Origin of the sequence: Promicromonospora vindobonensis (assembly GCF_042685865.1) — a bacterium.
GTDB classification, from domain to species: domain Bacteria; phylum Actinomycetota; class Actinomycetes; order Actinomycetales; family Cellulomonadaceae; genus Promicromonospora; species Promicromonospora vindobonensis.
Genome location: NZ_JBHUOG010000002.1, coordinates 2,846,565 through 2,904,235 on the forward strand (window position 1 = coordinate 2,846,565; position 57,671 = coordinate 2,904,235).

At 71.5% G+C, this 57,671-nt stretch carries 42 protein-coding genes (2 of these 42 cut by a window edge); 16 read left to right on the forward strand and 26 right to left on the reverse strand.

Annotation, left to right across the window (positions count from 1 at the left end; genetic code table 11):
• Positions 1-999: the beginning of an MSCRAMM family protein gene (locus ACFS27_RS26030; RefSeq protein WP_377189675.1), read on the reverse strand. It extends 1,128 nt beyond the left edge of the window; only the first 999 of its 2,127 coding nucleotides appear in the window; the start codon lies at positions 997-999; its stop codon lies beyond the left edge, outside the window.
• A gap of 135 nt (positions 1,000-1,134) precedes the next feature.
• On the opposite strand from ACFS27_RS26030, the gene ACFS27_RS26035 reads away from it, so the two are divergent.
• Genes ACFS27_RS26035 through ACFS27_RS26050 form a run of 4 tightly spaced genes read left to right on the forward strand, consistent with a single transcriptional unit; the run spans position 1,135 to position 4,944 of the window.
• A complete protein-coding gene (locus tag ACFS27_RS26035; protein WP_377189678.1) occupies positions 1,135-2,139 on the forward strand; it encodes a LacI family DNA-binding transcriptional regulator in 1,005 nt (334 codons plus the stop codon).
• Positions 2,136-3,125: a ribokinase gene (locus ACFS27_RS26040; protein ID WP_377189681.1), complete on the forward strand. Its 990-nt coding sequence runs from the start codon at positions 2,136-2,138 to the stop codon at positions 3,123-3,125. Before ACFS27_RS26035 ends, ACFS27_RS26040 begins: the two co-directional genes overlap by 4 nt.
• Positions 3,122-3,580: an RpiB/LacA/LacB family sugar-phosphate isomerase gene (locus ACFS27_RS26045; protein WP_377189684.1), complete on the forward strand. Its 459-nt coding sequence runs from the start codon at positions 3,122-3,124 to the stop codon at positions 3,578-3,580. The genes ACFS27_RS26040 and ACFS27_RS26045 overlap by 4 nt, the downstream gene beginning before the upstream one ends.
• 35 nt (positions 3,581-3,615) lie before the next feature.
• Positions 3,616-4,944 carry an MFS transporter gene (locus ACFS27_RS26050; RefSeq protein WP_377189686.1) on the forward strand — a complete coding sequence of 443 codons (1,329 nt, stop codon included), beginning with the start codon at positions 3,616-3,618 and terminating at the stop codon, positions 4,942-4,944.
• A gap of 82 nt (positions 4,945-5,026) precedes the next feature.
• On the opposite strand, the gene ACFS27_RS26055 is transcribed toward ACFS27_RS26050, so the two are convergent.
• Positions 5,027-6,715: an FAD-dependent oxidoreductase gene (locus ACFS27_RS26055; protein ID WP_377189689.1), complete on the reverse strand. Its 1,689-nt coding sequence runs from the start codon at positions 6,713-6,715 to the stop codon at positions 5,027-5,029.
• Positions 6,716-6,965: 250 nt separating this feature from the next.
• Here ACFS27_RS26055 and ACFS27_RS26060 point away from each other — a divergent pair, with 250 nt between their 5' ends.
• Positions 6,966-8,330, forward strand: a complete 1,365-nt coding sequence (locus ACFS27_RS26060; protein WP_377189692.1) for an MFS transporter — start codon at positions 6,966-6,968, stop codon at positions 8,328-8,330.
• Complete coding sequence (locus tag ACFS27_RS26065) at positions 8,327-9,532, forward strand: FAD-dependent monooxygenase (protein ID WP_377189695.1); 1,206 nt, start codon at positions 8,327-8,329, stop codon at positions 9,530-9,532. Before ACFS27_RS26060 ends, ACFS27_RS26065 begins: the two co-directional genes overlap by 4 nt.
• Positions 9,533-9,606: 74 nt before the next feature.
• Here ACFS27_RS26065 and ACFS27_RS26070 read toward each other — a convergent pair whose 3' ends face one another.
• From ACFS27_RS26070 to ACFS27_RS26100, 7 genes are all read right to left on the reverse strand, one after another.
• Positions 9,607-10,974 (reverse strand): sensor histidine kinase, encoded by a 1,368-nt coding sequence (locus ACFS27_RS26070; RefSeq protein WP_377189698.1) that lies wholly within the window; start codon positions 10,972-10,974, stop codon positions 9,607-9,609.
• 177 nt (positions 10,975-11,151) lie between these two features.
• Positions 11,152-13,404 (reverse strand): FtsX-like permease family protein, encoded by a 2,253-nt coding sequence (locus tag ACFS27_RS26075; RefSeq protein WP_377189701.1) that lies wholly within the window; start codon positions 13,402-13,404, stop codon positions 11,152-11,154.
• Positions 13,404-14,201 (reverse strand): ABC transporter ATP-binding protein, encoded by a 798-nt coding sequence (locus ACFS27_RS26080; RefSeq protein WP_377189704.1) that lies wholly within the window; start codon positions 14,199-14,201, stop codon positions 13,404-13,406. Before ACFS27_RS26080 ends, ACFS27_RS26075 begins: the two co-directional genes overlap by 1 nt.
• A gap of 116 nt (positions 14,202-14,317) precedes the next feature.
• Positions 14,318-15,517 carry an NAD(P)/FAD-dependent oxidoreductase gene (locus ACFS27_RS26085; protein ID WP_377189707.1) on the reverse strand — a complete coding sequence of 400 codons (1,200 nt, stop codon included), beginning with the start codon at positions 15,515-15,517 and terminating at the stop codon, positions 14,318-14,320.
• Between the two features lie 101 nt (positions 15,518-15,618).
• Complete coding sequence (sigJ, locus tag ACFS27_RS26090) at positions 15,619-16,569, reverse strand: RNA polymerase sigma factor SigJ (protein WP_377189710.1); 951 nt, start codon at positions 16,567-16,569, stop codon at positions 15,619-15,621.
• Positions 16,570-16,578: 9 nt separating this feature from the next.
• Entirely contained in the window at positions 16,579-17,757 is a 1,179-nt protein-coding gene (locus ACFS27_RS26095) for a sensor histidine kinase (protein ID WP_377189713.1), read from the reverse strand.
• Positions 17,758-18,417, reverse strand: coding sequence for a response regulator transcription factor (locus ACFS27_RS26100; RefSeq protein WP_377189716.1), 660 nt, complete (start codon positions 18,415-18,417; stop codon positions 17,758-17,760). It lies immediately after the preceding gene.
• A gap of 176 nt (positions 18,418-18,593) precedes the next feature.
• Between ACFS27_RS26100 and ACFS27_RS26105 the strand changes: the two genes are divergently transcribed.
• From ACFS27_RS26105 to ACFS27_RS26120, 4 genes are read left to right on the forward strand one after another with little or no spacing between them, the layout of a single operon-like run.
• Positions 18,594-19,106, forward strand: a complete 513-nt coding sequence (locus ACFS27_RS26105; protein WP_377189719.1) for a hypothetical protein — start codon at positions 18,594-18,596, stop codon at positions 19,104-19,106.
• Positions 19,106-20,206, forward strand: a complete 1,101-nt coding sequence (locus ACFS27_RS26110) for an efflux RND transporter periplasmic adaptor subunit (protein ID WP_377189722.1) — start codon at positions 19,106-19,108, stop codon at positions 20,204-20,206. Before ACFS27_RS26105 ends, ACFS27_RS26110 begins: the two co-directional genes overlap by 1 nt.
• Entirely contained in the window at positions 20,203-20,931 is a 729-nt protein-coding gene (locus ACFS27_RS26115; protein ID WP_377189725.1) for an ABC transporter ATP-binding protein, read from the forward strand. Before ACFS27_RS26110 ends, ACFS27_RS26115 begins: the two co-directional genes overlap by 4 nt.
• Positions 20,928-22,118 (forward strand): ABC transporter permease, encoded by a 1,191-nt coding sequence (locus ACFS27_RS26120; RefSeq protein ID WP_377189728.1) that lies wholly within the window; start codon positions 20,928-20,930, stop codon positions 22,116-22,118. The genes ACFS27_RS26115 and ACFS27_RS26120 overlap by 4 nt, the downstream gene beginning before the upstream one ends.
• Before the next feature lie 25 nt (positions 22,119-22,143).
• Here the strand turns inward: ACFS27_RS26120 and ACFS27_RS26125 are convergent, their stop codons facing one another.
• The 14 genes from ACFS27_RS26125 to pstC all read right to left on the reverse strand — a co-directional run bounded on the left by ACFS27_RS26125 (position 22,144) and on the right by pstC (position 42,189).
• Positions 22,144-22,992: a phosphatidylinositol-specific phospholipase C/glycerophosphodiester phosphodiesterase family protein gene (locus tag ACFS27_RS26125; protein WP_377189731.1), complete on the reverse strand. Its 849-nt coding sequence runs from the start codon at positions 22,990-22,992 to the stop codon at positions 22,144-22,146.
• A gap of 421 nt (positions 22,993-23,413) precedes the next feature.
• Positions 23,414-25,345 carry a serine/threonine protein kinase gene (locus tag ACFS27_RS26130; protein WP_377189734.1) on the reverse strand — a complete coding sequence of 644 codons (1,932 nt, stop codon included), beginning with the start codon at positions 25,343-25,345 and terminating at the stop codon, positions 23,414-23,416.
• Between the two features lie 28 nt (positions 25,346-25,373).
• Positions 25,374-26,264, reverse strand: a complete 891-nt coding sequence (locus tag ACFS27_RS26135) for a hypothetical protein (RefSeq protein WP_377189737.1) — start codon at positions 26,262-26,264, stop codon at positions 25,374-25,376.
• Positions 26,265-26,266: 2 nt separating this feature from the next.
• Complete coding sequence (gene pstB / locus ACFS27_RS26140) at positions 26,267-27,157, reverse strand: phosphate ABC transporter ATP-binding protein PstB (protein ID WP_377189740.1); 891 nt, start codon at positions 27,155-27,157, stop codon at positions 26,267-26,269.
• Positions 27,158-27,168: 11 nt separating this feature from the next.
• Positions 27,169-28,194 (reverse strand): sortase, encoded by a 1,026-nt coding sequence (locus ACFS27_RS26145; protein ID WP_377189742.1) that lies wholly within the window; start codon positions 28,192-28,194, stop codon positions 27,169-27,171.
• Complete coding sequence (locus tag ACFS27_RS26150; protein WP_377189745.1) at positions 28,194-29,096, reverse strand: hypothetical protein; 903 nt, start codon at positions 29,094-29,096, stop codon at positions 28,194-28,196. Before ACFS27_RS26150 ends, ACFS27_RS26145 begins: the two co-directional genes overlap by 1 nt.
• A complete protein-coding gene (locus ACFS27_RS26155) occupies positions 29,093-30,280 on the reverse strand; it encodes a hypothetical protein (protein WP_377189748.1) in 1,188 nt (395 codons plus the stop codon). Before ACFS27_RS26155 ends, ACFS27_RS26150 begins: the two co-directional genes overlap by 4 nt.
• Positions 30,281-30,762: 482 nt before the next feature.
• A complete protein-coding gene (locus tag ACFS27_RS26160; RefSeq protein ID WP_377189751.1) occupies positions 30,763-31,626 on the reverse strand; it encodes an Ig-like domain-containing protein in 864 nt (287 codons plus the stop codon).
• A 190-nt stretch (positions 31,627-31,816) separates the two neighbouring features.
• On the reverse strand, positions 31,817-33,190 hold the full coding sequence (locus ACFS27_RS26165) for an Ig-like domain repeat protein (protein ID WP_377189754.1): 1,374 nt from the start codon (positions 33,188-33,190) through the stop codon (positions 31,817-31,819).
• Between the two features lie 154 nt (positions 33,191-33,344).
• Complete coding sequence (locus ACFS27_RS26170) at positions 33,345-34,529, reverse strand: hypothetical protein (RefSeq protein WP_377189757.1); 1,185 nt, start codon at positions 34,527-34,529, stop codon at positions 33,345-33,347.
• A 192-nt stretch (positions 34,530-34,721) separates the two neighbouring features.
• Positions 34,722-37,436, reverse strand: coding sequence for a hypothetical protein (locus ACFS27_RS26175; protein ID WP_377189760.1), 2,715 nt, complete (start codon positions 37,434-37,436; stop codon positions 34,722-34,724).
• Between the two features lie 436 nt (positions 37,437-37,872).
• The gene (locus ACFS27_RS26180) at positions 37,873-39,705 is read right to left on the reverse strand and encodes a phosphate ABC transporter substrate-binding protein PstS (protein ID WP_377189762.1); all 1,833 of its coding nucleotides are present in this window, start codon (positions 39,703-39,705) and stop codon (positions 37,873-37,875) included.
• The gene (gene pstA, locus ACFS27_RS26185; protein WP_377189765.1) at positions 39,702-41,060 is read right to left on the reverse strand and encodes a phosphate ABC transporter permease PstA; all 1,359 of its coding nucleotides are present in this window, start codon (positions 41,058-41,060) and stop codon (positions 39,702-39,704) included. The genes ACFS27_RS26180 and pstA overlap by 4 nt, the downstream gene beginning before the upstream one ends.
• A 7-nt stretch (positions 41,061-41,067) precedes the next feature.
• The gene (pstC, locus tag ACFS27_RS26190) at positions 41,068-42,189 is read right to left on the reverse strand and encodes a phosphate ABC transporter permease subunit PstC (RefSeq protein ID WP_377189768.1); all 1,122 of its coding nucleotides are present in this window, start codon (positions 42,187-42,189) and stop codon (positions 41,068-41,070) included.
• 175 nt (positions 42,190-42,364) lie between these two features.
• Between pstC and ACFS27_RS26195 the strand changes: the two genes are divergently transcribed.
• Together ACFS27_RS26195 and ACFS27_RS26200 are read left to right on the forward strand one after the other, a co-directional pair.
• Positions 42,365-43,882 carry a sensor histidine kinase gene (locus ACFS27_RS26195; protein ID WP_377189771.1) on the forward strand — a complete coding sequence of 506 codons (1,518 nt, stop codon included), beginning with the start codon at positions 42,365-42,367 and terminating at the stop codon, positions 43,880-43,882.
• Positions 43,879-44,535 (forward strand): response regulator, encoded by a 657-nt coding sequence (locus tag ACFS27_RS26200; RefSeq protein ID WP_377189774.1) that lies wholly within the window; start codon positions 43,879-43,881, stop codon positions 44,533-44,535. Before ACFS27_RS26195 ends, ACFS27_RS26200 begins: the two co-directional genes overlap by 4 nt.
• Before the next feature lie 60 nt (positions 44,536-44,595).
• Here the strand turns inward: ACFS27_RS26200 and ACFS27_RS26205 are convergent, their stop codons facing one another.
• Both ACFS27_RS26205 and ACFS27_RS26210 read right to left on the reverse strand, forming a co-directional pair.
• Complete coding sequence (locus ACFS27_RS26205) at positions 44,596-45,699, reverse strand: non-reducing end alpha-L-arabinofuranosidase family hydrolase (RefSeq protein ID WP_377189777.1); 1,104 nt, start codon at positions 45,697-45,699, stop codon at positions 44,596-44,598.
• A 218-nt stretch (positions 45,700-45,917) separates the two neighbouring features.
• Positions 45,918-46,955: a LacI family DNA-binding transcriptional regulator gene (locus ACFS27_RS26210; protein ID WP_377189780.1), complete on the reverse strand. Its 1,038-nt coding sequence runs from the start codon at positions 46,953-46,955 to the stop codon at positions 45,918-45,920.
• 78 nt (positions 46,956-47,033) lie between these two features.
• Between ACFS27_RS26210 and ACFS27_RS26215 the strand changes: the two genes are divergently transcribed.
• The 4 genes from ACFS27_RS26215 to arfA all read left to right on the forward strand — a co-directional run bounded on the left by ACFS27_RS26215 (position 47,034) and on the right by arfA (position 51,770).
• A complete protein-coding gene (locus ACFS27_RS26215; RefSeq protein ID WP_377189783.1) occupies positions 47,034-47,930 on the forward strand; it encodes a carbohydrate ABC transporter permease in 897 nt (298 codons plus the stop codon).
• Entirely contained in the window at positions 47,930-48,790 is an 861-nt protein-coding gene (locus ACFS27_RS26220) for a carbohydrate ABC transporter permease (protein WP_377189786.1), read from the forward strand. Before ACFS27_RS26215 ends, ACFS27_RS26220 begins: the two co-directional genes overlap by 1 nt.
• Positions 48,791-48,818: 28 nt before the next feature.
• On the forward strand, positions 48,819-50,150 hold the full coding sequence (locus ACFS27_RS26225; protein WP_377189789.1) for an ABC transporter substrate-binding protein: 1,332 nt from the start codon (positions 48,819-48,821) through the stop codon (positions 50,148-50,150).
• Between the two features lie 108 nt (positions 50,151-50,258).
• The gene (arfA, locus tag ACFS27_RS26230) at positions 50,259-51,770 is read left to right on the forward strand and encodes an arabinosylfuranosidase ArfA (RefSeq protein ID WP_377189792.1); all 1,512 of its coding nucleotides are present in this window, start codon (positions 50,259-50,261) and stop codon (positions 51,768-51,770) included.
• Between the two features lie 99 nt (positions 51,771-51,869).
• Here arfA and ACFS27_RS26235 read toward each other — a convergent pair whose 3' ends face one another.
• On the reverse strand, positions 51,870-57,671 hold the 3' portion of the coding sequence (locus tag ACFS27_RS26235) for a S8 family serine peptidase (RefSeq protein WP_377189795.1). 399 nt of this gene lie beyond the right edge of the window; the window shows 5,802 of its 6,201 coding nt (coding positions 400-6,201); its start codon lies beyond the right edge, outside the window; the stop codon is at positions 51,870-51,872.

A 57,671-nucleotide genomic window follows, 5' to 3' on the forward strand; every position in this document is an offset into this window, starting at 1 on the left:
GGTGGCGTCCGCCGTGCTGAGGTCCACGTCGGCGACCGCCCGGTCGCCGAAGGGGACCAGCCCGAACGGGTACGCGTCGTCGGCGCCGGGCAGGGTCGTCAGCTCCACCCGGTAGCCGGGCGCCGCGGTGTACCCCGGAAAGATGTACTGGCCGCTCTCGTCCGACGTCGCCGTGCCGAGCTCCGTGCCGTCGGGGCCGAGGAGCGTGAGGACCGCGCCCGGCAGCACGCCCTGCGCCGCGCCGGTCGCGTCGACCAGCTCGACGGTCCCCGCGATGTCCCGCGCCAGGGACGCGAACCACGTCTGGTAGACCGGGAAGCCGCTGCGCTGGTAGAACTCGACGGTCAGGCTCGCGACCGGCGCGGTGGGCCGGAACCAGCCGGCCGCACCCGACGTGTCGGCGGCGCCCAGGTTGCCGATCAGCTCGCCGGTGGCCGGGTCCCAGGTCGGTACGTCCTCCGGCGCGCCGGAGCAGGACGGCGACCCCGGCCCCGTGCAGTAGTTGAAGCCGCCCTGCCACCCGAGCTCCGGGCCGGTGAGCAGCAGCCCGTCCGGGCCGCGGGCCGTCACCACAGCGCGGTCGGCGTCGATGTCGCCGAGCACGAACGCCCAGCCGCCCGCCGGCGCAGGGCGCCCGAACGAGTAGGTGGTGACCGACGGAGAACCCGGCCGGTCGGCCTGCGGGCGCAGGTTGAGGTACTGCTGCCCCCGGCTCGACCCGTAGAGCTCGCCGGGCGGGGTCGCCGCACCGAGCCACGAGGACGCCCCGGAGACGACCCCGACACCGCCGCGGGCATCGGACGTCACTGTCGCGGCAGGGAAGCCGGCGGCCGGAAGCCGCATGGTCGTCGACCAGTCGCCCGCCGAGCCGGCCAACGGCCCCCAGTCCGCCCACCCGGAGGTGGTCCGCGCCGACACCGGCATCGCCGGGGCGACCGCCCCCAGCGCGACCAGCACGGCAACCACGAGTACGCCCAGCCCCGCTCGGGAGTGCTTCACAGTCGAAACGGTAAGAGAGAACCCGCACCGCCGCGCGGGGGCGGGCCACGGAGGCACCGTGGTTGCGGGGAGGCGGGTGGATGTGGGAGATTTGCACCAGGCAGTCATGGAAACGTTTCCACGGAGGATGGCAGAGTGGCCACGATCAAAGACGTCGCAGCGCTGGCAGGCGTGTCTCTCGGCACGGCATCGCGAGTGCTGAGCGGCAGCAGCCAGACGTCCCCCGACTCGCGGGCCCGCGTCACGGCCGCTGCGGAACAGCTCAACTACATCGCAAACGGCCCGGCCCGGTCCCTGCGCCGCTCCCGCACCGACGTGCTCGGCCTCCTCGTGTCCGACATCCGCAACCCGTTCTTCTCCGAGCTCGCCCACGCCGCCGAGCGGGAGGCGCAGCGGCGCGGTTACACGGTGCTGCTCGCCAACGCCGACGAGGACGCGGCCCAGGAGGCCGCCTACCTGCGCACCTTCGCCTCGCAGCGCATCGACGGCCTGCTCATCGCGCCACAGGGCTCTGACCTCACGCAGCTGCGGAGCATGCGCGACTCGGGTCTGCCGCTCGTCTTCGTCGACCGGTCCGTCGACGGCATCGACGTACCGACGATCAGCACCGACAACGACGAGGGCGTGCGCAGCGCCCTGACCTGGCTCCACGGCAGGGGCCACCGGGAGGTCGCGTTCGTCGGCGGCCCGCCGGCGGTCTCGACCGGCAGCGAGCGCCGCACGGCGTTCCTGCGGATCCGGGACGAGCTCGGGCTCTCGGCCGACCCTCGCCTGATCGCGCACGGTGACTTCCGGACCGAGAGCGGCGTGGAGGCGATGCGCGCGGTCCTCGCCTCCGGCGCGCGGCCGACGGCGGTGCTCAGTGCCGACGGCCTGATGACCCTCGGGGTGGGCCGCGCGCTGCGCGAGGAGTCCGCCCGGCAGCTGGGCGTGGTCGAGATCGTGTCGTTCGACGACCTCGACTGGTTCTCGCTCGTGTCACCGCCGATCTCCGCCGTGCGCAACGACGCGACGGCGATCGGACGGCTGGGCGTCGCCGCGCTGGTCGACGTGATCGAGGGGCGCCCTGCTGCGTCGCACCGCGTGGCGACGTCGTTCGTCGACCGCTCGGCGGAGGCCGCGGCGGGGGCAGGGGCATGAGGGCGCGGGTCACCGTCGTCGGCAGCATCAATGCCGACACGTCGCTGCGGCTCGTCTCCCTCCCCCTACCTGGCGAGACGGTTCTCGCCAGGGATGCGGCACGTTCGCTCGGCGGCAAGGGCGCCAACCAGGCGGTCGCCGCGGCGCGCGCGGGCGCCGACGTGCGGATGATCGGCGCGGTAGGCGTGCACGACGGCGAGCACCTGGCCGGCGCTCTGGCGGCCGAGGGTGTCGACACCGCCCTGCTCACGCGTGCCGAGCTGCCGAGCGGCCAGGCGCTGGTGCTGCTCGACGACGCCGGCGAGAACTCGATCATCGTGGTTGCCGGAGCCAACGCCGCGATCGAGGACGCCGTCGTCCGCCGCGCGTGCGCCGAGCTCGCACGCGGCGACGTCCTGGTGCTCCAGCACGAGGTGCCCGTCGCGACGTCCCGGCTGGCCGCCGCGACGGCGTCGGCGGCAGGGGCGACGGTCGTCTGGAACGCGGCGCCCGCGCCGACCTCTGCCGCCGACCTGATCGAGCACGTCGACCTGCTGGTGGTCAACGAGCACGAGCTCGACGCGGTGACCCGTCTCCTCGGCGTCGAGCCGTCGGGTCCCGAGCAGGACGTCGCCGCCGTCTCCGCGCGGCTCGGCACCGACGTCGTCTGCACGCTCGGGCCGGCCGGAGCGCTGGTGTACCGCTCCGGCACGCTCGCGCGGGTGCCCGCACCGTCCGTCACCGCCGTCGACACGACGGCGGCCGGCGACACGTTCGTCGGCTACCTCGCCGCGTCGTGGCACCTGCCCCTGCCGGACGCGGTGCGCCGTGCCACGGAGGCCGGCGCCCTCGCCGTCACCCGGCACGGGGCTGCGCCGTCGATCCCGACGCTCGCGGAGGTCGAGCGGCGGCTCGCCGCCGCTCGGGCCGGCTCCTCGGCCAGCAGCCAGACCAGCAGCACGACCCTCAGTCAGACCATCAGCCAGACCGGAAGGAACATCCCATGAGAGTCGCCCTCGGAGCCGATCACGCCGGCTTCCCCCTCAAGGACCACGTCCGAGAAGCGATAGAGAGCCTCGGGCACACCGTCGTCGACTGCGGCACCGACAGCACCGACCCGGTCGACTTTCCCGACATCACGCAGGCCACCTGCGCGCCGGTGCTGTCGGGCGAGGCGGACCGCGCGATCCTCGTGTGCGGCACGGGCGCCGGCGCCATCATGGCGGCCAACAAGATCCCGGGCATCCGGTGCGGGCTGGCCAACGAGCCGTACTCCGCCCACCAGGCCGTCGAGCACGACGACGCGAACGCGATAGCGCTCGGCGCGTGGCTCGCGCCCCGCGCCTTCGTCGCCGACATCGTCCGGGAGTTCCTCGACGCCACGTTCGACGACGACGTCGACACCCGCCGCCGCGTCGCCAAGCTCAACGCGCTCGACGACCTGATGCCCACCAGCGGCTGATTACCGCCCCAGCTCCCCCGATCAAAGGAGATCCCATGTCCACCACCACACCTGCGCAGCGGCGCTCACCGCTCGGGTCGAAGGACCGCGTCAAGACGGCGGTCGCGGCGGCCGTCGGCACCAGTGTCGAGAACTACGACTTCGTCGCGTTCGGCACCGCGTCCGCGCTCTACTTCGGCGCCGTCTTCTTCCCCGAGAGCGACCCGTTGGTCGGCACTCTGCTCGCCTTCGCCACGCTCGCCGTCGGCTTCGTGATGCGCCCCCTCGGCGGAGCCGTCGGCGGTTACCTCGCGGACCGGTTCGGCCGCAAGCCCGTCCTGGTCGGGGCCATGATCGTCATGGGCGGGGCCACCGTCCTGATCGGCGTGCTGCCGACGTACGCCCAGATCGGCGCGACCGCGCCGATCCTGCTGGTCATCATCCGGATGATCCAGGGGCTCGCGTTCGGCGCGGAGTGGGGCGGCGCCATCACGATGGCGTACGAGCACGCCCCGTGGCACCGCCGCGGCATGTTCGCGGCCATCCCGCAGTCGGGCAACCCGCTCGGGATCGCGCTCGCCAGCGGCATGTTCGCGCTCAGTGCCAACCTCGAGGGCGACTGGAAGTGGCGGACGCCGTTCCTGCTCAGCGCCGTGCTCGTCGTCGTAGCGCTCTTCGTGCGGTCGCGCCTGTCCGAGTCGCCCGAGTTCCAGGAGGCCGTCGCGACGGGCAAGACCGAGAAGAACCCGTTCCTGGCGACCCTCCGGAACGACTGGCGGGGCATCCTGCGGGTCATCGCCCTGCGCGTCGTCGAGTCGTTCGCCTACTACTCGACCGCCACCTACCTGCTGAACTACATCTCGGAGCGCGACCCGGAGCTGCGGTCCACGGCGCTCGGCGCCATCACCGCCGCGAGCATCACGGCCATCGTGGTCACCTTCGTCGCCGGTTCGCTCACCGACCGGGTAGGCCGTCGCCCGATCTACATCGGCGGGTGTATCGCGGCGATCCTGTTCGCGTTCCCGATGTACCTCATGGCCAACACGGGTAGTCCGGTGCTGGTGGTCCTGGTCTTCGTCATCGGCATCGGCGTGATCCACGCGGCCCTCACCGGCACGCAGGGATCGCTCCTGACTGAGCAGTTCCGCACCGCCACCCGGACTTCCGGTGCGTCGTTGGGCTACCAGCTCGCCGCTGCCCTCGGCGGGTTCGCGCCGCTGATCGCCGCCGCGCTGGTCGGCTCGTTCGGCTGGCCGGGGGCGTCCGTCCTGTACCTGGGCGCCGCGCTCATCGGCCTGGTCGGGATCCTGGTCACCAAGGAGACCTGGCCCCGCGCGGAGCGGGAGCGGGTCAACGCGCTCGTCGAGGCGGAGCGCCGCCGCTGATCTGCCCGGTCCTGACGCAAGGTCCGCTCCGGACCTTGCGTCAGGACGGCGAGCGTGGCCGGCCCCGGTCGGTGGGCCGGGGTCAGGCGCCGAACTCGCGGGCGCGCATCCGCGCCAGGTGGGCGTGCACCAACGGAAGGACCGACGCTCCCTCGCCGCTGGCCGACGCGACCCGCTTCATGGATCCGGCACGCACGTCACCGACCGCGAAGATGCCCGGCACCGTCGTCTCGAGGCTGGCCGGCGGCTGGCCGTCGACCCACGCCTCGCGGGGCACGTCCCGGCCCGTCAGCACGAAGCCGCGCTCGTCGAGCGCCACACCGTCAGGCAGCCACGAGCAGTCCGGGTCGGCGCCGAGCAGGCAGAACAGGCCGTCGGCCAGCGTCTTGGTGGACTCGCCGTCGTCGAGGTTCTCGAGCCGCAGCCACTGCAGCCACCCGTCGCCCCCGCCGTCGGCGACCACCGTCCGGGTGCGCACCTGGATGTTCGGCGTCGCCTCGATCTCGCGCACCAGGTAGTCCGACATCGTCTCGGCGAGGCTAGGCCGCCGGACCAGGATCGTCACCGCCCCCGCGAACTTCGCGAGATGGACAGCGGCCTGACCGGCCGAGTTCCCGCCCCCGACGACGTAGACGTCGCGGTCCTGCAGCTCCCGCGCCATCGACGTCGCCGCACCGTAGTACACCCCGGCGCCCACCAGGTCGTCGACGCCGGGCACGTCGAGGCGCCGGTAGTTCACCCCTGCCGCGATGACGACCGTCCGGGCGCACAGCTGCGCGCCGGCGACGTGCACGTGCTGGTGCTCGACCTCGTGCGGCGGGCCGGGCGCGACCTCGATCGCCGGGCGGCCCGTGAAGAAGCGCGCGCCGAACCGGCCGGCCTGGATGCGGGACCGCTGCGCGAGCCGCATGCCCGAGATGCCCCGCGGGAAACCGAGGTAGTTGCGGATCATGGAGCTGGACCCGGCCTGGCCGCCGATCGCGTCGCGCTCGAGCACCACGGTCGCCAGCCCTTCGGACGCCGCATAGACGGCCGCAGCGAGGCCGGCCGGTCCGGCGCCGACGATGGCGACGTCCGCGATCACGCCCTCGGGGATCGTGTCGAAACCTCCGTACATCGCCTCGGTCACAGCCGCCGCCGTCGCGGCGGACAGCACCCGGCCGGTGAAGGTGCGGACGATCGGCAGCTCCGCGCCCGACCCGGCGGCCTCGACGATCTCGCGCGCCTCCGGGTCGGCGGGGGTCAGCACGCGGTGCGGAAACCCGAGCCGCTCCAGGAGGTCCCCGATCGCCGCCGCGCTCCGGTCCCGGTGCTCCGCGACGACGTCCGTCACCGTCACGAGCGGCCGCGCCACCGACCAGCCCCACTCGGACAGCAGCTCTGCCATCGCGGTGTGGAACTCCTCGTCGCGCGGGCCGCGCGGGAGCAGGATGAAGGTGTCCATGTCGCGGCGCAGGGCCGCGGCGCGCAGGTCGTCGATGGCGTCGGCGAAGTCCTCGAAGGGGACGAGCGCCACACGCCGGGCGGTCGCGACCACCGAGGGCACGCTGCGGAGAAGCTCGATCGCGGTGCCGTCGGCCAGGAGCTGTTCCGCCGCGATCATCGCGATGGGGGCGCCGTCGGCCACGAGGGCGCGTGCACGGTCGAGGCCTGCGTCAGCGCCGGCGGCCGTCTCGATGCGGTAGTCGCGGTCGTACCGGGCACGGAACTCCTGCTCGACGACGTCGGCGTGCGCGCCGACGACCAGGAGGATGACTGGCCTGTCGTCCATGGCGCCAAGCGTAAGGGCTCCGCTGGTCAGGCGGTCGGCCCCGAGGCGCCTGATCGGTGCATCCGCCCTGATCAGGGGCCTTTCGCCGTACGGGGGACAGCCCCAGTCGCCTGCGGCGGCGAGCACCATTCCGGGCCGTCGTGGCCGGAATCTAGGTTCGAGGTCATGGAGATCTCCAACCCTGAGAGGGACGTTCATGTCCGTAGCTCTTGATTCCCCGGCCCCCGTCGGGAGACCGTCGCCGGCGCGCATGGGAGGGCCGGCGATCGGCGCCCTCGGCGTCCTGGCGCTCGCTCTGGGCACCCTGCAGACGGTGGTCGACCCCGCCCGGCCCATGCTGGAGCGCGAGCTGGGCATCGACTCCGCCGGGGCGGCGCTGATCGTCAGCACGCTGCTGATCACCGGCGCGATCGTCGCGCCCATCGCGGGCAAGCTCGGCGACCGCTACGGCGGAAAACGAGTCCTGCTGGTGCTGATGGCGCTCGTCTCGGCCGGCGGCGCGGTGTCGAGCCTTGCGCCGAACCTGCCGGTCCTGCTGGTGGGCCAGACCCTGCAGGGCGCGATGGTGGGTGCGCTGCCCCTGTCGTTCATCCTGGTGCGCAAGCACCTCCCGCCGGCACAGACCCAGGTAGCCATCGGCGTGGTCAGCGCGCTGTTCACCGCCGGGGGCGCGATCGGCACGCTGGTCGCCGGGCCGCTGGCGGAAGGCCTGTCCTGGAACTGGATCTTCGCGGCGCCGACGATCGTGATCGTCGCTGCGACGGCGGTCGTGTCCTGGCTCATGCCGAACGACCCGCCGAGCGAGCAGGACACCGCGATCGACTGGCTCGGCGTGGCTCTGCTGAGCGCCACGCTGCTCGCGCTCATGCTCGGCCTGCTGATGGTGACCGACGGCGGCCTGCCGCCCGTGGCGGTCGGTGGCGTCGTGCTGGTCGTCGCCGGGCTCGCCGCGGCGTGGGTGGCCGTCGAACGCCGGGCGGTCTCGCCGATGGTCGAGCTGCGCATGCTGGCAGCGCCGGCCATGTGGAGCGCGAGCGTGCTCACCGTCGCCATCGCCGCCATCTCCGCGATGCTGCAGACCCTCATCCCCAAGATGTTCGGGGTTGCCGGTGACGGTTACGGCTTCGGGCTCAGCACGACCGACATCGGGCTGCTCATGATGCCCGCCACCATCGCTGGGGTGGTGGCCGGCTCGGTCGGCGGGCTGGCCGTGCAGCGCTACGGCGCGCGCGTCGTGGTGACTGCGGGCGCCGTCGTCACGGCGGGCGCCCTGCTCGCCCTGGCTCTGCTGCACGACGCGTCCTGGCAGCTCGTGGTCGTCCGGGCGCTGGCCGCCTTCGCCGGGAGCCTGGCCACCACGGCGCTGCTCGCCAGCACCGCTGTCGCCGTCGCGGCAAAGGACACCGGCATCGCCACCAGCCTGCTCGTCGTGATCCGCCTGGTCGGCGCCGTCGTGGGCGGCCAGATCGCCGGCTCGATCCTCGCTGCGGGGATCGACCCGGCGTCGGGAGAGCCCGCCGAGTCGGCCTTCGTCACCGGCTTCGTCGTCGCCGGACTCGTCGCCGTGCTGTCGCTGCTCGTCGTTCGTCACATGAAGAAGGGAACTGAGGCATGACATCTCCGTTGAGCACACCGCAGCGCACCGTCCTGATCTCCGGGGCCAGCATCACCGGACCCGCGCTGGCGTACTGGCTGCACCGGGCCGGGTTCGGGGTCACGGTCGTGGAGAGGGCGAGCACCCCGCGCGGGGGTGGCTACCCGATCGACATCCGCGGCACCGCGATCGAGGTGGTCCGGCGTATGGGGATCCTGCCGCAGCTGCAGGAGGCGCACGTCGACACCGGACGGTTCACCTTCCTGGACGCCGACGGCGGCCTGATCGCCGCGCTCGGCGCGGACACCGTCGCGGGGAGCGTGCAGGGCCAGGACCTCGAGGTACGGCGAGGAGACCTGACCGCGATCCTGTACGCGGCGGTCCGCGAGGACGTGGAGTTCCTGTTCGACGACTCCGTCGACACCCTCGACCAGTCCGGGGACGGGGTCGACGTCACCTTCCGCAGCGGCACGCGGCGCACGTTCGACCTGGTGCTCGGTGCCGACGGCATCCACTCACGCACCAGGGAGCTGGTGCTCGGCCCCGAGGAGCAGTTCGACCGCTATCTCGGCTACGCCGTCGCGGTGTGCACGGTTCCCAACACGTTCGGGCTCTCCCGTGAGGTGGCGCTGTGGAGCACCCCTGGCCGGTCGGCGGCGCTCTACGCCACAGGGGACGGCAACGAGCTGAACGCCTTCCTCACCTTCCACCAGCCCGAACGGCCGCTGGCCGCCCTGCGTGACCCGCAAGCCCGGTGGGACCTGGTCGCGAGGACCTTCGCAGGGGCCGGCTGGGAGGTCCCCGGCATCGTCAGCGCCATGCGGCACGCGGACGACCTGTTCTTCGACGTCGTCAGCCAGATCCGCATGCCGACCTGGTCGAACGGCCGGGTGGCGCTGGCGGGTGACGCTGCCTACGCGCCCTCGTTCCTGACCGGGCAGGGCTCCAGCCTCGCACTGGTCGGGGCCTACATGCTCGCCGACTCCCTGACGAGGCACAGGGGTCACGCGGCGGCCTTCGCCGCCTACGAACGCGACACCCGCGCCTTCGTGACGATGAACCAGGCGCTGGTCGACAACGGTGGGGCACGGCTCTTCCCCACCACCGCCGAGGCCCTGGACCGACGCAACGCCATGCTCCGTGGCCTTGCCGCCATGCCCGCGACGACGCCCCGCCCTGCCCACTCCGCCCTCGTGCTGCCGGAGCTCGCCCCGACCCACTGACGTCGATCCAGCGCACGTGCAGCGCCCGGCCGTGAACCACGGCCGGGCGCTGCTCACGTCTCGGGCCTGCGCCGCTATCCGCGGCGCGGCGCCGCCTGGGCCGGCAGGGTCACGGCCACCAGCGTGGGCCCGCCGACCGGGCTGGACACCTCGAACGTGCCGTCGACGGACCGCACCCGCTCGGCCAGTCCGGCCAGACCGGACCGGAGGCCGGAGCCGTCGGGCGGCACCACGCTCGCGCCACCGCGGCCGTCGTCGTGCACCTGGATGCTGACGGTGCCCGCCGCACCGGCCCCGAACCGCTCGACCAGCACGTGCACGCCCGACGCGCGGGCGTGCTTGGCGGTGTTGGTGACCAGCTCCGCGATCGTGAAGTAGGCGATGGACTCGATGGCCGGAGCCAGACGCCCGTTCGCCTCGACCTTCGGGTCCACCTCGACGGTGACCGGCAGCGGGGCCCGCGCGGCCAGTGTCGCGAGCGCTACCGCGAGGCCGTCGTCGAGCGCGGGCGGGTGGATGCCACGGGCGAGCTCGCGGAGCTCGACGAGCGCTTCCTTCGTGGAGGTGTGCGCGGTGTCGAGCAGCTCGGCGGCCTGGCGAGGGTCGCCCTGCCGGGCGAGCTGTTCCTTCGCCTCGCCGAGCTGCATGGCGACGGCGACCAGGCGGGCCTGCGTGCCGTCGTGCAGGTCGCGCTCGATGCGGCGCAGGCGTGCGTCGGCGTCGTCCACCGTCCCGGCGCGCGAGGCCTCGAGCTCCGCGACGCGCAGGCTCGCCCGGGTCGGGCTGAGCAGGGCGACGGCCAGGATCCGGATCAGGGCGACGAACAGCCACTGGACCCACGGCCACAGGAACAGCAGCACCAGACCGCCGAGCGCGATCAGGAGCTGGCCGAGGCTCGTGCTGGCGAACTCACCGCCGCGGTACCACGTGCCGTCGCCTGCCTGCTCCAGCGGCAGGAACCGGTGCCAGAACCAGAAGGTGAGACCACCCAGCCCGGCGGCGAGGAAGACCGTGCTCGCCAGGAAGCCGGCGACCGTGGCGGGGAACGAGCCGATCATGAAGAGCACGGCGCGCCAGCCCGCCGGGTCGCCGATCGTCGAGCCAAGGGCACGCCAGAAGCCCGGCCGACGGACGACGAACGGTGCGGGCGCGCTGATGTCCACGTCGAGCGTGGCGCGTACCAGGCCTCGATACGTGGCGCCCCAGCCACGCGCGCCGAGGACGACCGCCCCTGCGACGAACAGGCCGACGACGGTCACAGCGGTTCCGACCGTCAGCGCGATCGAGAGGATCCCGTACGCGAGGGCGAACGGCGCGAGCAGCAGCACGAGCCACAGGAACCCGTACTGGCGCCAGGTGCGGCGCGCGAAGGGCGCGTTCAGGACGTGTACGTCCGCCTCGGCGGTGCCGACCGCCTGCCGGTTGAGGGCCATGGATGTCATGCTCCCAGGTTCGGGCGTGCGGGCCGTCCCCGACAGGGGGCGCACCGCCGAGCAGAGGGGGGATGTCCCCCGACCAGGTGCCGACGTCGGCCCAGGACCGGGAGACGCCGGGGACGACGAGCGGCCAGACCTACGAGAGTTCGTAGGTCTGGCCGCCCGTACGTCCGCCGTTCGTGGCTACTCGACGGCGACGGCAGACTCCGCCGGCCGGCCACGCGTCGCCCGCCAGGCGGGGAGCAGTGTGGCGCCGATGGTGATCAGGACGACCAGACCGACGATCGCCGCGTAGATCAGCGGGGAGCCTGCGGGGAGCACCGTGTCGAGGCGCTTGAGGCTGACCGGGACCAGGATCGCCAGCGCCGCCGTGGTGCCCAGCGCGACGCCGGTGACGGCCACGATCGCAGCCTCCATCCCGACCATCTGCAGCACCTGGCGGCGGGTCGAGCCCACGAGCCGCTGCAGCCCGAACTCCCGGCGGCGCGCGCTCGTGCTGGACACCAGGGTGTTGATCATCGTGATCGCCGAGTACCCGACGAGCATCAGCACCATGATGTAGATCGCGTAGGAGGCCGTCTTGGTCTGCTCCTCGTACTCGCTGTACAGCACCTCCCGGTCGGCCACCGTCAGCCCGTCCGTCGCGGCGGTCAGCTCGGTCAGGTCCGCCAGCAGCTGCTCCGGGTCGGTGCCGTCCTTGGCGGTGACCAGGATCCGTGACGGCGCGCCCTGGGTGGTGTGCGCTGCCAGCGTCTCGGCCGGGAGCAGCAGCGTGTCGTAGTCGTCCGCCGCGGAGAACAGGGCAGCCACCCGCACGTCGAGGAACGTGTTGTCGCCCATCCGGAGGGTGATCGTGTCGCCGACGCCGACGCCGAGCGTCCCTGCGTGCTCGTCCTGGATCGCGACCGTCGCGCCGTGCAGGTCGGTGAGCGCACCCGCGGTGGTCTCGACCGGTGTGCCGGCCTCCGCGCTCTCGGCGTTGACGCCCTGGAGGGTCCAGCCCTCGCCCATCGGCGACACGTCGTCCGGGCTCTCGACGAAGCCGGTGCTGCTGACGTGCTCGGACGCCCCTGCGACGCCCGGCAGCTGGTTGATCTGGCCGACCAGCGCAGGGTCGACGCGGTCCTCTGCGGTCACCACAGCGTCCGCGACGATGCTGCTCGCGTAGGCCTCCCGGTCGGCGGTGTCGTTGGTCGTCTGCAGGTACAGCATCCCGGTCGACACCCCGGTCAGCAGGATGACCGGCCCCATGACGGCCGCCAGCCTGCTGGTCCGGCCGCGTGCGTTGAGCACCGCGAGCTCGCCCGTCAGCCCGCCGATGGCGCGCACCGGCCACTGGACGACGAAGATCATGAGCTTGGCCAGGACGGGCGCCAGCACCGCGAGCCCGATGGTGAACACGATGACGGCCGGGGCGGCGGTGGCGGGCGCGAGCGGTCCGCTCAGCACCGCAACGGTCACGATGGTGAGCGCGACCCCTGCACCGACGAGGATCAGCCCCGCGAGCGCTCGCCACCCGCTGATCAGCCTGCCGTCGAGGGCAGCCTCGGAGAGCGCCTGGCTCGGCTTGACGCGCGCGGCCCTCCGGCCTGCCCCCAGCGCGCCGCCCAGTGCCGCGACGATCGCGACCACCATCGCGACGACCGTCGGGATCCAGCCCTGGTGGAAGGCGACGCCCACGGTCGCGATGCCCTGGTCGGCGAGGAAGCCGAACACGAGCTTGCCCAGGACCTGCCCGGGGATCACCGCCGCCGCGGTCGCGACCAGGGACAGCACGAGCGTCTCGCGGAGGATCAGCCGGCGCACCTGACGGGGCGTCGAGCCGATGGCGCGCAGCAGCGCGAGCTCCTTCTGCCGCTGCGAGATCGACAGCCCGAGCATCGACGCCACACCGAAGACCGAGACCAGCAGTGCGAAGGCGCTGAACACCCCGGCAAGGGACACGACGTTCACGCTGGTCGCCGTGGCTTCACGCAGCTCGGCCCTGCCTCGCTCGTCGCCGACCAGGGTCAGCGTCTCGCCGGTCAGCTCTGCGTCGATCCGCTCGCGCAGCTCTGCGACGTCGGTACCGGGGTCTGCGACCACACCGATCGCGTCGACCGTCCCGGCGGGCGGCGCGCCCTCGAAGACGTAGGTCTCGGTCTCCCGGACACCGGGAAGTGCCGCGATGGCGCCCTCGAGCCCCTCGTCGATCCGGACCCGCTCGGGCAGGATCGCCGGCTCGTCCTCGTCGCCGCCGGGCGCGCGGTGCGTCTGGTCACCGGCGACGACGACGTCGGCCGAGGCGAGCTGCTGCGGAGGAGCCGCGGCGCGGATCCCCGTCTCGATCAGTCCGCCGCAGGCCATCAGGATGACCGCGGCGAAGAACATGGCGAGGAAGGCGGCGACGAACGTGCCGGTACGGAAACGTAGGGTGCGGAGCGCGAGCTGCAGCATCAGCGCTGCCCTCCCACGGCCGCGGAGGGCGGCTGGGGCGCGTCGTCGGCATAGGCTCCCAGGTGGGTCATCCGCTCGGCCACGGCGTCCGCCGTCGGCGAGTGCAGCTCGCCCACCACGCGCCCGTCGGCGAGGAACAGGACCCGGTCGGCGTAGGACGCCGCGACCGGGTCGTGCGTCACCATGACGATCGTCTGGCCGGCCGACCGCACCGAGCTCCGCAGCAGGGCGAGCACGTCCCGGGCGGTCCGCGTGTCCAGGGCACCCGTCGGCTCGTCGGCGAAGATGACCGCCGGCTCGGTGATCAGGGCACGCGCGATGGCCACCCGCTGCTGCTGCCCACCGGACAGCTCCGCCGGACGGTGCTTGCGCCGTTCGGCGAGACCGACCTGTTCCAGCACCTTCAGCACCCGGTCCTTCGCCGGGCTCCGGCCGGCAAGGCGCAGCGGCAGCGTCACGTTCTGCTGCACCGTCAGGACCGGGAGCAGGTTGAACGCCTGGAAGATGAAGCCGACCCGGTCCCGGCGCAGCTCGGTCAGCTGCGTCTCGTCCATGGTGCTGAGCTCGCGGTCCTCGAGGACCACCGAGCCGGACGTCGGCTGGTCGAGCCCTGCCGCGCACTGCAGCAGCGTGCTCTTGCCCGAACCGGACGGGCCCATGATCGCCGTGAACGTGCCCCGGCCGAACTGCGTCGTCACGTCATCGAGCGCCACGACCTGGTTGCCACGCCTGCCATAGACCTTACGGACTGCCGTCAGCTGTACCGCGTCGGTGGCGCCGCCACTGTCTGTGAACATTCCTTGCACCGCTCCCCCCGTGTCACGCCTGGTTGCGTAAGCACGAGGACGACGCTATGGAACGCGCGGCTCAGCCGGTATGGAGCCAGCCCGTCAGCTCCGCTGGGGCCAGCCGGTCAGCGACCGGTGGGGACAGCCGTACCCGCGAGCGCCAGCCTGCGGCGGCGTGCCGGGTACGGCAGCGGGTGGGCCACCATGAACGCGGCGCCGGTGCAGACCAGCTCCTTGTAGCGCGCGGCGAGCCGCCCGCCGGGGGCGGGTGCCTTGGCCCGGTCGTCGGCCGTGACGAGCTGGATGACGGCGTCGCGCCGGCCCAGGCTGATGCACTGGTGCACGTAGCCGAGCGGCATGTTCGGGAGCTTGCCGCCGGTCAGGCGCGCGACGACGGAGTCGGCCGCCTGCCAGGCCATCGGGATACCCGAGGCGCAGGACATCCGCAGGGGCGTGCCGAGGGGGCCGTCGGCCAGCGCGGCGTCGCCGACGGCGTAGACGTCCGGGTGCGAGACGGACCGCATGGTGCCGTCGACGACGATCTGGCCGCTCCCCGAGACCTCGAGCGCCGTGGCGGCGGCGATCGGGTGCACGGCGAACCCTGCGGTCCAGACGGTGACGTCCGCAGGGATCGTGGCGCCGTCGCCGGTCAGCACCTCTGCGGCGCCCACCTGCTCGACCTGCGCGTGCTCGTGGACCGTCACGCCGAGGCGGCCGAACGTGCCCCGCAGGTGCCGTTGCCCCGCCGGGGAGAGCCAGTCGCCCAGCCCGCCGCGGACGGCAAGGGCTACCTCGAGGTCGCCGCGGGCCTCGGCGATCTCGCTGGCCGCCTCGACACCGGTCAGGCCGCCGCCGACCACCACGACGCGGCCGCCGGGGGCCAGCTCTCGCAGGCGCTCGCGCAGCCGGACCGCGCCGGGCCGGCCTGCGACGTCGTACGCGTGCTCGGCGACGCCGGGCACGCCGCGCCGGTCCAGCGAGCTGCCGAGGGCGTAGACGAGCGTGTCGTAGCCCAGCTCGCCCGCGTCGCCCGCGCCGTCGGCCTCGGTGAGAGCGACGGTCCGGCGATCGACGTCGACGGCGGTGACCCGCGCGACCCGCAGGGTGGCACCCGTACCGGCGAGCATGTCGCGCAGCGACCGGTGCCGGAGCTCCTGCCCGGTGGCCACCTGGTGCAGCCGGACCCGTTCGACGAAGTCCGGCTCGGCGTTGACCAGGGTGACGTCCACGTCGTCGGCGTGCAGACGCCGCGCGAGGCGGCCGGCGACGGAGGCCCCGGCGTATCCGGCGCCGAGTATGACGATGCGGTGCTTCATGGTTTCCATCAGCTCCTGTCGTGGGGTGACCGTGCCCCCTGAACCGGGTGGCCGCCCGATCCCTGACACCCGCACGTGTGACGGTGGTCACCCGCCGTCCGGGTCTCGCCTCACCAGCTGAGCAGCGGTTCGCCGTGGTCCGATACCGCCCACTGCCGGGCCGCGCGGCCCAGCTTGTCGGGGTTGACCTGGCTGAGCACCGCGGAGATCCCCTCGGTGGTCGCCTCGAGGGTCATGACGCCGACCAGCTCGTCGTGCACGACGACGACCAGCGCCGGCCGGCCGTTCGCGGTCCACGCGTAGAGCTCGGGGCGCCCGCCGAAGAGCGCCCACTTGGCCTCCGCCGGCCGGAACAGGCCGCGCAGGAACTGGGCGACGGTCTCTGCGCCGAAGAACGGCGTGCGGCGTGCCGGGATCTTGCCGCCGCCGTCGCCCATCCCCATCGCGTCGGAGGTCAGGAGCCGCACCAGCGGTTCGGTCCGGCCGCTCGTGGCAGCCGCGAGGAACTCCTCGACGACCTGGCGGGCGGCGGTCCGGTCGACGTCGGCGCGGGGCCGCTCGGCGTCCAGGTGCCGCTTGGCGCGGTGCAGGATCTGCTGGCTGCCGACCTCGGTGATGTCGAGCATCTCGGCGATCTCCGCGTGCGGGAGCGCGAACGCCTCCCGCAGCACGTAGACCGCCCGCTCGTTCGGCGTGAGGCGCTCCATCAGCACGAGCATCGCCGTCGACACGGAGTCGCGCTGCTCCGCGGTGTCGGCAGGGCCGAGCATCGGGTCACCGCCCAGCACCGGCTCCGGCAGCCACTGGCCTACGTAGACCTCGCGGCGGGCGCGCGCCGACCCCAGCTGGGTGAGGCAGAGGTTCGTCAGCACCCGGGTCAGCCACGCCTCCGGCACCCTGATCTGCTCGCGGTCGGCGGCCGCCCAGCGCAGGAACACCTCCTGGGCGACGTCCTCTGCCTCCGCGGCGGAGCCCAGCAGGCGGTACGCGATGGCTTCGAGGCGCGGCCGGAAGCCCTCGAAGGCCTCCACCTCGTCCTGCCGAAGCGGCTCCTTGGTCATGGTCCGACCCTACGATGCCGGCTCCGGGGCACCTGCCGGCCGTGGCAGGTCGAGATGTACGGTGAGGCCGCCGTCCGCGTTGGGGTGCAGCGCGAGCGTGCCGCCGTGCGCTGCGGCGACGGCCGAGACGATGGCCAGGCCGAGCCCGTGGCCCGTCCCGCGCGTGAGGGTGCGGCCGGCGCCACGCACGAAGGGCTCGGTCAGCGCGTCGAGCGACTCGCGGGGCACCTGGGGTCCCGTGTTGGTGACGGTGACGTACGCCCGGTCGTGGTCGGTGGTGACCCGGACGGTGGCGTGCCCGGCAGGCACGTTGTGCCGGATCGCGTTGCGCACGAGGTTCGTCACGGCCTGGCGCAGCAGCACCGGGTCGCCGAGGGCCACGCACGGCGGGCCTTCGGCGGTCAGGTCGACGTCGACGGCGACCGCCTCGTCGGCAAGCTGCGCCACTACGTCGTGGGCCATCGTCGTCAGGTCGACCGGTACACGGGCCGCCGTGCCGGAGTCCGCTTCGGCGAGGTCGAGGAGTGCGTCGACGGTCTCGACGCTGGCGCGGTTGACCTCGCCGACGCGCTCCGCCAGCCGGCGCAGCTCGGCCCGGTCGGCGTCGGGGTCGGCGAGGGCCACGTCGATCATCGTCTTGGTGGTGGCCAGCGGGGTGCGCAACTCGTGGGAGGCGTTGGCGGCGAACCGGCGGTGGGCAGCGAACGAGCGCTCCAGCGACGCGAGCATGCGGTCGAAGGTGTACGCGAGGTCGTGGATCTCGTCGTCGGGGCCGTCGAGGCTGATGCGGTGGTCGAGGGTGCCGGTGGACGCGCGGTTGGCCGCTGCGTTGATGACGGCGAGCGGCCTGATGATGCGTCCGGCCATCAACCAGCCGACGGCGCCGCCCAGCACCGCGAGCAGCACCAGCGCGCTGACCGAGGCGATCAGCAGGTTGTCGAGGAAGTCCTCGGCGCTGTGGATCGAGATGGTGCCCGTCGTCGGCTGGATCGGTTCAGGTCCGGAGCCCGAGTGCGTTCCGTGGGTGAGGGGCTCGATCTGATAGATGGGCACAAAGCGCATGTACAGGTACACGAAGGCGATCAGCACCGCTCCGCACCCGGTGACGAGGCCCGCGTAGGTGAGCGTCAGCCGGGCACGGATCGTCAGCGTGCGCCGCCGCTCGGCCGGGTGTGGTCCGCCGGTCACTCAGGCACCGAACCGGTAGCCGGCGCTGGGCACGGTCTGGACGACCCAGGGATCACCGAGACGTCGGCGCAGATTGGAGATGGTGACGCGGATGGTGTTCGTGAACGGGTCCGTATTCGCGTCCCAGGCCCGCTCCAGCAGGGTCTCGGCGCTGAGCACCCCGCCGTCGGCGTTCATCAGCACCTGGAGCACAGCGAACTCCTTGGGACTGAGCCGGATCAGCCGCCCGTCGCGGTACACCTCCCGGCGGAAGACGTCGAGCCGGACGCCGTGGGCCTCGACCACCGGGGGTCGCGCGGGCTGGGTGCGGCGTTCGAGCGCACGCAGCCGGGCGACGAGCTCGGGGAACTCGAACGGCTTGAGCAGATAGTCGTCTGCGCCCAGCTCGAACCCGGTGACACGGTCGCCAAGGGTGCGCGCGGCGGTGAGCATCAGCACCCGCACCTCGGGGTGGTCCCTGGCGAGCCGCGCGCAGACCTCGTCGCCATGGATCCCTGGCAGGTCACGGTCGAGGACTACGACGTCGTAACCGCCCACGGCGACCGACTCGAGAGCAGCCGTCCCGTCGTGGACGACGTCGGCGGCGATGGTCTCGCGACGCAGACCCACCCGGACGGCGTCGGCGAGATATGGCTCGTCCTCGACGATCAGTACACGCACCACCGGCCCCCCGATCCAGGTCAAAGGCATGAGTTCGGAACAAGGCCAGGGAATCACATCAGAGGTTCGGAGAACGTAAAGGAATCCCTGTACACCCTGGCAACACCCCCGGTGCTCGACTGTGAACCGTCCACGGACAGCCCGTGGATCCGGACCACCGGACCAAGGAGCACCTCATGCACAAGTATCGAACCTCGAAGCTCGCCGCCGCGGCCCTGGCGATCCCGCTCCTGCTCGTCGCGCTCACGGCCTGCGGCACCACCGATGACTCGCTGGATGCCTCCGGCAGCACCGACGGCTTTGGCGCGACGGACGAGTCCTTCGAAGAGTGGCGGCTCGCATACACCTCCTGCATGCGTGAACAGGGTGTCGACATGCCCGACCCAGGCCCGGACGGGGGGATCGAACCGTCGACGGACGACGGGTTCATGGCCGCGGACAAGGCCTGCAGCGAGAAGCTGGGCAGTCCGCCGGCACCGTCCGACGGGGACGAGCCGGTGCAGTCGGACGAGGAACGGCAGGCGGCGATGCTGAAGCTGGCCGCGTGCTTCCGCGACAACGGCGTCGACCTGCCGGACCCGAAGCCCGGCGAGTTGGTGAACATCCCCGATGACATCCCGGAAGAGGTCTTCGAGAAGTGTGTGTCGAACGACGGCATCAACGGCGCCGGCGCATCGGGAGACAGCTGATGGCAGGCACCGACGAGACCGGAGCGGCCCACGCCCGGCCCCGGCGCCAGCGACGGCGCCTGGTCATCTCGCTGACGGCCGTGGCCGTGGTGGCGGGCGGCGCGGGTTTCGGGATCCACGCGGTCGCGAACCAGTCCGACGAGCAGGGCCAGACCGCCCAGGCGTTCCGCGGCGCCACCGACAAGGTGGTCCGCAGCGACCTCGAGGGCAGCACCACCGCCCAGGGCACGCTGCGGTTCGCCGACCCGCGCCCCATCCAGTCCGCCCGGCCGGGAGTCGTGACCGGCCTTCCGAAGGCCGGTTCCGTGGTGAGCCCGGGCGAACGCCTCTACGCCGTCGACAACGTGCCGGTGTTCCTGCTGCGTGGCGCGCTGCCGGCGTGGCGGGACCTCGCCGTCGGCATGAGCGACGGGCCGGACGTGCGGCAGCTGGAGCAGAACCTGCGCGACCTGGGCCACCTCGACGTCGAGCCCGACGAGACGTTCACCTGGACCACCGTCGAGGCGATCATGGACTGGCAGGAGGCCGAGGGCCAGAAGCGTAGCGGCACGCTGCCCCTCGGATCGGTCCTGTTCGCCGACGGCGACCTGCGGATCGGCCCGTTGACCGCGAGCGTCGGGAGCCAGACAGGCTCCGGGTCGGAGCTGTTCGAGGTGAGCGACACCAGCCAGGTCGTGAACGTGGACCTGCGTCTGGGGGACCAGCGGCTCGCCGTCGTCGGCAATCCGGTCATCGTGCATCTCCCGGGCGGGTCAGAGACCACAGGGAAGATCACCTCGGTCGGCAGCCCGACCGAGGCCGAGGACTCCAGCACTGTCATCCCGGTGGTCATCTCCCTGGACGCCCCGAAGGAGGCAGCGGCCTTCCAGGAGGCCACGGTGAACGTCGACATCCCCAGCGAACGGCGCAAGGACGTGCTCTCGGTACCCGTGGGTGCACTCATCGCGATCACCCCCGAGCAGTTCGGCGTCGAGGTAGTGGCGGCCGACGGCAGCACCCGCCAGATTCCCGTGACCACCGGCCTGTTCGCCGGCGGCCGGGTGGAGATCTCGGGCGACGACGTCAGGGCCGGCCAACGAGTGGTGGTGCCCCGACGATGACGACCACGACCACCCTGTCCGCGCGCTCGGCGCTGAACCCGCTCATCGCGCTCGACGACGTCTACCGCGCCTACGGCCAGCCGCCGGTCCTGGCCTGCGCGGGGGTGACGCTACGGATCATGCCCGGCGAGCTGGTCGCGATCGTCGGGCCCAGCGGGTCCGGCAAGTCCACGCTGCTGAACCTCATCGGCACGCTGGACCGCCCCACCGCCGGCGTCGCGCGCATCGACGGCCTGGACGTCAACGACCTGGACGACCGGTCCCTCTCGGCCCTTCGGGCGTACCGCATCGGGTTCGTGTTCCAACAGTTCCACCTGGCCGACGGCGTCACCGCCCTGGACAACGTCGCCGACGGCCTCCTGTACACGGGCGTCCCACGCGCCGAGCGCCGCCGTCGGGCCGCCGAAGCGCTGGACCGCGTCGGTCTGGGCCAACGGTTCGACCATCAGTCCAACCAGCTCTCCGGCGGGGAGCGGCAGCGGGTCGCGATAGCCCGCGCCGTGGTGGGCGACCCGCCCCTGCTGCTGGCCGACGAGCCCACCGGTAACCTCGACACCGCTTCGGGCGCCTCGATCGTGGAGCTGCTCCACGAGCTCAACGCGCAGGGCACCACGGTCGTGGTGATCACCCACGACACCGAGCTGGCCGGACGACTGCCCCGGCAGATATCGCTCCGTGACGGGCGTGTGGTCAGCGACTCCACGACGTCGGAGGGGACGGCATGAGCACCGCGACCGTGCGGTCGCGACTGCTCGGCCAGGACGTGGTGCGCCTCGGCACCACGGGGCTGCGCGCGCGGCCGACCCGCGCGGTGCTCTCCGCGCTGGGGATCGCCATCGGCATCGCAGCGATGGTCGCCGTGGTCGGCATCTCGTCGTCCAGCCAGGCCCGGCTGAACGACCAGCTCGCGCAGCTCGGTACAAACCTGCTGACCGCGCAGGCCGGCACGAGCATCACCGGGAAGGAGACCGACCTGCCGTCCGACACCCTCGGCAAGGTGCGGCGGGTCGACGGGGTCGAGAGCGCGAGCAGCACCGCGATCCTGCCGGAACCGGTCTACCGCAGCTCGCTGTCGGACCCCGACGCCACCGGCGGGATCGCCACCATGGCCGCTGACCGGAACCTGCTCGGTGTGGTCTCGGCCCAGGTCAGGTCCGGGAGCTGGCTCAATCGCGCCACCGAGAGCTTCCCTGCGGTGGTGCTCGGCAGTGCCGCCTCCGAGCGGCTGGGGGTGACGGCGCCAGGGACCCAGGTCTGGCTGGGCGGCACCCACTTCACCGTGGTCGGCATCCTCGACCCGGTGGCGCTGGCTCCCGAGCTGGACGCCGCCGCCCTCATCGGCGCGGACATCGCCACCGACCTGTTCGACTTCGAGGGCAGCCCCACCACGATCTACGAACGCTCGGCCGACGAGGCCGTCGAGGACGTCCGCGCCCTGCTGGCACCGACGATCTCACCGGAGGCGCCCAACGAGGTCGAGGTGTCCCGCCCGTCGGACGCCCTGGCCGCGCGGACCGCCGCCAACCAGGCGTTCACCGGTCTGCTGCTCGGGCTCGGTTCGATCGCGCTGCTCGTCGGCGGGATCGGAGTGGCCAACACCATGATCATCTCCGTGCTCGAACGCCGGCGGGAGATCGGGCTGCGGCGCTCCCTCGGGGCTACCCGGCGGCACGTCCTGGTCCAGTTCCTCGCCGAGGCACTCCTGCTCTCCGCGCTGGGCGGCCTCTTCGGGAGCGCCTTCGGGGCGGGTGCCACCGCGATCATGGCCGGGGTGAACGGCTGGCCGTTCGCCCTCCCGCCGGCCGCGATCGTGGTGGCGGTCACGGCCACGCTCGTCATCGGCGCGGTGGCCGGCCTCTACCCCGCGGTCCGCGCGGCCCGGACCCCGCCGACGGCAGCCCTCGCGTCCTGACCCCGATCCCACCGTCGAGTGCGGGCTAGCGGGCCGAGAGGAAGGCGTCCAGGGCTGGGAGGTCGTCGGTGTTGATGTGGTCCACCCCGGCGTCCGCCAGCTCGGTCCACATCGCCTCGCGGGCGGCACCCGGCTGGTCGGGCGTGGCCCAGAACCGGACCCGGTAGCCCGCTGCGTGCGCCTCGTCCACGAAGGCGTGCAGGCGCTCCCGCTCGGCGGCAGGCATCGCGCCGTCGCCCTGCCAGGTGAACAGCTTGGTCCAGTTGTCGCTGACCAGCGGCATCAGGCTTGCCGGCAGCCCGGAGCCGAGGTCGCCGGACCGCCCGTCGTAGAACGCGTAGCGCACCGGCTGCTCCCGCATGGTCTCCAGCGGCCGGTTGCCGCTGATGACGGCGGTGACGGGGCCCGTCCGCACGCGGTCGTGCACGGCGCGGGTCATGATCGCCTTGTGCTCGGCGAGCTCGTCGTGGATCGCGGCGTAGGTGCGCTCGCCGTCCGACTTGATGTCGATCAGGAGCTGGAGGCTGCCGTCCCAGCCGGGGTAGACGCTCCGGCCGCGACCGCGCGCCAGGTCCTGGAGCGGGTCGAGGTAGAGGCTCTCCAGGGTCCGGGCGGGGTCGACGTCGACGAGGTCGTGCGCGACGAGCAGCTCGCCGTCGACCAGCCAGACGTCCGCCTCGACGCTGGTGAAGCCGTGGGACAGCGCGTCGTGGAGCGGACGGTCGTGCTCGTAGTCGTTGTGGGCGTGCGCGGCGTCGTGCGGCTCGCCCAGGTCGACGCCGCCCGCTGGCGGCGTGGCGGACGCCGGCGTGGCCAGCCCCGCGAACAGCGTGGCGGCCGCGAGGGCTGCTCCGACGATGGTTCGTGCGCGCATGGTCGTCTCCTTGTACCTGCCGGCCGAGCACCGGCTGACTGGTGCCCATGCAAGCGCCGGGCGCTGACGGGCAGGTGAACTGCGCGCTACGGGCGCCCGTCGCCGAGCCGAACCGCTCCGGCGCAGGACGTGGCAGACGCTCGGCGCCGTTTCGGAGGACGCCTGCCGGGCACGTACAACCCTCGCGAGGGGTGCCATGCGGGCTGAATTCCGTACACCTCAGCCATGCCAAATTCACCTCCGTCGAACTGTTCAGCAGAGATGAATTTGACATGGGTGAGCCGAACGAAGTTCACCAAACCTGACACCTGCTCCCCGGGTCTACCCTCTCCCGACCGCTTGAGCGGCGACTCGGCACGGTGGTCGCGCGCAGAAGCCCTGCCCGGAGCCCTTGCTCAGCGGCTCCGCCAGAACGCCCTCGTCAGGACGGTGAGCCCGACGGCGTCGGCTCCGGCTCCCCGATCAGCACCGTCACGCTGACGCCGAGCCGCAGTACCGTGCCCGCCAGAGGCGTCGTACCGGAGGCCGGGAGGGTGGGCGGCGCGTTCGGGTCCTCCAGCACCGGCTCGAAGCCGGCGGACTCGAGCTCGGCCACCGCGGCGCCCAGCGTCATGCCCTCCACCGTCGGCACGGCGTTGCGGCCGCTCGCGACGGTGACGTCCACGGCGGCACCCTCACGTACGGAGCGGCCAGCGCGGGGCCGCTGACCGAGCAGGGTGTCGGCGGGTTCCGGCGCGTCCGCTCGCGTGACCTCGCCGAGCACCAGGCCGGCGTCGCCCAGCGCCACCTGCGCCTCGGCCAGCGTGCCGGTCAGCACCGGCACCCGTGCTCGCTCCGTGCTCGGCGGCGGTGCGGCGGTCGCGGTGGCCGTCGCTGACGACGTCGGCGTGGCGGACGGCGACGACGTGGCGGTCCGGCTCGGCGTCGCCGTCGGGGACGGATCGCGCGATGCCAGGGGCGACGGGCTCGCCGAGCGCGACGGCGTCGAGGCCGCGGACGCCGAGGTGGTGGCGCTCGGCGACGGGGACGGATCGCTCCCGGCGAGCCCCGGTGCCGCCACGGCAGCCCAGACGGCCAGCGCGGCCACGAGCAGCCCGATCACCACGACGCCGACCCCCACCGCTCCGCCCCTGGTGGCAGGCACGGGCTCCCCCGCCCCGTCGACGGGCTTGAGGTAGTCCAGCTCCCCCGATCGTCGAGTGCTGGATGTCTGTCCGGTTGCTGCCGGTTGATCGGACGAAGATCCCGCACTCAACGGTGCGTCGGCGGGTGCGCGGGTGGGATCGGGCAGGTCGCGCGTCGCTTGCGCCAGCGCCGCGCGCATCTCCTCGGCATCGCGGAAGCGCCGCACCGGCGTCTTGTGCATGGCGCGCGTCACCACCCGGTCGAACGCGCGCGCCCCCGGGGCCAGCGCGGACGGCACCGGCGGCGGAGCGGACACGTGCGCGTCCAGCACCTGGGCGTCGGTGTCGCGAGGGAAGGGCGGTCGGCCGGTGAGCAGGTAGTACAGCAGCGCGCCCGCCTGGTAGACGTCGCCGGCAACACGCACCGGCCGGCCCTGTGCCTGCTCGGGCGACATGAACTGGGGGTTGCCCACCACCGTCCGGGCGTCACCGCCACCCGCGACCCTCGTCCTCGCCACCCCGGCCCCGCCCTCGTTCCCGGCGCCGGCAGCCGGCCCGACGGCGGCGGTCCGCCCCGGGGCGACGCCGAGCACCACGGTCACGGCGGACCCGTCGGCGCCCGGCCCGGCGCGCAGCGTGTCGCCGTCAGCCCGCAGCACCCCGCTGCCGACGGCGGTACGGCCCGCGGCGTCCGCCAGACCGAAGTCGACGAGCCGCACGTGCTCGGTGCGCAGCGCCTCATCGGGCTCCACGCCCTGCAGCAGGACGTTCGCCGGGGACACGTCGCGGTGCACCAGCCGCACCTCGTGCGCGACGGCGAGCGCGGCGAGCACGCCGTCGAGCACCGCGGCGGCCTCGGCCGGAGGAAGCGGCCCGTCGGCGTCGACCCGCTCACCGACGCTGCCGCCGTCGACCAGGTCGAGGGCGATCCATGCGAGCGCGACCCCTGCCGCCTCCTCGACGCCGGAGTCGTGGACGGCCGCGATGTTGGGGTGGTGCAGCTCCTGGGCGGCGCGCGCCTCGGCCAGGAAAGCGTCGCGAGACGCGGCGTCGGCGGTCAGGTGCGGGTGCAGGATCTTCAGGGCGACCGGCCGGCCGGCCTCAGCAGAGCCCTCCGCCGCCGCACCGGTGTCCTCCGCTGCGAACACGGACGCCGTCCCGCCCACGCCGAGCAGGTCCCCGAGCACGTACCGCCCGCCGAACGTGGATTCAGCATCGTCGCTGGTCACAGCGTGGCGCCGCCTCCGTCGTGGGCCATCATGGGCGTGCCGCCAACCTGCGGTAGCTGGCATCGCGCCGCGCCCTGCGCGCTACCGCGGCGACTACCAGCCCGAAGCCTACGGCTCCGATCGCGATGAGCAGGGTGGGCCACAACCAGGCGGGAGCAGTCGCTCCCGTTGAGCTGCTCGCGCTGGTCAACGGGGCTGCGCTCGACGTCTCCGGCGTCGGGCTCCCCTTACCTCTTCCTTCGTGGTTGCGCGCCGAGGGTTCCTCCTTCTCGACCCGATCCTCGGCGGCCGGGGTGGCACGCCTCTCGCGCTCGTCCGGACGCACCTCTTCCTCGGCCGGCTGCTGCACGTCGGCGGGCTGCTGCGCGTCGGCCGGTCCGGCCTTCGAGTCCACGTCCTTCGTCGACGGCACACGCGGTCTCGGAGCGGTCGTCGAAGGCGTCCACGACTGCACCAGCTCGTCGTCTGCCGCGGGTGCAGGCGTCTCGAACGCGAAGGTGCCGATCGTGTAGTTGTTCGTGTCTCCGAGTCCCTGCGCGGTCCGTATGGTCAACCGGAACTTCGTGCCGGGATCCAGTCCCTCAGGCACTCTGAACTCGTACTCGTACGTGACCCCGTCGAACGTACCGAAGAAGGGCGCGGGGTGGATCTCGATCGCGCCCGGCTCCAGGATCGCCTCCAGCCGGTGCGAGCTGCGGTGAATCTGGCCGGGATCGAGCAAGGTGTACGAAAGATTGACGCCGGTCCCGGCGTCGAGCACGAGCGGAACCCGGCCGAGATACGACTCGCCGGTCTCCATGTCTACCGCGGTGGTCTCCGCCAAGATGACCTCCTCGTACTCGGATGCTGCCGCGACAGCTCCGCCGGTCACCACGAGGCCGATGGCGGCGAGCGCGACAGCGACCAGGCGCCCTGCCACCGTCACCCGAACCGGCCGTTGACGTAGTCGTAGGTGCGCTCGTCCTGCGGCTCGGAGAACATCGCCTCGGTGTCCCCGTGCTCCACGATGGCGCCCGGCGTGCCCTGCGAGGCGAGGAAGAACGCGCACTGCTGGGAGACGCGCTGCGCCTGCTGCATGTTGTGGGTGACGATCACGATCGTCACCTCCTTCTGCAGCTCCACCATGGTCTCCTCGATGACCCGGGTGGACGTCGGGTCGAGCGCGGAGCAGGGCTCGTCCATCAGCAGCACCTTGGGCCGCACGGCCAGGGACCGCGCGATGCACAGGCGCTGCTGCTGCCCGCCGGAGAGCCCGCCGCCGGGCTGGGAGAGCCGGTCCTTGACCTCCTTCCAGAGGCCCGCGGACGTCAGCGACCGCTCGACGAGCTCGTCCTTCTCGTCGCGCGACGCCCGGAGGCCGGTGAGCTTGAGCCCCGCCACGACGTTGTCGTAGATCGACATCGCCGGGAACGGGTTCGGCTTCTGGAACACCATGCCGATGTCCTTGCGGGCGTCCTGGATCTTCTTGCGGCGGTCGTAGATGTCGTCGCCGTCGAGCCGTACCTCGCCGGCCAGCGCCGCGATGGGCACCAGCTCGTGCATCCGGTTGAGGATGCGCAGGAACGTCGACTTTCCGCAGCCGGACGGCCCGATCAGTGCCGTCACCTGTCCGGCGGGCATGGTCAGCGACACGCGCTCCAGCACCTTGTGCGAGCCGAACCACGCGGACACGTTCCGCGCGTCCAGCACGGACAGCTCGTTGCCCGACGGCGGTCCTTGCACCGCGCCCGGCGACGTCGGCCAGTCGGCCGCCGGCTCAGGGGCGACCGCCGTGCTCGTGGCGGTGCCGGTGGACTGTTCCTCGATGGTCATCCCAGGTCCTTTCACAGCAGGTTCGGCAGCGCGTCCATGACGATGTCGGCGCAGGTCACGCCGAGGGCAAGCAGCACTGGCACGCCGATAAGCCAGGCGTGCCACCGCCCCCACGAGGTCCACAGCCACCACAGCCCTACGCCGGCAGCCACGAAGAACACGAGCACGAAGAAGGCGATGTACCAGGCACCGTCGTCGCCGGCCATCTCGCGCTCCTCGTCCGGGAGCGCCGGTTCGGCCAGCACCTTGGTGGGGGTCTCCTGCAGGTCCGAGACGAGCTGGGCGTCCACGTGCAGCACGCCGGACGGGAACAGCTCCAGGCCGTCGGCGGTCATCAGCTCGAGGCGGCCCTGTCCGGGGGCGAGCGGCTTGGGCAGCGGGTCGCCCGCGTGCCGCAGTCCGAACACCCGGAAGGTGTGCTCGCCCTGACCCGTGGTCACGTGGATCTCGTCACCCGGTGCCAGCCGGTCCAGGCCGCCGAACGGCCCGCCGTAGGTGACCTGGCGGCCCAGGACCACCGACGTCCCGGCCTGGCCCGGCAGCACGGAGTCCCGCCGGTGCCCCGGGCCGGAGCGCAGCACGCGCGAGGTCGAGCTCTCGGCCACGACCTCCGTGACACCCAGCGCCGGGATCTCCAGCAGCGCGATCGGCGTGCCGGCCTCGACCAGGTCCCCGTTCAGGTCGAGCTGACCCACCGGTGTCTCGGCCTTGGCCAGCGTGGTCCGCAGCTCGTCGTAGGCGAGGAGCTGCGTGCGGTGGTGCTGTGCCGTCGAGAACAGCGCGGTGTGCGCCACGAACGCGAGCAGCAGCATGGACACCGTCATGATCGCGGCGCCGGCCCACCACCGCGCGTCTCGGGGGGCGAGCTCCCGCGTGGTCGCTGCGGCCGCTGCCGCCGCGAGGCGGGCGTTCTTGTACCGGGCGCCGAACGTGTTGCGCACGGCGTACGGGCTGGTCGGCGCGTCGTCGGCCGGGCTGGGGTTGTCCGGCAGGTCCTTGACCGTGGTGTCGGACGCGTTGGTCGGCGGGTTGCTCATCAGGCCGCCACCTCCGCGCCACCAGCGACCGGCAGGCCCGCGCCCGGTGCGCGCATCAGACGGAACACGTACCAGCCGCCCGCGCCGACACCGACCACGCCGAGGCCGCCGCCGGCCCACCAGGCCCAGGCCGGCACACCGGCGGCCGCTGCGTCGTCACCGGCCGAGCCCACGAGGAGCTCCGCGAGCGCGACGCCGCCGCACCAGCCCGTGAGCTGCAGCGTGTGCGGGCCGGCCGTGGTCTTCCCCGAGACGGTGAAGACTGCCTCGACCTTGCCCTTCCGGTCCGCCTCGAGCGTGCTGACGATCTGCGGCTCGGCGAACAGCACGAGCTGTACCTTCTCGCCCTTGCCGTACCCGTCGGCCGTCGCGGTGACCTTCTGGCCGGGCAGGTACACGTCCTTGTCGAGGCCCGCGATGTCGCCCTCCGTCGCGGGCTCGGTCGGCACGGGTGGTTTCTCCGGCACGCACTTCGGGGTGCCGGACGACGTCGTGTCGGCCGCGTCGCCGTCCGACCCCGTGGCCGCCCCGGTCCCGGTTCCACCGCCGGTGGCCCCGTCCCCGGTGCCCGGCTCGCCGGAACCGGGCGTGCCCGGGGCGTCGCCCGTCCCGTCCGGGGAGCCTGCGCCGGACCCGCCGCCCCCGCCTGCGCTGCTTCCCGGACCGGCGGGCGCCTCGCTCCCCGGTTCGGTGGGCTCGTCGGTCGGGTCGTCCGTCGGATCATCCGTCGGGTCGTCGGTGGGAGCGCCCTCCGGGATGGTCACGCTCACCCCCGTGCCCTCGTCGTCAGCGGCGTGCGCCGCCCCGGCAGACAGTGTCAGCGTTCCCGTCGCGGCGGCCGCCGTCAGCGACGCTGCACAGAGCAGCCCGCCAACGCGCCGCCGCAGGTGTCCCAGGCTCATCGGAGAACCTCTCTCTCGGTCTCGGCATGCGTGCCTGCCTCGGCCAGGGCCTCGGCGCGGACACGTTCGGTGTAGGCGGCCAGCTCCTCGCCCAGCAGGCGCCGCGAACGCCGGCGCCACGCCACGAAGGCCCAGATCGCGCCCGCGAGCACCAGCACGATCCCGGCCAGCGGCCAGGGCACGGCCCAGGCCTGCGCCGACGCCGTCACCGGGGCGGGCAGCGTGTCGTCGTCGGCCCCCTTGCCTGGACGTTCGGCAGCAGCCGGGGTGACGGTGAGGTCGGCGAACAGGAGCAGCACGGGCGGCACGCCCGGCACCTCGGCGACGACGTGCGCGGTGCCGCCGGGCACCAGGTTCTCGACCGGGTCGACGTCGGCCGCGCCGAGGTCCATCCCGAACGGCCCGGTGATCCGGACCGCCGGCTCACCGGAGATGCGCGTGTTGCCGGTGTTGGTCAGGTCGAACCCGACGGTCGCGGTACCGGCGCCGAACGGGTTGGCCACGCCGTCGAACCCGGCGACGACGCCGGTGACGTCGAGCGCGGGCTGCGTCTCGCCGTCGACCCGCAGGTAGATGCGGGTACCCACCCGCTGCTCCACCTGCACGGCCGACCCGTCACCGTCCGCACCGCCCGAGCGGAAGGAGGCGACGATGCCGGCGGCGTGGTCGCCGGGCGTCGCGTCGTGCGGCACGGTGATCGTGAACGGGATATCGGCGCGGGCGCCGGGCTTCAGCTTCACGACCACGCCGAGGTCGGCCGCACAGGACGCCTCCGCGTCGTCGTTCGTGTCGGGGCAGACCGCGGAGCCGGAGTCGACCGAGGTCCACGACCCCATGCCGGTGGAAGCCTGGTCGGCACCGATCAGCGTGAAGGCGCCGGTGTCGTAGTCGGTGGTCGCGTCGGACCCGTAGACCCGGAAGGTGGCCGGGCGGTCCGAGAAGTTGGACACCGACACCCAGTCGCTGATCGTGCTGCCGGGGGCGACGTCATAGGTGAGCTCGGTGCGCCCGTCGGGGCCGTCAGGGCTGGAGGGCTGGACGCTCCAGGTGACCTGGCGGTCGTCGGCGGCGGGGAGGACGGCGGCGTGCGCGAGCTCGGCCTGTGCGGGGGCGACCGTGCCGTACAGGACGGCGAGCACCCCGGCGGCGAGGACGCCGCCCGTGAGGGTCCTTCGGACGATCATCGTGAGGTTCTCCAGACCCGGTCGCGGCCCGTGCCGGACCGCGGGATACATATGCCGACGCCGCCTTCTTGGGCAGCGCCGGTCTGGACCTTCGAATCATCGTGACGGGCCGTGCGGTGGGCAAACATCGGGGAGGCGGAGCGCACGTAGCCGCTGAGCGACACCCAGATGGACGGCACATGGACAGCGGCGGCGCACCCGCCATACAACCACGCTGACCTGGGGTTTTACTCTCCCGCAGTGGTGCCTGCGCGGTGTTCGACGGCGGACGGCGGGCCGGTTGCGTGCCGAGGGACCACCCGAAAGGAGGGGGTGATTCCCGTCCGAACGGAGGGGGTGTCGATCCGGGAGGCCATGGCTCCGGGCGCTCGTCGAGGTCGTCCGGAAGTACGCGAACAAGCCACGGTAGATGACGAGACGGCCCCGGCCCGCTGGTTTGCGGACCGGGGCCATCCGGAGGGTTCAGCCGGCGAACAGGGTCGTCAGCAGCTCACACGAACCCGGTTCGACGTGGAACCGTCGTGCTGGGCGTCACCCGAGTATTCCGCGCGGAAGGTGTACGTCTTCCACGGCTTCAGGCCGGTCGCCTTCACCGAGGCGACGCCGTCGGTCACGGTGCCGGTCCCGACGGTCTTGCCTGTGGCGACGTCCTTGAACGTCACCGTGCCGGTCGCGGAGTCCGGACCGACCTGTGCGGTCAGCGTGGCCGACTTCCAGTGCGCCTTCGCGGTCAGCGTCGTGGTGGTGGTCTCCTTGACCGTCTCCCACGTGCCGGTGTTGGTGGCGTCGTTCCACGCGAGGCGGACGTCCACCGAGAAGTACTTCGAGGCCCCCACACCGTCACCGGCGGGCGGGAACGTGGTGCCCGGCGCGTCGCCCGGGTCGCACGTGATCACGTAGGTCGCGACGCCGCTGTGGCCGTCGAACCGGTCGGCCGGGAAGCCGTAGACGGCCCAGCGGGACGCAGACGTGCCGGTACGGAGGACCGGGTTGCCGTCGAGGCCGGATCCCTCGATCGGGGAGGCGGCGACCTTCACCAGCCCAGGGAATCCGGTGTCGGTCGGGGAGACGGTCGTCGGCCACGTTCCGTCCGGCCAGACGAACATCACGCGGGACGAGCCGCGGTACCCCTCGGGGCACCCGATCTCCGTCGTCAGGGACTGAGGGCCGCCCGGGCCGGAGATGTCCCCGGCCGTCTTGTCGAGGGTGATACCACCCAGGCGGTTGCCGGTGTCGAGCACCGGGTTCACTGCCTGCGCGGCCGGGGCGACCAGCGCCGCCCCGAGCGTCAGCGTGAGCGCAGCCGCGAGGCGCATGGCCACCCGGCTGACGGTGATGTGAGACATGAGTCCTACCTTTGTGTAGAATTCACCCCATAGGTCACGAGCGACCTGTGCCCTCGCGGGCACGGCCCCTCACCCTGGATTGAGCCCCGGGTGAGGGGCCTTCGCATGCGGGCAGGGGACGGCACCCGCACGGGAACTTGTGGGAGCGGGGCGGCCCCGTCGTCGGAGCCGCCCCGCGTCGTGCCGATCGTCAGATGAGGGTCAGTGTGAGGGTTGCCGCGTAGTCACCGGCGGCCGTGTCGGCGGGCGCCCGGAGCGTGATCCCCGCACCGACCCGGGTGTCGGACTGCGTGACCCCGGCCAGCGCCTGGGCGAGCGGCTTGTCGGCGGAGAGACCGCCGCCCGCGCCAGGAGTGACCTCGGTGCCTGCGGTCCCGGCGTTGCCGGTGCCGACCAGCTCCGGCTTCCAGCCCAGGGCCGAGCCGTCGATGGTCGCCTCGCCCGGGCCGTCGAAGTCGGACGTGCGGCCGTTCAGGGTCCACTGCTTGCGGTCCGTCCTGGTGTCGGTGACCCGCACCTCCTGCAGCGTGCCGGTGGCGACGAACTGCTCGCCGTCCAGCTCGGCCTGCGCCAGAGCCACTCCGCCAGGGCTGACCGTGAATCGCAGCCCCTGGGCCGACGCCGGGATGGTCACCGTGATCTCGGTGTCCTGCGGGGGAACGGGCTCGCCCACCGTCGTGACCGTCAACGTGCCGGATGTCGACGCCTCGTGGCTCGCGTCACCGGCGTACTCGGCCGTGAACGTGTACTCGTTGTCCGCCTCGAGACCGCCGACCACCGTCGTCGCTGTTCCGCCGGACATGTTCTCCGTCGCGATCGTCGAGCCGTCACCGCTCTTGAACGTCACTGCCCCGGACGCGGCGGACGGCGCGACGGCCGCGGTGAGCCGGACCCTGCCGTCGTTCAGCGCGGCACCGGTCAGCGTGGTGGTGGTGTCCACCTTCTCGATCGGGACGTCGGGGACGACCTCCCAGGTGCCCGTGTCGGTCGCGTCGTTCCACGTGATCCGGACGTCGGTCGAGAAGTACTTCGCGCTCGCGACACCCTCGGTCGCAGTCGGAACGGTAGTACTGGGCACAGTGCCCGGGTCGCAGGTGATGACGTAGGAGGCAACGCCACTGTGGCCGTCGAACCGCGCTGCCGGGAAGCCGCCCCCGTTCCACCGCGATGCGAAGCGCTGGGTCGTGCTGGAGTTCACGCGGTCGATCGGGTTGCCGTCCAGGCCGGTGCCCGCGATCGGGTGTGCGCCGCCGTAGAACAGTGCGGGCAGCCCGGCGTCGCTCTGACCAAGCCGCTCCGGCCACGTCCCGTCCGACCAGACGAACATCACGCGGGACGAGTTGCGGTAACCCGCAGGGCAGCCTGTCTCGGTCGTCAGACGCTGTGGGCCTCCCGGATAGGAGATCTCGCCACTGTCCACGTCGAAGGTGATGCCGCCGAGCCGGTTGCCCGGGTCGAGGTTCGGGGCCAGCGCCGCCGCCGGCGTCGCGATGAAGCCTGTGAGAGCCACCGCGATGGCGGTGACGAGAGCGAAGCCCGTGCGTCGGGCGGTATTGATACGCATCGATCATTCCTTACTGGAGGGCCGGCAGACCCGGTGCGCGTGCGACCGGGGGGCGTCGCCCCGACGGATGATCCGCCGGGGCGACGCGTGGAACCGTCAGGCCTGCCCGCCCAGGGGGCGTGCGAACCCGGTCAGCCGGAGCTGACGTGTTCCGTCAGTTGGTGCGGTAGGACTCGGCGTCACCGGCGCGGTAGTTCTCGCCGTTGATCAGAACGCCGTTGATCCCGGAGTCACGGTCGATGAACGAGCCGAAGCCGAAGTCCTCGATCGTGAACGAGCCGGCGCTCGACGTGGCGCTGTACACGGCACCGTCATCGCCCACGAACGCGTGCTCGAGGTTGGCGTTGTCGGCGATGTCGGAGTGCCGCACCACCGTGAACACCGGACGAGCGATCGGGAACGCGGTGTTCAGCGCCCCGTCGACGATCGGCTGCGTCACGACGCCGCTGTTGTTCTTCATGGTGTGCAGGACGGCACCGTCGCGACGGTCGAGGACGGTGACGCCGTACCGGGTGGACAGCGCGGTCGCGTTGCCCTGAGCGATGTACTGCGCGATGGAGAACGGCGCGATCGAGTTGGGCACGGCCGCGAGCGGCGCACCGTCGTGCTCCTGGACCGAGCCACCGGAGTAGGACCACGCGACGGCCGAGCCGAGCGTGGCCTCGGTCAGACCGAGCTGACCGACGAAGAACGAGCGGGTGCCCGAGCCGGTCTGGGGCAGGAACGGCACGATCTGGGCGCCCGTACCCTCGCGACCCACCGTGTACGCCACGTTGTTGCTCAGCGTGACGCTCTGACCGTTGGACGCGCTGTAGATGGCCGTCAGGTCGGCCCTGGTCAGCTCGTCCGGGACGGTCGCACCCGGCGCCGAGGCGTAGGTGACCGCGTCCACGGCGAGCGGGATGTACGAGTAGTCCCCACCCGGGACAAAGGTCGCAGCAGAGGACGAGCGAGCGAACGAGATGTCCTGGCTGTTCAGCGTGACACCCTGCCACTGGCCACCCGTCTTGGCCGCCTTGAGCGCGTTGACGCCGCTGCCGGAGCCGTTCGGCCGGGCGAAGGTCGCCCCACCGGTACGGGTCTGGATCGTCGCCGAACCTGTGGCGTCCCACGAGCCGAGGATCAGCGCGTCGTTGTTCGTGACCACGGCCGCGAGGCCGTTGTTCAGGTCCTGCGTCGTGTCGGAACCGACGCCGTCGACCGGGCGAGCGAGGTCGGTCAGGCCGGTCTCGGGGTCGATCGGGTCAGCCGAGGCGCCGAGCGCCCCGCCCAGGAGAAGCGCAGCAGTCGCGGCGCCGGCAAGGAGCGCACGGGCTCCCCGCAGGTGGTGCATAGACATGTGCATGCCTTTCCATCTAGGGTGTCCCCCCAAAGGTCGCGTGCGACCCTGTGTCCTTGCGGACACGGCCCCTCACCCTGGTTTCGCGCCCCGGGTGAGGGGCCTTCCACGTACGGGCGGGGGTGGTGCCCGTACGGAAACCTGTGTGGAGTTGTGCTCGTTCGACCGCCGGTGCCGGGAGGTTGAGCTGAGTCAGCCGGTCACGTCACGTCGTCGCATGAGGAACGGGGCGCCGACCATGCCGGCCAGACCCGCGACGAGGGTGCCGCCCAGCGCCACCGACGCTGCCAGCGGGGCGGTGTCCTGCGTCGCCGCCGCCTCGGTCTGGGTCGTCGTGGGGTCGGCCCCTGGGCCGCCGTCAGCTCCTGGATCGGACGGCGGACCGTCAGCCGCCGGGTCGTCGCCGCCCTCCGGGATCGGCACGGTCGCACTGGTGTCCGCCGGATCGTCCGAGCCATCGGCGGCGTCACCGCTACCGGATCCGCCGGTCCCGTCGCCGGCGCCCCCGTCTGAGCCGTCCGGCGCCCCGGACGGGTCCGGCTCGTCCGGCATGGTGGTCAGCCGCTCGGCCAGCTCCAGGGCCGCGTCCTGCTGCTCGGCGGTGAGCGGCACGTAGCCCTCCGGCAGGCCGCCGCGATCGCCGGTGCGAACGTTGCCGTCGGTGGCGGCGTAGGTGACGAAGTGCGCGTACTCCTGGCGTGCCTCCAGATTGAGGCCGACCGCGTTCAGGTTGGCCGCCGCGTACAGCGTGGCCGCCAGAGGGTAGGCGCCGTCGGGAAGTTCCGACAGGTCCACCGTGCCCAGACCGGTGCCGGTGTCAGTCGTGTGCGCGGCGATCCCTGCGGCCACCGAGTCGTCGTCGTACGGGACGAACTCACGTGCCGTGGCGACCGTCTGCTTCTTCGTCGATGAGGACAGGGGCTGGGCGAGGCTCGCGGTGGTGAGCCCGTACTGCTCGGCGGCGGGTGCACTGGTGGGACCGAAGACGAGCCGGCCCCCGATGCGCCCTGGTAGTGCTGGATCAGCCGGGACGAAGGCGCCGATGCTCGCCACACCGACGAGCTTTTGCGGGTCCCAGGCCCTGGTGTATCGCGAGTCCGCTCGGGCGATGCGTTCCGCGTTCGCGGTGAGCGTCGTCGAGTAGGGAAACATGGCGGTGGAGTCGAGCACCTGCTTCTGATAGTTGGGGAGCTGGACCGGCAGCTCCGGGTCGTCCGGGTTCACCGGGTAGATGGTCTGATCCTGCCTGGGGAACGTGTCGATCGGCGACGACAGCAGGTCGGCGCCTCCCCCGAGTGCCTCCGAGTGCTTCGGAGGCAGGTAGTACGGGTTGACGGTCGTGCCCCAGGGGTCGGGGGATCCCTTGAGGAACGCGACGGCGTCGGCGTCGGCGAGCACGTACTCCCACAGCGAACGGAACGCGTCGTCGCCCTGCGGCCCCACGACGACCCATGCCCCGTTCACGACCTGGGGGTTCAGGTCGGTGGGGTTCCCGAGCGCCTTCCACTCCTCGTCGGCCGTGATGTCGCTGAGCGCTTTTACCCCGGGGATCTCCCCGGCCCTGTCGGCCGTGTAGCTCTGGGTGAGCAGCTTGGCCACGAGCCGTGGGGTGAGCTTGAGATCTCGTGCGGTCCTGCCGTCCCGTTCCTCGAGGAGGAAGCCGATGGTGACGGCCGAGTTGGCCACCGGTCCGTAGCCCAGGTCGGCATCCTCGAGCAGCGCGGGGTCAGCGTTGGCGATGGTGGACTCGGTCAGTGGCTCGGCGACGACCGCCAGCCCGGCGGCCCCGGTGAGGAGCTGGGAACGCACCAGGTCTCCGGCGTTGGTCGTCAGGCTGAAGGTCGAGCCGTCGTCGCCGTTGCAGAGGACCGGCTGCCATGAGCTCATCGCGTCGGCGAGCAGCTCGCTGCCCACGATCCGGCGTTCGGACGTGCCGGCCGGGCAGCTCACGAACGGGTTGCTGAAGTCGAGCGGCACCACGATCCGGTTCGACCACGCGCCGCAGGCCGAGGCGATCGGCGAGCTCAGGTTGTAACCGGCTTCGCCGTGACCGGCGCCCTCGCGCGGAGCGCACCGCTCGGCGCCAGGCAGGTTCGTCGAGTGGCTACCCCGCGGCACGATGACGAGCCAGCAGCGCTCGCCGGCCTGCGACTCCGGGTTTCCGCACCCGAGGTAGGGCTGGGCGGCGGCGGACTGCGCGACGAACGTAGCCGTGGCCGTCCTGTCGCTGCCGAAGGGCACCCGCACCAGCTCGTTGGTGGTGGACGCGCTGAAGTACCGGTCCAGTCCCTGTGTGGTCACCGTCGACCCGCTCTCGCCAGGCAGCGTGATCGTCTCCGGCTCCTGGACCTGACCGGTGACCGTCCGGAAGGGCACACGGCCGTCTCCCTCGCCGCGGTTGAGCGTCGCATCGGCGAACCCCCCACCGCCGAAGGCCCCGGACGTTGCAGCATCGGTGCTCTTGGCGGTCTCGAACCCGGACAGCGCGCCCCACTGGCACGTACTCGCGAAGTCGGAGGCGTCCGGATCGCCCCAGCACTGCATGACCTGCAAGAAGTTCTGCGAACCAGGCAAGAAGGACTCACGCATGCTCTGCGCCATGCCGCTGGCCGTGAGGGTGATCCCCTGGTCGGTCAACCCCTTCGTCTGCGAGACGGTGACCTGCAGATCCTTGAAGTCGTCCCAGAACCCCGAGTTCTCGTACCGGCCGCCCGGAGCGACGTCGTCGCGAGAGGGCTGGAACTGCTGCAGCTCCCCGTTGTCCCCGGCCCACTTCACGGTCACCGCGGAGTCCGTCTCGCCGGCCGCCCGTGCGTCCGACGGCGCGTACAGCGCCACGAGCCCACCGGCCGAGGCCAGCGTGACGATCGCGCCGAGCACGCTGATCGTGCGACTGCGGAGCTTCATCGGGGTTCTCCGTTCGACTCGTGCGCTACGTCCCCGGCTCGCACCGGTCCGGACGGGGAAAGCATTGCCGCCGACCGCCGATATTGGCAACCATAGAAATGGTGGACGGACAATTGAGAAAGGGCGCTGCTGCGGCGGACGGCAGGTGAACAACACGTTTCAAGCGCCGCGCAACCGGCGGAAACACGTGCCGCCAGCGCCGTCGTCCTGCGGTTCCGACACGCCAGGCCCGCCGAGCGTTCCCCCAGTACACCACCCAAAAGGAGGGGGCTAGCCCGCTCCCTGAGGATGGGACGCACGACCGCGGCGTGCCGAGGGATCCACGATGCGGAACGCATTTCACCCCTTTCGCCGAATACACTTATGTCATTCAGCGGGTTATTTTCCATGGCCTGCTCGCGGACGCCGGGAATGGCCGCGGAAACATCGTCGGAAATCAAGGCGTCACTCCTCCTGAAGGCGCGCGGAGGCTGCGGTCACGGGGCACCGGGAGCGCCGTCCGTGCGCGTTTGCCGACCAGCGGCGGCAGCACCGCAGCGAGGATCATCACGAGCCCCAGGCCGACCATCGCGAGCTGCGGGACGAACCCACCTCCGGCCACCGGCAGGGTCTGCGGGGTCGCGGCGACCAGCACCGGCTCGGTGTTCTCGTCCACGACCTCGGCGTCGCCACCACCGCCGGACCCGGCGTCGACGCTGCTGCCACCGCCCGCGTCATCCCCCTGGCCGCCGCCGGACCCGCCACCACCGGCGGAGCCGTCGCCGGACCCGCCGCCGGCCGGACCGTCGTCATCCGGCCCGCCGCCCGGCCCGTCCGGGCCGCCACCATCGGGTCCACCCGACTCGTCGCCCTCATCGCCACCGCCCGCGCCGCCACCGGAGGGCGCCGTGGGAGTGTCCTTGGACCCGCCGGTGCCCGTGGTGCACTGCGTGGGCCCCTTCTTGTCGCACGCCGGCGGGTACGGGGCCTCGTTGGCCAGCTGGTTCGTGCCGTCGGACGAGAACGTGGGGTTGTTGCAGTCGTTGATCCCCTTGATCACCGGGTCGCCGCCGGGGATCTTCTGGATCTGCGTCTGCCCCGCCCGGACCAGGTTGATCGGCAGCGGCGAGTAGCCCAGCGTGTCGGCCTGCTGCTGCCCCTCGCACAGGAAGTAGGCGCCGAAGTCGGCCAGCGTGAGGCCCTTGTCGACCGTGAAGCCGGCGACCTGCGACGTCGGCAGGATGATGTACGAGTAGCTGGACAGCGGGTACACGCGCCGGTCGTTGAAGGAGTAGACGTCCTCCAGGTTCTGCGTGAGGTAGTCGGGGGACGACTTGTTCTCGTTGATCTTCGCCCGGAGCAGCGCCACGGCCACGTTCGCCGCCGTCGGCTCCGTGTAATAGCCCGACCTGTTCAGCATCTTGGCCACCGGGAAGCCGCTGTTCAGCGCGTACGAGTACTCGACGAACGTGATCGCCCCCACCGCGTGGGACTGCGCCACGTACCCGGCCACGCCGTTCGAGCCGGCCCGCGACACGAACCCGGAGCCCGGAGCGACCGGGTAGTTGGACGTCACGCCGCAGTGCCCGTTGATCATCGGACGATTGACCTTGCTGCAGTACGCGTCCCACACCCTGGTCTGCTCGTCGCGCATCCAGATGGAGAACTGGGCGGTGGCTCCCGACCCGTCGGAGCGCACGACCGGCACGATCGGGATGCCAGGCAGCGCGAGCTGCGGGTTGTCCTCCTTGATCTTCGCGTGGTCCCAGCGCGTGATCTCGCCGGTGAAGATCTGGGCGATCGTGTCTCCGGACAGCCTCAGGTTCGTGACCCGCTTGCCGCCGACCTGCAGGTTGTACATGAAGGCGGTTCCGCCCGCGACGATCGGCATGTACGCGAAGTCGCGGTCGGGCCGCACGTCGCCCTCGTTGGAGTTGGCGATCGCGTACGGGATCTCGCTGACGCCGAAGTCCGCCGTCCCGTTGGCGAAGCTGTTGCGGCCCTGGGTGGAGCCCGACTCGGAGTAGGTGATCTTCCACTGGTAGTTGGACCAGACGTTGCGGATCCACTGCTGCAGCGCGTTGGCCGACCAGGTGGACCCGGCGCCGTTGATCGGTGCGTGCACCGTGCCGACGGCGGCGGGCGCGGCCTGCCGCGCGGCCATCTGCTGCGGGGTGGCGCCCGCGGCGGCACCCGCAGGCACGACGGCGCCCGCGATCACGAGCAGCACGCCGAGCCCGGCGACGAGGGCACGTACGCGCAGGGCGCGCCGCGAGGTGGTGGCGGTCATCGTCCGGCCTCCTTGTCATCGGTGGGGGTTTCCTCGCCCGACAGTGGGTCGGTCGACGGCGGGTCGCCCGACGGCGGATCGCCCGACGGCGGATCGCCCGACGGCGGAGCAGCCGACGCCGGGGCGGCCACCGCCGTCGGCCCGCTGCTCCGGAAGCGTGCCGCGACGCGGGCGGAGGCGCGCTGCGCCCGGCGCGCGCCGCCAGGGCTGAGCACCCCGGCGCCCTTGCCGCCGATCAGGCGGGCGAGGGCGAACAGCAGGAAGACGAGCACCATGAGCACCGCCGCCGCGCCGAACCCGCGCGCGATCTGCGACGGCTCGGGGCTCTTCACCAGCGTGAACGTCGCCAGCGGGAGCGACACCATCGGCCCGTCGAACGGGTTCCAGTTGTAGTAGGTCGTGTACCCGGCGACGAGCAGGATGGGGCTCGTCTCGCCGATCCCGCGCGCGGTGCCGAGCACGACCGCCGTCATGAGGCCCGACTTGCTGGTGGGCAGCACCACGTTCCAGATGGTGCTCCAGTGGCTGGCGCCCATCGCGAACGACGCCTCCTTGAGCGTCTGCGGCACCAGGCGCAGCACCACGTCGGCCGACCGGATGATGATGGGCAGGATCATGATCGTGATGGCCAGCGACGCGGCGAAGCCCGACTTCGGCGCGCCGAACATGAGGATGTAGGTGGCCAGGATGAACAGGCCGCACAGGATCGACGGCAGGGCGGTCATCGCCTCCGTGACCGTGCGCACGATCCGGGTGAACGGGCTGGGGAACTCCGCCAGGCACACGGCCGTCAGCAGGCCGAGCGGGATCGAGATCGCCAGGGCGAAGGAGATCATGATCAGGGTGCCGACAGCGGCGTGCGCCATGCCGCCGACGGTCAGCGGGTCCAGCGGGCCGGCCATCGAGAGGTCCTGCGTCCAGAAGTTGGCCTGCGAGAACGCCGACCGGCCCTCCGTGAGCGCGAAGACCACGACCACCACGAGCGCGAGCAGCAGCACGACGGCGCCCGAGTGGATGAGCACGCCGGCCACGCGGTCCTTGATGGTGATGCGGTCGTCGTCGAAGCTGATCAGCACCACGAAGAAGCCGAGGAACAGCAGGTAGGCGATCAGCACGAACGGCAGCGCGCCCTGGAACGGCGCCACCTGGGTGAACAGCCAGGCGGTGGTGGCGACGCCTGCCGCTGCGGCGCCGACCACCCGCAGCACGTCCTCGCGGCGCAGGCCGGACAGCTCGCGCTGGACCTCGGGCCGGGCGGGCGTGATGCGGCCGTCCCGGCCGGGCAGGTGGGTGCGGGTGTACCGGCCGGGCCGGTCGGCGCGGCGCGCGCCCTGGGATGTCTCGGTGACGGTCATGGTGCCCTCAGCTCGCAGCGCCCGATCGGGAACGCTGAATGATGAATCCGGCGACGAAGTTGATCAGCATGGTGATGAGGAACAGCACCAGCCCTGCGGCCATGAGGGCGGACACCTCGAAGTCGTTCGCCTCGCCGTTCTTGAGGGCGATGAGCGAGCTGATCGAGTTGGTGCCGGTGCTGAGCACCTGCCAGTTGATGACGAACAGCGGGCTGATCACGAGGTAGACGGCGATGGTCTCGCCGAGCGCCCGGCCGAGGCCGAGCATGGTGCCGCCGATGATCCCGCCCTGCCCGAACGGGTAGACGACGTTGCGGATCACGCCCCACTTGCTGGCACCGAGGGCCAGCGCGCCCTCCCGCTCCCCCACCGGGGCCTGGTCGAAGACCTCGCGCATGATCGCCGCGGAGATGGGCGCGACCATCATCGCGACGATCAGCCCTGCGAGGACCGCCGAGGCGGTGAACACCGTGGGCGTCGCCAGCGGGTCGTCCGGGTCGAACTGGGACACGGCGAAGATCGGGATCCAGCCGAAGTACGTGGAGACCCACTCCGCGACCGGCAGCAGGTTGCCCTCCAGCCAGTACGCGCCCCACAGGCCGTATACGACGCTCGGGATGGCCGCCATCAGGTCGATGACGCCGATGAGGAAGCGCTTGATCGCCCCCGGTGCGTACTCCGTGATGTAGGTGGCGGTGACGAGCGCGAGCGGCACGGCCACGATGATCGCGGTCAGGCCGATCACGACGGTCCCGAACAGCACCGCCGCGATACCGAACCTGCCCGAGTTGGGCTCCCAGTCCTGCTCCGTGATGAAGTCCCAGCCGGCGACGTCGATCGCCTGGGCGCCCCGCCACATCAGGAAGACGCCGACCAGCGTCATGATCAGCAGCACCAGCGTGCCGCCGGAGTGGGCGGCGACCCGGAAGGTCGTGTCCTGCCAGCCGCTACGGCTCACCAGCGGACGGGTGGGGTCCACCAGGGCGTCACGCGGGGCCGGCGACGTCTCCAGGCCGAGCTCGCGCAGCTCGGTGCGCTGTCGCTCCAGCTCTGCGACGGCCGTGTCTCTCGGGTCGGCGGTCTGGCTCTCCCGTGGCTCACGCACGGGGTCGTCGGGGTCGGGGCTCATCGTGAGGTTCTCCTGACCGGACCGCGGTTCTGTACCGCGGGATGTGGTGCCCTGCGCCATCGGACGGGAACGCTCAGCTCGGCGCCGGTTCGGACGGTGGCATCATCATCACGGGCTAACCCGGCGGGCAAACAAAGCAAATGCGGCGAAAAGGTTGACGGACGGCGGGGTCGAGATGGACACCAGGTGGACGACGCCGGACGGGCGTCCGGAGGTCGGCGAGATGCCGCGGTTCTCGGCGTCGCCGGCGGCGGTACGGCGTGCCGTCCGCAGGTCTCGGCGCGCCGACCGGGCACGCAAGGACCACCCGAAAGGAGGGGGCGGGGACCACCCGATCGGAGGGGGCCCAGCCCCACGTCCGGCCGCGCTGCTCGGGCTGACCCGGTGGGTGGGGCGGAGCGTCGTCGCCGTGCTGCTCGTCGCCAACGTCACGGCCTATCTCGGGTCGCTCGCGCTGCTCGACCAGACCGGTGTGGCGCACACCGCGCAGACCGAGGACTGGCGCGTCACCACCGTCGTCCTGATCGTCGCGTTCCAGGCGGCCTGGCTGCACTGGCTCCGCCGCCAGGCGCTCGGGACGCTGGTCGCCTCGCTCGTGCTGTGGTCCACCGCGCTGCTGATCGGCGGAACCGACGCGCTCCTGCTCCAGCCCGGGGTGCTGCTGGCCGTGTTCAGCTATGCCGCCGAGCGCTCCGGGCGACGGCGCGGCGCGTTCGTCGCGGTGCTCGTCCTGCTGCTGGCGGGGGTGCTGCTGGCAGGGGAGTCGCTCTACCCGCTCCCCGGAGCGCCGGGGTGGCGGACGCCCGCGGTGGTCGTGGCGTGCACGCTCACCGCAGTCGGCCTCGTCGGCGTGCCCGCGCTCCTCGGCGCCTGGTACGCGCAGCTGCGCGACCGGGCCGAACACATCGCGGCCCTCGCCCACGAGATCGCCGGCCGCGAGGCGCACCGGACGGCCGACGCCGTCGCGGCCGCCCGTCGCACCGTGGCGCAGGAGCTCCACGACACCTCGTCGGCCCACCTCGCGGCGCTCCTTACGCTCAGCACCGCCGCGGAGGCGAGCGCGGCGGCCGGCGGCCCGGCGGACCCGCACCTGATGGCGCAGATCCGCGACGAGGGCCAGAAGCTCTACCAGGGCTTCGAACGGATGGTCTCGCGGATGCGGCAGGAGGACCGCACGCAGGCCGGGTCTCCCCAGCCGGGGCACGGCTCCGGCCAGCACACCGTCACCCAGGTCGCCGACCTGGTCGCCGAGCACCACGACGCCGCTGACGTGACCGTCGCGCTCGAGCACGATCCCGGTCTGGCGGAGATCGACCAGCGGCTCGGCCCGATGCGGGGACACATCGCCTACCGCGTGGTCCAGGAGGCACTGAGCAACGCGCGCAAGCACGCACCAGGCGCCGAGGTCACGGTGACGCTCGCGGACGACGGGTCGAGCCTGCTGCTGCGGGTGGAGAACGAGAGTTCACCCGCCGGCCGCACGCGGGACCGTGGTGGTCCCGTGGTCCCACCCCATAGCCTCGGGTACGGCATCGAGGGCATGCGCGACCGGCTTGCCGCCGTCGGCGGGAGCCTGCGCACCGGACCTCGGCACAGCGGCGGGTGGGCAGTACAGGCACTGCTGCCCCATCCGCCGCACCGGACCGACGACAGCGACGGTCAGACCCGTCGCCAGGGAGGTGCGACCACGTGATCACGACACTCGTCGTCGACGACGCAGGGAGCGTCCGGCGGTCCCTGCGGCTCCTCCTCGCGACAACCCCCGACATCCGCGTGGCCGGCGAGGCGAGCAACGGGGTCGACGCCGTCCGGCTGGCCAGGGCGCTGAAACCGGACGTGGTGCTCATGGACCTCCGGATGCCCGGCGGGAGCGGCCTCGACGCCATCGCGGCGCTGAGCGGCCCGGGCGTCGACGACCCCATCCCCGTGCTCGTGTTCACCACGTTCCACCTGGACGAGTACATCTACGGTGCGTTCGAGCGCGGCGCCGTCGGCTACCTGCTGAAGAAGAACCCCGGGGACATCCCTGCCGCGATCCGTGCGGCGGTCAACGCCAGCGCCCTGCAGTCGCCGGCGGTGCGGGAGCGACTCATCGCCGAGTACGCGCGGAGCAGCGGTCCGGCGGGCATCGCACCGTCGGAGAGCCTCGCCGCGCTCCTCACGGACCGCGAGCTCGAGGTGGTCGCCGCCCTGGCGGAGGGGCTCAGCAACAAGCAGATCGCGGTGCAGCTCAACCTCGGCGAGAACACCGTGAAGTGGCACATCGGCAACATGCTCGACAAGACGGGGACCCGCGACCGCACGCAGCTCGCGATCTGGGCCTATCAGCACGGGCTCAACCCCTGACCGGGACCCGCTGACGCAGGGTCCCGGCGCAGGGGCTGAACGCCGCGCTGACGAGTACCGCTAGCGCTCCTCGCACAGGGCGCTGATCGGGTTGGGGCCGTCCGCGGTCAGCAGGCCGAGGCGGTACGGCAGATCGCCGTAGCCGCCACCCTCCACGACGGCGTCGGGGTCGTAGCCCTGGAAGAGCATCTGGAGCGGCTCGCAGGGATCGATCGTCGGCGTCATGCCGCGTGCGGTGCGCAGGAGCTCGCCGTGCGAGACGTCCACCGACCACGGGGCGGTCTCGTAGGTGACGTTGTTCGACCGGGCGAACGGGTTCTCCGCCGTGTCGGCGAGCGGCACCCACTCGTCGTCGTCGGCGTCGGGCGAGTCCGCCGTCCACGACCGGTACAGGCGCGCGCCGTCGTCGCCGATCGCCTCCATCAGCAACAGGTACTTCCCTGTTCCCCGGATCTTGTACACCGCGCCGGCCTCGAAGAAGTCGAAGCGATCAGCCTCCTCCCTCGCGATGACGGTGCTCTCGTCGTACCCGTTCGGGAAGTCGGCGACCGAGGTCTCGGACCGGTAGAGGTGACCGTTGTCGTCGGACGAGAACAGGTAGCACCTGCCGCGGTCGCAGGTGTTCCAGAAGTCGAGCCAGTAGCCGTTGCCGATGTTGTCCTGGATGACCTGAGGCATGTCGGCGTAGAAGTGCCGCGGAGCGCTCCACGACGTGGGGTCGCTGATGTCCGCCGTGGTCGAGTAGGCAGCGTTGCCGTCCTGGTAGATCAGGTACCAGAGCTGCTGCGGCTCGAACCAGAACACCTGCGGAGCAGCGCGGTAGCCCGGCCCGATGGCGGTCTCGTCCAGGTAGTGGAGCGGCGCCTCGTCCGCCTCCGACCAGTCGGTGAAGCTCTTGTAGGCCATGTGCCAGCCCTTGCCCTCGCCGGGCGTGGTCGTCATGAACACGTGGTACTTGCCGTCCGCCCGGACGATGCTCGGGTCCTTGACCGCGACGGAGTCGTGGCTGTCGTCCGGCATCGGCGTGATCACGGGGTCTCCGGTGGTCCAGCTGAACGACGGGGCGTCAGGGCTCGCCTGGGCGACGGGCGCAAGCCCGGCGACGACGACGAGCGCGGCCGCGGCGGCGACGCTCCGGACTGCGGTGCGGAACCTTCGAGTCATCTGCGTGCTCCCTTGCACGAGGGTGATCCGGTCGGGCCGAACTTTAACGTTAAACGTCAGGTGCGACAAGGGCCCCTCGTCACCAGGCGCAGCTAAGGCCCATCCGCGACGACCTGCGACCCGCACCGTTGACACCCTCGTCGAAGCGCCCTACTTTATCGATAAACACCGCAGGGCGACGGGTGACTCGAGGAAGAGAACCAGTGACCGATCGACAACTAGCCAGGCACGTGGGCGCGCGTCGACTCACGCACGACGATCCGCGCCGACATCACCGACTCCACCACGTCGCCGACGTCGGACGGGTCCGCCTCGACCCGGCGCAGGAGCAGGTCCATGATGCGTTCGGCCATCGTGTCGTTGTCGGGGTCCATGGTCGTCAGGCGCGGGACGAGGTACTCACCCTCCGCGTCGTTGTCGAAGCCGACCACCTGGACGTCGTCAGGGACGCGCAGGCCGATGTCGGCCAGCGCGCGCAGTGCGCCCATCGCCGCCGCGTCCGTCAGGGCGAAGGCCCCGTCGAACCGGGCGCCGTCGCGGTGGAGCCGCATGACCGCCTCGTAGCCGTCCTTCGTGGTGAACGAGGCGGCGTCGACGACGAGCTGCTCGTCGACGGGCACGCCAGCCGTGGCGTGCGCCTTCCGGTAGCCACGGGTGCGCAGCGTCGCCATGCTGTCGACGCCGGCGTCCGTGCGGCCACCGATCAGGGCGATGCGTCGCGCACCACGCTCGAGCAGGTACGACGTCGCGAGCTCCGCACCGCCGACGTTGTCCATCATCACGTGGTCGAACTCGCCGGCCAGGCGTCGCTCACCGAGCAGGAGCACCGGCACCTCGACGCCGGCACGACGTACGTCCGCCGTGTCGATCTGCACCGGGCTGAACACCACGCCGTCGTACGGACGTACCCGCTCAGGGGAGATGGCGGAGAGCTCTCCCTCCCTGCTCGCTCCCGTGCGCTCGATGATGACGTGATAGCCCCGCGCTCGCGCCAGGGTGTCCAGGCGAGCGGCGAGGTGGGAGTAGTACGGCCCGTCCAGGTGGGGAACCAGCAGGCCGATCGCACCGCTGCGGCCGGCCCGCAGCTGGCGCGCGGTCGCGTTCACCCGGTAGCCCAGCCTGGCCACCGCCTCGAGCACGCGGGCACGGGTGTCATCACTCGCCCCCGGCCGCCCGTTGATGACATTCGAGACCGTCATCTTCGAAACCCCGGCTTCTCGCGCCACATCACTCATCTTCACCACGCCGCCCATCATGACACCCCGCGATCGACGGCCTCGTCCGTTCGCGCCGGTGTCACCCCATGGCTCTGATCAAGGAGGATCCAGACCGCCGTGAAGCAGCTCCTGTACTCGAAGAAACTCGCGCCATATCTGTTCATCCTGCCCTTTCTCGTGACCCTCGCCGTCTTCTGGGTGGTTCCGCTGGGCCGCTCGTTCGTGATGAGCACCCAAGAAGTGCTCTACGGGCAGGCGACGTTCATCGGGCTCGGCAACTACGAGCGGCTCTGGGGGGACCGCATCTTCTGGCAGGCGCTGTTCAACAGCCTGCGCTACATGGTGCTCACGCTCGTCCTGCTCATCCCGATCCCGCTCGCCCTGGCGGCGCTGGTCAACTCGAACATCGGTAGCGCCCGGATCAAGGGCTTCTTCAAGGCCTCGATGTTCGTCCCGGCGCTGACCTCCGTCGTGGTCGCGGGCATCGTCTTCCGTCTCATCTTCGCGGAGTCCGACTCCGCGATGATGAACCAGGTGGTCGAGTTCTTCGGGTTCGGCCCCGTCCGCTGGTTGCGCAGCGACCTCACCGGGCTCGTCGCGCTGCTGGCCATCGCGCTCTGGCGGTGGGCAGGGGTGAACATGATGTATTTCCTGGCGGGCATGCAGGCGATCCCGACCGAGTACTACGAGGCGGCGTCGATCGACGGGGCGAACAAGTTCCGGCAGTTCATCCACATCACGATCCCCAACATCAAGCCGACGGTCATCTACGTCGTCACGATCAGCATCTACGGCGGCCTCTCGATGTTCCTCGAGAGCTTCATGCTCTACGCGGGCAACAACTCACCCAACAACCAGGGCCTCACGGTCGTCGGATACCTCTACCGCAAGGGCATCGAGGAGAACGACCTCGGCTTCGCCTCCGCGGTCGGTGTGGTGCTGCTCGTCGTCGTCATGACGCTGAACATCTCCTACCTCGTCGCCAGCGGCACCTTCAAGAAGGAGGCCGCGTGATGGCCGCTCAGCCGACCGCCCGCCGGTCCATCGCCCCGTCCACCGCTGCGTGGATCCAGGGCGCCTTCCTCGTCGTGATCGCGCTGATCTCCCTGGTGCCGCTCCTCGCGATCTTCGTGGGCACGTTCCAGGACGGCAACGAGGTGATCCGGCGGGGCATGACGTTCGACGTCGACCTCGGCGCACTGAGCCTGGACAACTACGTCCTGCTCTTCACGGACTCCGGGCCCTACTTCCGGTGGTTCGCCAACACGCTGCTCCTGACGGTCGCTCAGGTCGCGGGCACGCTCCTGGTGAGCTCGTTCGTCGCCTACGGCTTCGCGATGTACGAGTTCCGGACCAAGACGCTGTGGTTCGTCATGGTGCTGCTGGTCATGACCGTGCCGTTCGAGATGCTCATGCTCCCCCTGTACGTCCAGGTGAACGACATGGGGCTCGCCGACACCTACACGGTGATCGTGCTCCCGTTCCTTGCGTCGGCCGTGACCATCTTCTTCTTCCGCCAGTACTTCCTCGGCATACCGAAGGAGATCATCGAGGCCGGCCGGGTCGACGGCGTGAGCGAGTTCGGGATCTTCTTCCGCCTCGTGCTGCCGATCACCAGACCGGCGATGGCCGCCATGGCGATCCTCAACGGGATGCTCTGCTGGAACAACTTTCTCTGGCCGCTGCTGGTGCTGCGCAGCCCGGAGAAGTTCACGCTCCCCATCGGCCTGAACACCCTCCTGACGCCGTACGGGAACAACTACGAGCTGCTCATCATCGGGGCCTTCTTCTCACTGATCCCCGTCCTCATTCTTTTCCTCGCATTCCAGCGGTTCTTCATCGAAGGAATCACCGCGGGAGCGGTCAAAGGCTGACCCCTCCCCAGATCGAACGGAGAAACTCATGACAAGGCTACGGACGACGGTGTCCACGCTGGTCGCCGCCCTCGCGGTGACGGCGCTCACCGCATGCGGGGGCGGCGGTCAGCCAGAAGCACCCGTCAAGAACTCGGACGGCTCGACGACGCTGGACATGTGGACGTTCGCCGACGTGCACGCCGCGTACTACGAGGAGATGGCCGAGCGGTGGAACGAGGCCAACCCTGACCAGGAGATCAAGCTCGAGGTCACCGTCTATCCCTACGACGACATGCACAACAAGCTGCAGCTCGCGGTGAACTCCGGTGAGGGCCTGCCTGACGTCGTCGACATCGAGGTCAACAAGTTCGCCAACTTCGTCAAGGGCGACAACCCGCCCCTGGTCGACCTGACCGAGGCCGCTGCGCCGTACACGGACGACATCGTCCAGGCCCGCCTCGACCTGTACAGCAAGGACGGAAAGATCTACGGGTTCCCCACGCACGTGGGTGCCTTCACGACCTTCTACAACACGGAGGCGCTCGAGGGAGCCGGGATCGACTACACGTCCATCGAGACCTGGGACGACTTCAAGGAGGCCGGCACCCGGTACAACGAGGAGACGGGCAAGGCGTTCGGCGTCGCCAGCACCAGCGTCATGTTCCTCGAGCCGCTCATCGCGGCGCAGCTCGGCGGGCAGTTCTTCGACGCCGACGGCAACGTGCAGGTGAACAGCCCCGAGGTCGTCGAGACCCTCTCGATGGTCAAGGACATGCAGGACGCCGGCGCTGTCTCGACGATCCCCGGCGGGAGCCCCGACTCCGAGGAGGCGTTCGGCGCCATCAACGATGGCGACTACGCCGCGATCGTCTACCCGGCGTGGTACACCTCCCGCTTCGTCGACTACATGCCCGACCTGGCCGGCAAGGTCGCCATCGCTCCGGCGCCGGTGCCCGACGACGCCGTCGTGCAGACCATCGGCGGCGGCGGCACCGGGGCGGCGGTCCCCGCCGTCTCGCCGAACAAGGACCTCGCCGCCGACTGGCTCGCATTCGCGAAGCTCTCCCCCGAGGCGAACGTCGCCGTGTGGGAGGTGCTGGGCTTCGACCCGGTGAACATGGCCGTCTGGGAGGACGAAGAGGTCACCGACAACCCGGAGAACAAGTTCAACAAGTACTTCCAGAACAACCTGTTCGACGTCCTGCGCGAGGTGCAGGACGGCATCGGGCACTTCGAGTCGTTCAGCGACCCCAACTGGCCCACCGTGGACGACACGTTCCGCACGGTCACGCTCAACGAGATCTACGAGAACGGCACTCCGGTCCAGGAGGCCCTTGACCAGGCGCAGACCGACCTGCAGAACCAGCTCGGGCAGTAAGGCCCTGGTCCTCTGAACGCACAGGCGGGGCGGCTGCCGTCGCCACGGCAGCCGCCCCGCCTGCGCGAAGCATGCCTCAAGCACCGACCACCGAGGAGTACATCACTCATGCTGTCCGCATCCGTCACCATCGACCCGGCGTTCGTCGTCGGGCCGGTACGCCCCCGCACGTTCGGCTCGTTCGTCGAGCACCTGGGCCGCAGCGTGTACACGGGCCTCCACGACCCCGGCCACCCGACCGCCGACGCCGACGGCTTCCGTGGTGACGTCGTCGAGCTCACGCGCGAGCTCGGGGTCTCGACGGTGCGCTATCCCGGCGGCAACTTCGTCTCGGGGTACCGCTGGGAGGACGGCATCGGACCGGTCGAGCAGCGCCCCCGGCGGCTCGACCTCGCGTGGCACTCGACCGACCCGAACCTGGTGGGGGTCGACGAGTTCATGCGGTGGTGCGCCAGGGCCGGCGTCGAACCGATGATGGCCGTCAACCTCGGCACCCGCGGGGTGCAGGAGGCGCTCGACCTGCTCGAGTACTGCAACGTGCCGGGCGGCACGGAGTGGAGCGACCTGCGCAGGGCCAACGGTGCACAGGACCCGTACCGGATCACGATGTGGTGCCTCGGCAACGAGATGGACGGGCCGTGGCAGATCGGCCACAAGACCGCGTACGAGTACGGGCGGCTCGCTGCCGAGACCGCGCGGGCGATGCGCATGGTCGACCCGGACCTCGAGCTCGTGGTGTGCGGCTCGTCGGGCTCCCAGATCCCGACGTTCGGCGAGTGGGAGCACACGGTGCTCACCGAGGCGTACGAGCACGTCGACCACATCTCTGCGCACGCGTACTACTGGGAGGAGGACGGCGACCTCGCGTCCTTCCTCGCCTCCGCCGTGGACATGGACCACTTCGTCGACTCGGTGGCCGCGACCGCCGACGCCGTGCGCGCGGCGGGCAAGCACACCAAGCGGATCCACGTCTCGTTCGACGAGTGGAACGTCTGGTACCAGAAGCGCGCCGAGTCCCGGCCCCCGTCGGGCGACGACTGGCCGGTGGCGCCGGTGCTGCTGGAGGACCGCTACAACGTCGCCGACGCCGTCGTGGTCGGCAACCTGCTCATCTCGTTGCTGCGGCACACCGATCGCGTGCACGCGGCATCGCTCGCGCAGCTCGTCAACGTCATCGCGCCGATCATGACCGAACCGGGCGGGCGGTCCTGGCGGCAGACGACGTTCCATCCCTTCGCGCTCACCGCCCGGCACGCCGCAGGGGACGTGCTGCGCCTGGCCGTGGACGCGCCCGTGCAGGAGACGGCCAAGTTCGGCCCCGTCCCGGTGCTCGACGCCGTCGCGACGCACGACGCCGAGACGGGCTCCGTGGTGATCCTCGCGGTGAACAGGTCGCTCACCGACGACGTGGCGCTCGACGTCGACCTGCGCGGCTTCCCCGGGCTCCGGGTGGTCGAGGCGCTCACGCTGTCCAACCCCGACCACACGTGGTCGGCGACGGCGGACGACGCCACCTCCGTGCTGCCGCGGCCCAACACGACGGCGAAGGTCTCCGACGACCGCGCGCACGTGGACCTGCCGCCGGTGTCCTGGTCGATGATCCGGCTCGAACGGATCTGACACGACGGCGGGAGACGGAATCGTGCGAAGAGCCTCCCCGGTGGTTCGCCGGGGAGGCTCTCCGCACGAACGCCCGACGGCGTCGTGGGTATGGCCGTGTCAGAGCCTCGGGTCCTCCCGAACCGCCAGCGCGCTGAGGACCGGGTGGTGCTTGCCCGTCTCGCCGACCAGCTCGACGGTCAGGTCGCCGCCCAGGTGCTCGACCGTGGCGTTCCGCTCGTCGGCGGTCAGCCGACCGGCCTCGGCCCGGACGTCGTGGTCGTAGAGCACGACCTCGCCGTTCACCAGCACGTCGAACGTCCGCCGGCCGACGGCGGCGTGGTCGATCTCGGCGAACCCGAGGTCGATCTGGTAGCCGCCTGCCGGGACGTCCTCGAACACGTAGCTGAACGTCGCGCCGGTCCGTTGGGTGCGGAACAGTGCGTCGTCCTCGGTGTTCTCGATGTCGGCCCGGGTCGTCCGGCTCTTTCCACCGACATGTCCCCACTCCCGGTCGGAGTGGAGCGCCTGGTCCGCCGACCAGGCGAGGCCGTCGGTACCGACGGTCCCAGGCCCACCGACGTCGACACCCAGCCAGTACGCCGACGTCGCGATCCGCGCCCGCTCGTACTGCTCAGGCGTCCTGCCCGCGCTCGAGGACACCAGCACGTCGCCGACGACCAGCCCGGGATCGATGCCCGCGTTGTCTGCCGACACGGTAGCCGTGGTGGACTCGCCCACGCCGAGCTCGACCGTGCCCTCCGCTGCGTCCCCTGCCATCGAGAGCCAGGGCAGGTCGACGGGCTCATGCTCCCCGTCCCCGTCCCGGCCCTGCTCGGACAGGTCGACCTCGAGCGGGGCCGTCCCGGTGTTGGTGACGGTCAGCTCGGCCGTCGCCCTCTGGTCCGGGCCGAAGAACCACTCGAGGTCGTCCCCGGAGATCGCGGCGATGCCGGTGGCCAGCGCCGCGTCGAACGCCTCGGCCTGCCCCTTCTCGGAGACCGTCACCGTGTCGCCGGTCGGTGCGTAGTTCCGCGACCGGACGTCCACCGTGTGCTCACCGACCAGGGCCTGCGCCTTCCAGCGCCCCTGCTCGTCGGCGGTGATCGTCCGCGTGCCGCTGTCGGGCGCGGTCAGGGTGACGACGGCGCCCGCGACCGGCTCGTCGTCGTTCGCGTCGGTGACCTCCCCCTCGATCGTGCCCGTGTCCAGCAGGACGTACTCCAGCCCTGCCCCGGCGGTCAGCACGGGCTGGTCGTAGGAGTACTGGTTCGCCCGGTTCCCGTCCAGGCTCTCGATACCCACGGTCGCCGACGCGCCCCGGGTCCGGGGGTTCTCCCCGCCGATGCCGTCGCCGTAGCCGATCTGGATGCGGCCGTCCTCGACCAGCGTGACCGAGAAGCTCACGCGCTCCGACTGCTGGTCGGTGAAGGTGACGTCGCGGTACTCGATCACCTGGGCGTCGAGTCCGTCCACCTTCGTCGTACCGATGTGGATCCCTGCCTCGTCGTCCACGAGCAGCTCGTCCCAGAACGGGTAGATCGCGTCGGCGGGCCGCGGTGTGGGCAGCTCGGTGTTCGGCGAGTCGGACCGCCTGCGGTCGAAGGTCAGCATGCCGTTGCTCGCCACGCACACCCCGTCCCACGTCGTGTCGTAGAACGGGAAGTCGAAGCCGAACCACAGCACCCCGCAGCCGCGGCTGCCGGACCAGCCGGTCTCCGTGGTGCCCTGCCGGTACACGCCGGAGGTCTCCGTCACCTCGTACGGACGGTCGACCGGAGCGACCGGCACCTCGCCCGGCTCCGGCTGCTCCGGCTCCGGGCCCGGTGTCTCGGCGCCACGTGGGTCGAGGGTCACCCGGAGCGCCGCGAGCGCCGGGGCCCGCAGTCCCTTGGCGCCCCTGAGCTCCACGGTCAGCGGACCACCGGTGTGCTCGACGGCGGCCGTGTGCCAGTCAGCGGTCTGCCGGCCGGTCGTGCCGGACGGGTCGTAGGAGTACAGCGTGAGCGAGTCGTTCACGAGCACGTCGAACACGCGCCTCCCTGGGGCCGCGCTCTCGATCTCGGCGAAGCCCAGGTCGATCGCGTAGGTGCCCTTCGGGACGTCGTCGAACGTGTAGGACAGGTCCTCGTGCCGGGCGGTGCGCTGGGACTGGAACAGGGCGTCGTCCGTGGTGCCGTGCACAGCGCCCCGGGTGGAGATCTCCTTCGTCCTGCCCTCGTACCCCCACGGGCCGCGGTGGAGCGGCCGGTCGGCCGACCAGTCGAATCCGGTGCCGTCCGTGAACGCCTTGCCGCCGGCGTTGACGCCGACCTGGTACTCGGTGGTCGTGAGGGTGACGGGGACGTACACCTTGGACTGCCGGCCGGAGTCGGACCGCACCACGATGTTGGCGCCGAGGGCTCCCGGATCCAGGTCCTCGGCCGAGAGATCGACCTCGACCGTCGTCGACTCGCCCGGGGCGAGCGTGCCGCCGGTCGAGGAGAGCGACAGCCAGGGCAGGTCCGTGATCAGGTCGTCCTCGACGTCGACGAGCAGTACCTCGTCGGCGATCTGGTCGGTCGCCCACAGGGCGCCGGTTGCGTCGGTCGCGAGGCCGCCGCCCTGTAGCTGCAGCTGGCCCGGGAACCACCAGGCGTTCACGAGCGAGCAGTCGACGGGGTCGACCTGCAGCAGCCGGCTGGGCCGGTTGACGGCTCGGTCGGTGTACCAGATCGTGTCCGACGCCTCGTTGTACGCCAGGCCCATCACCTCGGGCAACGGAGGGGAACAGTAGGAGAGGAACTCCCCCGGTGTCTCGTGCGACGTGCCCGCGACGGTCCCGATCGCGCCGATTCCCCGGCCGCCCACGTAGAACACGTCCAGGCTCGCGTTGTAGGCCAGCCCGGTCAGCTGCGTGTTCGACCAGGCTCCCTCGATCTCCCGGGTCTTGTCCCCGGTGTCCGGGTCGAAGCAGTGGATGAGGCTGGCCGGGCTGTCCTCCATCTGGCACATGTCACCGGTGCGGGTGTCGAACGCCAGGTCGAAGGCCCGGTAGTCGGGGTTCCACTGTGCTGCGAACTGCTTGCCGGTCTTGCGGCCCGTCACGGTGTAGGCGGTGTTGGTCCGTGCGTTGTAGTCGTGGACCCATACGTCGCCGTCGTAGCCGAGTCCCGTTGGCGAGCTCTCGTCGGCGCCGTCGCCGAGCTTGATCCGGGTGATGACGTCGCCGCCGGAGTGGGTGCCGACCTGGTCGGCTGCTTCGGCGAGCACGGCGTCCGCCTTCGCGCCCTTGCCGTCGGCCTGCGACGGCTCGTGGTCGCCGGCGGAGGCCTTGGCCGCGGCCTCGTTCCAGGCCGACAGGTCGATCGTGCTGTCGGCTCCCGTGCCGGTGCGCGCCGTGGCCGCTCCGGTGTCGAGCTCCGGGTGGCGTGCCGCCTCCCCCAGGTCGTACGTGAGGGGGGCGGAGCCGGAGTTGGTCAGGGTCAGCGACCCGGTGCCGTTCTGGTCGGTGCCGAGCACGGCGTCCAGCCCGTCGGTCGTCAGGCCGGTGACGCCGGTGGCGAGGCGGGCCTCGACCTCGGTCTCGGCGTAGGGCTCGTCGAGCGAGAACTCGTGGGACTCGGTCACGTAGTCGGGTGCCGAGACGGTCACCGTGTAGTCGCCGACGGGCAGCTGCCGGCGCATGACACCGGTCGAGCTCGTCGTCAGGCTCTCGACCAGGCCGTCGTCGTCGGAGATCGAGACGCTCGCCCCGTCCACCGGCAGGCCGTCGTTGCGGTCGGCGACGGTGAGGTCGAGGTACCCGAAGTCAGGCAGGTCGTAGGTGACGACCAGTCCGTCGTGGAGCACCGGGGACCGCTCCGAGAACCGGATGCCGTCCACGCCCTCCCAGCCCTGGATGCCCGTCGTCGCGACGCGGCCGGCCGTCAGCGGGTCGTCGCCGCCCACGCCGTCGCCGTAGGCGACGATCACCTTGCCGGACCGGGTGAACGTGGTGGAGAAGCTGACCGTCCCCTCCGACTCGCGCGGGAAGTCGGAGCCGCCCCAGACGGTCATGTCGCGGTACTCGACGACGAAAGCGTCCTCGCCGTCCACCGTGGTGGACGCCGTGTAGACGCCGCCGCTGTCCGTCCGCAGCGGGCTGGCCGTGTAGAACGGGAAGACGCCCGCACCGCCCACGCCGGGCCCGGCGATGGTGTCGTCCACGGAGACGACCCCGCGCAGACCGATGTTGAGGGTGTCGTGGGTTCCGTTGTAGAGCGCGATCGGGGACGGCAGCGACACCTGGGACCAGACCCCGCTCGGGAACTCGACCTTGTCGGTGCCACGCCGGTAGTCGCCCTCCGAGACGGCACAGGTGTAGCCGCCGTCGTCCACGACGAGTGCGACGGCGATCTCGACCGAGCGCGTGTCGGGCCCGACGGTCAGGGGAACCGTCGTGGGCGAGAAGCACGCGTTCGGCAGCACCTTCAGCAGGTGGTCGCCCTCCGGGACGTCGGGGATCGTGAACGTGCCGTCGGCGTCCGTGCGGACGGCGTCGAGCGGTGTGCCCTCGACGGAGACCTCCGCCCCCGGCACGGGCTGCTCCTCCGCGCCGAGCACCACACCGCGGACCTCGCGGGTGGGCGCGGTCTCGAGCACGACGTCGACCGTGGTGTCCTCGCCGACTCTGACGGTGGCGCTCGTCGTCGACGGCACGTGCCCGAAGGCCGTCGTGGTGAGGTCGTAGTCGCCCGCGGGCAGGTGCAGCGAGAACGTACCGTCCTTGGCCGTGCCGACCGTGCGGTCGAACGGGCCGCTGATCGTCAGCTCGGCCCCGCCGACCGGCTCGCCTCCCGCGGTGACGACGCCGCTCAGCGTGCCGCCTTCCTGCGGGGCGAGCTGGACCAGCCGGACCAGGTCCAGGCGCCCTTCGCCGTACTTGTTGTTGAGCTCCGCTGTGCCGCCGCACGAGGTGTCGTCGACATCGTGGGCCGACTCCGCGAGCAGCCGGCGGGTCTGCTCGATCTGCCCGATGAGCGTCGGGTCGTAGCTCCACAGCGCCGCGACGGCTCCCGCGACGTGCGGGGCTGCCATCGACGTGCCGCTGATCGTGTTGTAGCCGTTGCCAGGCCACGACGACCGGACGCCGACGCCGGGCGCGGAGATCTCGGGCTTGATCACCCCGTCCTCGCCCTCGCCCTTGCGGGAGAACGCGCCGAGCACACCGTTCGAGGCGAATGCGCCCACGGAGTAGGCGTCCGGGTGCGCACCGGGTGAGGAGACGGTGTCGCACGCCGCGCCCGGTGAGGTGTTGCCTGCCGACCAGACGCTGAAGATGCCTGCCGCCGTCCACGCCTCGTCGATCGCCGTGAAGAAGTCGGAGTAGGCGCGCTCCGCCGACGAGCCCCAGGAGTTGTTCACCACGTGCGGTCGCTTCGACACGTCCGGGTTCTCGCCCTCCAGGTCGGTGGGAGCCAGCAGCCACCAGCCCGACTCGAGCAGCGTCTCGAACCCGGTGGCCTCGCAGCAGCCGTCCGTCGCGATCCACTGCGCGTCCGGTGCGACGCCCACCTGGTTGCCTGCTTCGTCGTCGCCCACCATGGTGCCCATGGTGTGCGTGCCGTGACCGTTGTCGTCGCACGGTGCGTCCCCGCAGGTGCCACGGGTGCTGAACCAGTTGTAGTCGTGCTCGAACGTGCCGCCGGCAGCGGCGCCGCGGTACGTGCCCACCAGTGCCGGGTGGTCGAACTGGACCCCTGAGTCGATGTTGGACACCGTGATGCCGGCTCCCGTGGCCCCCAGCTCCCAGGCGGCGGGTGCGTTGATGTAGTCGAGCCCCCACTCGACCTCGGACGCCGCGGCGCGCGCGGCAGGTGTGGCGGGTTCCGGCTGCACCGGTTCGACCAGCCCGACGTCCGGGGTGTCGTGGACCTCCGCGACCGCCTGGTTCGCGGCCAG

Excerpts from the sequence above, each read along its gene's own strand:
- ACFS27_RS26040 (WP_377189681.1), top strand. The coding sequence starts at position 2,136 with ATGAGGGCGCGGGTCACCGTCGTCGGCAGCATCAATGCCGACACGTCG.
- ACFS27_RS26045 (WP_377189684.1), top strand. The coding sequence starts at position 3,122 with ATGAGAGTCGCCCTCGGAGCCGATCACGCCGGCTTCCCCCTCAAGGAC.
- ACFS27_RS26050 (WP_377189686.1), top strand. The coding sequence starts at position 3,616 with ATGTCCACCACCACACCTGCGCAGCGGCGCTCACCGCTCGGGTCGAAG.
- ACFS27_RS26055 (WP_377189689.1), bottom strand. The coding sequence starts at position 6,715 with ATGGACGACAGGCCAGTCATCCTCCTGGTCGTCGGCGCGCACGCCGAC.
- ACFS27_RS26060 (WP_377189692.1), top strand. The coding sequence starts at position 6,966 with ATGGGAGGGCCGGCGATCGGCGCCCTCGGCGTCCTGGCGCTCGCTCTG.
- ACFS27_RS26065 (WP_377189695.1), top strand. The coding sequence starts at position 8,327 with ATGACATCTCCGTTGAGCACACCGCAGCGCACCGTCCTGATCTCCGGG.
- ACFS27_RS26070 (WP_377189698.1), bottom strand. The coding sequence starts at position 10,974 with ATGACATCCATGGCCCTCAACCGGCAGGCGGTCGGCACCGCCGAGGCG.
- ACFS27_RS26075 (WP_377189701.1), bottom strand. The coding sequence starts at position 13,404 with ATGCTGCAGCTCGCGCTCCGCACCCTACGTTTCCGTACCGGCACGTTC.
- ACFS27_RS26080 (WP_377189704.1), bottom strand. The coding sequence starts at position 14,201 with ATGTTCACAGACAGTGGCGGCGCCACCGACGCGGTACAGCTGACGGCA.
- ACFS27_RS26085 (WP_377189707.1), bottom strand. The coding sequence starts at position 15,517 with ATGGAAACCATGAAGCACCGCATCGTCATACTCGGCGCCGGATACGCC.
- sigJ (WP_377189710.1), bottom strand. The coding sequence starts at position 16,569 with ATGACCAAGGAGCCGCTTCGGCAGGACGAGGTGGAGGCCTTCGAGGGC.
- ACFS27_RS26105 (WP_377189719.1), top strand. The coding sequence starts at position 18,594 with ATGCACAAGTATCGAACCTCGAAGCTCGCCGCCGCGGCCCTGGCGATC.
- ACFS27_RS26110 (WP_377189722.1), top strand. The coding sequence starts at position 19,106 with ATGGCAGGCACCGACGAGACCGGAGCGGCCCACGCCCGGCCCCGGCGC.
- ACFS27_RS26115 (WP_377189725.1), top strand. The coding sequence starts at position 20,203 with ATGACGACCACGACCACCCTGTCCGCGCGCTCGGCGCTGAACCCGCTC.
- ACFS27_RS26120 (WP_377189728.1), top strand. The coding sequence starts at position 20,928 with ATGAGCACCGCGACCGTGCGGTCGCGACTGCTCGGCCAGGACGTGGTG.
- ACFS27_RS26125 (WP_377189731.1), bottom strand. The coding sequence starts at position 22,992 with ATGCGCGCACGAACCATCGTCGGAGCAGCCCTCGCGGCCGCCACGCTG.
- pstB (WP_377189740.1), bottom strand. The coding sequence starts at position 27,157 with ATGACCATCGAGGAACAGTCCACCGGCACCGCCACGAGCACGGCGGTC.
- ACFS27_RS26145 (WP_377189742.1), bottom strand. The coding sequence starts at position 28,194 with ATGAGCAACCCGCCGACCAACGCGTCCGACACCACGGTCAAGGACCTG.
- ACFS27_RS26150 (WP_377189745.1), bottom strand. The coding sequence starts at position 29,096 with ATGAGCCTGGGACACCTGCGGCGGCGCGTTGGCGGGCTGCTCTGTGCA.
- ACFS27_RS26155 (WP_377189748.1), bottom strand. The coding sequence starts at position 30,280 with ATGATCGTCCGAAGGACCCTCACGGGCGGCGTCCTCGCCGCCGGGGTG.
- ACFS27_RS26160 (WP_377189751.1), bottom strand. The coding sequence starts at position 31,626 with ATGTCTCACATCACCGTCAGCCGGGTGGCCATGCGCCTCGCGGCTGCG.
- ACFS27_RS26165 (WP_377189754.1), bottom strand. The coding sequence starts at position 33,190 with ATGCGTATCAATACCGCCCGACGCACGGGCTTCGCTCTCGTCACCGCC.
- ACFS27_RS26170 (WP_377189757.1), bottom strand. The coding sequence starts at position 34,529 with ATGTCTATGCACCACCTGCGGGGAGCCCGTGCGCTCCTTGCCGGCGCC.
- ACFS27_RS26175 (WP_377189760.1), bottom strand. The coding sequence starts at position 37,436 with ATGAAGCTCCGCAGTCGCACGATCAGCGTGCTCGGCGCGATCGTCACG.
- ACFS27_RS26180 (WP_377189762.1), bottom strand. The coding sequence starts at position 39,705 with ATGACCGCCACCACCTCGCGGCGCGCCCTGCGCGTACGTGCCCTCGTC.
- pstA (WP_377189765.1), bottom strand. The coding sequence starts at position 41,060 with ATGACCGTCACCGAGACATCCCAGGGCGCGCGCCGCGCCGACCGGCCC.
- pstC (WP_377189768.1), bottom strand. The coding sequence starts at position 42,189 with ATGAGCCCCGACCCCGACGACCCCGTGCGTGAGCCACGGGAGAGCCAG.
- ACFS27_RS26195 (WP_377189771.1), top strand. The coding sequence starts at position 42,365 with ATGGACACCAGGTGGACGACGCCGGACGGGCGTCCGGAGGTCGGCGAG.
- ACFS27_RS26205 (WP_377189777.1), bottom strand. The coding sequence starts at position 45,699 with ATGACTCGAAGGTTCCGCACCGCAGTCCGGAGCGTCGCCGCCGCGGCC.
- ACFS27_RS26210 (WP_377189780.1), bottom strand. The coding sequence starts at position 46,955 with ATGATGGGCGGCGTGGTGAAGATGAGTGATGTGGCGCGAGAAGCCGGG.
- ACFS27_RS26220 (WP_377189786.1), top strand. The coding sequence starts at position 47,930 with ATGGCCGCTCAGCCGACCGCCCGCCGGTCCATCGCCCCGTCCACCGCT.
- ACFS27_RS26225 (WP_377189789.1), top strand. The coding sequence starts at position 48,819 with ATGACAAGGCTACGGACGACGGTGTCCACGCTGGTCGCCGCCCTCGCG.
- arfA (WP_377189792.1), top strand. The coding sequence starts at position 50,259 with ATGCTGTCCGCATCCGTCACCATCGACCCGGCGTTCGTCGTCGGGCCG.